Source organism: Anaerotruncus sp. 1XD42-93, assembly GCF_009917605.1.
Taxonomy (GTDB): Bacteria; Bacillota; Clostridia; order Oscillospirales; family Ruminococcaceae; genus Anaerotruncus.
The window spans coordinates 1-57,671 of sequence record NZ_QZEG01000015.1 but is presented as its reverse complement, the minus strand read 5'-3'; the positions used below and the strand labels follow the sequence as shown (position 1 = coordinate 57,671).

The window sequence follows — 57,671 nt, the reverse complement described above, 5'->3', positions numbered from 1 at the left end:
CCCGTTAGTTTGATTCTAGCAGAAATAATGGGTTCCAGCCTGCGAAATGTTCCCAAAAGCATAAAATATGTTCCGAATGACAGCAGCCGGCCGGCTGAAAAAAATCTGGGGATTCGGTCGAAACCAAACCGTTCCAATCTTGAATTGCCGGGGGATTTTTGGTATAATGTTTAGCAGATCAGCCCAGAATAGGTGGAAAGGCAACGATGATACCAGAGCGTAATCGCTCTCGAAAGCCGCAAAGCGTCCGCTTTGTGGCTGTTTTTTCGGGCAGTCCTGCAAAAAGAGGCGGAGGGGATTCGGTGGATCAGCCAGCATATTTCCCGCTGTTTGTCAACCTTTCGGGGAAACGGGTGGCGGTATTCGGCGGTGGAACGGTCGGGCTGCGGCGTGCGCAGGTCCTCAGCGGGTTCGGCGCACAGGTGACGGTGATTTCCCCCGCGTTTGCCGGGCAGCCGGATGGCGTGCAGCTGCTCTGCCGCGCCTATAGTCCGGGGGATTGCGCGGGATATGCGCTTGTGATCGCCGCTACCGACAGCCGGACGGTCAACCGGGCGGTTGTCGAGGAATGCCGCGCACTGGGGATACCGGTCAATGCGGCGGATGCGCCCGGGGAATGCGACTTCTATTTCCCTGCGATTGCGCGGCGCGGCAGCCTGGTTGCCGGTGTGACCGCCAGTAATACAGGGCACCGTCTCGCCGCACAGGCTGCAAGGCAGATCCGGGAGCTGCTCGACCGGATCGAACAGGCGAAGCTGTAATGGGTTCCTGCGCACAGGGCCTGTTTGAGAAAGAGGAGGAAGTGGATGGAGAAGCATAAGGTTCGGGTGGGAAGCCGGGACAGCAGGCTGGCAATTGCCCAGAGTATGCTGGTGATCGGGCAGATCCGGCGTGCCCACCCGGAACTCGAAGTCGAGCTTGTCACGATGAAAACGACCGGCGACCGTATCCTCGACCGCCCGCTCGATAAAATCGGGGGAAAGGGGCTTTTTGTCCGGGAGCTGGACCAGGCGCTGCTCGAAGGGCGGATCGACCTTGCGGTGCACAGCCTTAAGGACCTGCCGATGGAGACCGATCCGCGTCTGCCGCTGGCGGCGTTTTCGCCGCGCGCGGACGCGCGGGATGTGCTGATCCTGCCGCAGGGCAGACAGACCCCCGACCTTTCCCTGCCATTCGGAACCTCCAGCCCCCGCCGACGGGTGCAGATTGGACGGCTGTTTGCCGGGGCGCAGGTCGAAAGTGTGCGAGGAAATGTCCAGACCCGGATCGAGAAGCTCGACCGGGGAGGGTTTTCCGCGCTGGTGCTCGCCCATGCGGGGATCGAGCGCCTGGGGATGCAGGACCGGATCAGCCGGGTATTCGGACCGGAGGAGATGATCCCTGCGGCCGGACAGGGGATTCTGGTGACACAGGCGCGCGCAGGCGACGACCTGTGGTATCTGGAGGAGGCCGACTGCCGGGAATCCCGGATAGCGGCTGCGGCGGAACGGTCGTTTGTGCGGGCGCTCGGCGGGGGATGCACCGAACCGATCGCGGCGTATGCGCAGGTACGGGGCGGGGAGCTCTGTCTGACAGGGCTTTTCGCAGTGGAAGAAGCGGGCATCCTGCGGACAGGCGGCCTTACCGGGGATGCAGGGGCGCCCGAACAGTTGGGTGAACGGTTGGCCGCGCAGTTAGGAGGGGTATAATGCAAACAGGAAAGGTATATCTGGTCGGAGCGGGACCGGCTGATGTGGGGCTGTTGACCCTGCGTGGAAAGGAATTGATCGAACGGGCGGATGTGGTGGTTTATGATGCGCTGGTTGGGCAGGCGGTTTTGGGCCTGATCCCTGAATCCACCCGCCGGATTGATGTCGGCAAACGCGCGGGAGAGCATCCAGTCCCGCAGCAGCGGATCAATATGATCCTGTTGGAGGAGGCGCTCTCCGGCAGTCAGGTGGTGCGGCTCAAGGGCGGGGACCCGTTCCTGTTCGGCAGGGGCGGCGAAGAGCTGGAGCTGCTCGAGCAGAACGGCATCCCGTTTGAGGTGGTGCCGGGGGTCAGTTCAGCGGCTGCGGTGCCCGCTTATGCGGGAATCCCGCTCACCCATCGGGATTTCTGTTCGTCGGTGCATATTATCACCGGGCAGCGGAAATCCGCCCGCCCGCCCGAGGAATTCGAGGCGCTTGTCCGGGCAGGGGGGACGCTGGTTTTCCTGATGGGGGTCGGGGGACTGGAGCAGATCTGCACCGGGCTGACAGAGGCGGGAATGCCGCCTGAAACCCCTGCCGCGCTGATCGAACGCGGGACAACCGCCCGCCAGCGGCGGTTGCTTTCGACCGTTGCAGCGCTCCCGGAGGAGGCCAGGCAGGCCGGGGTGCGCCCTCCGGCGGTGCTGATGGTCGGGGAGGTCTGCCGGTTGTCCGAGCGGTTTTCCTGGGCGGAAAAACGTCCGCTTCACGGAAAGAAAATCCTTGTGACCCGTCCCCGGGAGATGGCCTCCCGTCTGACCGGGATGCTCCGGGAAGCAGGGGCGGAGGTCATTGAAATCCCTGCAATCCGTACGGTGGAGATACCGGAGAATCCTGCGCTCGACCTGTCGCTCGATCATGTGGGGCGGTACGGGTGGCTGGTGCTGACCAGCCCGAGCGGCGCACGCATCTTTTTTGAGCGGCTGCGCAGGCAGCAGCGGGATGTGCGGATGCTGGGCGAAATCCGGTTGGCGGCAATCGGCGCGGCGACCGCGCGGGAGATCGAAGCGCATGGCCTGTTTGCCGATCTGGTGCCCGAGCGGTTCAGTGCGGCAGCGCTTGGTACAGCGCTCGCCCAGGCCGCCGGGGGGACACGGGTGCTGATCGTCCGGGCAAGGGAAGGCTCCCCGGATTTGACCGCCGAGCTGGAACGGGCGGGAATTCCCTATGATGACCTGCCGCTTTATGATACGGTCTATGAGAGTGCACAGTCAATGGTCGGGGCGGCGATGCTCGATGCGGGGGAGGTCGACTATGTGGCGTTCACCAGCGCTTCGACAGTGCAGGGATTTGTGCGCGCGATCGGTGCCCGGGATTACAGCGGGATTCGTGCCGCCTGTATCGGCGAGGCGACCGCGCGTGCAGCACAGGCGTGCGGAATGCAGGTTGTTGTTGCAGAACAGGCGACGATGCAGTCGCTCGTCCAGCTGATGACCGAACAAACGGGCAATAAGGAGGAACCTGTTGATGGATAATTTGAGATTCAGGCCGCGCAGGCTGCGCCGGAATCCGGCGATCCGGGGGCTGGTGCGGGAGACGCGCGTTTCAAAATCTTCGCTGATCTACCCGCTCTTTGTCGAGGAAGGGACCGGGATTGCAGCGCCGATCCCCTCGCTGGACGGGCAGTTCCGCTACAGTCCGGATACCCTGCCCCGCGCGCTCGAGCAGGTCTGCGAGGCGGGAGTCCCGGCAGTGATGCTGTTTGGAATCCCGGCGCAGAAGGATCCTGAGGGAACCAGCGCATGGGCGGAAAATGGGGTGGTGCAGCAGGCGCTGCGGGAGGCCAGGGCCAGGTTCCCGGAGCTTTACCTCATCACCGATGTCTGCCTTTGTGAGTATACCTCCCACGGGCACTGCGGCCTGCTCCGCGGGCAGGAGGTGGACAACGACCGAACCCTTGAAGTGCTCGCCAGGACAGCGCTTTCCCATGTGCAGGCAGGGGCGGATATGGTGGCGCCCTCCGACATGATGGACGGACGGGTTCTGGCAATCCGCGAGACCCTCGACCGGAACGGGTTCTCCGAAACACCGATCCTCTCCTACGCGGTGAAATATGCATCGGCATTTTATGGTCCGTTCCGGGATGCGGCGGGCAGTGCGCCCGGCTTCGGTGACCGCAAGGGCTACCAGATGGATTATCACAATTCCCGTGAGGCGGTGCGGGAGGCCCTGCTCGATGTGGAACAGGGTGCGGACATCCTGATGGTCAAGCCCGCGCTCGCCTATCTTGATGTACTTGCCGAGGTGGCGCGTGCCACCGGGATGCCTATGGCGGCTTACAGCGTGTCCGGGGAATATGCCATGATTAAGGCAGCGGCAAAGGCCGGCCTGATCGACGAGGCTTCCGCAGCCTGCGAGAGTGCAGTTTCGATCTTTCGGGCGGGTGCGGACATCCTCATCAGCTATTATGCCAAGGAGCTGGCGGGCTGGATCGACGAAGGCCGGATCGGTTGACAGAGCGTCCAAGTTGTGCTAAAATAATCCAAAATATGCAAACAAACGGGACGTCCCGTTTGTTCCTTCTTCAGAAGGAACAAATATGGCTGATTGCGGAATTCCCGTATTGACTGCTAAAAATAAGGAGCATTTAGAGATGGAAGCAAAAGAAAACATAGCCAGAGAACTGGGGCTTCTTCGCGGCAGCACACAACAGCTTGAACAGACATGGCAGATTTCGGGCATTCCGATCAAAACGACCATCCCTTTCATCGGATGGTTGGTCACGCTTGGGAAACGCTGTATCAGAAAGAGTGTACACTGGCTGATTGCCCCTTACTGGGAACAGCAGACGGCTTTTAACCATACAACCATGGAGGCGATTTCAGAATTGTACCGGATTCAAAATGGACTGTGCGGAGAGCAGCCGGGAAATCTGCTCGACGGTTACCAGCGGCAGGTCAACGATCAGCAGGGTCAGATCGAACAGTACCGCGCGGAGATAGAAAAATGGGCGGAAGTCCTTTTGCGCATTGATGCAACAGTTCGGGAGGGATTCTCAGAGTGCCGCGAAAAATTCCGGCAAAACTGCGAATCGGACAGAAGTGATAAACAAAATGCGATTCTGTATGCCTACCGGTACCTGTTGGGGAGGGAACCGGAGAACACCGACATAGTCCTTTACAATGAAAAGGACTATCAGGAGTTAAAACAGACATTTGAAAGTGCGCCCGAATATCTTTTGAAGCACAATGAGAAGCGATTACAGATGGACGCCCTGACAACCAAACAACTGATCGGAAAGTTTGACTTCCAGATTGACTATGAGGAGGTTCTGGAAAAGAATTATTCAAAGCTTATCAATCCGGGGGATACGGTCGTTGATATTGGCGCCCATGTTGGAAGGCATTTAAGGGTATTTGAGCGGCTGGTCACGGAAACCGGCTCTTTATATGGGTTTGAGCCGCTGAAAAAACAGTATGGCTATCTTACGGAAACCTTCCAGGCAGAGAACGTCAGGTTGTTCAACCTGGCATTGTCCAATTTTAATGGGGAGACGGAATTCTGGGAGTGCGAAAACTACCCGGAAGAAAGCGGATTAAAACAAAGGGTGGTTTATAATCGTGAAGATGCGCGGCTAAAAAGCATAAAGGTGCAGGTAAAACAGCTGGACGATTTTATGGACTGCTTTACCAGACTGGATTATATCAAGCTGGACGCCGAAGGAGCGGAAGTGGATATTCTGGAAGGGGCCGCGCGGGTGATCTCCAAATTCCGCCCGATCATCAGTACGGAATATGGAGGGCCTGGTTACGGTGCGTACGGACGGCAGAGAAGGAGTCTGTTCGACCTGTGTGAGAAGAATCACTATTCCGTTACAGATATCTTTGGGAATCCCATCTTCGATCTTTCCGAGTGGGAGGAATGCTGCGATTCTGTGTATTGGGACTATTTTCTTGTCCCAAGGGAAAAACTGGCGAAATTTCTGTTTTGCCTGCACAATTAGGATTCGGAAAGAGGGGGACTTGCCCCCTCTTTTTGCACTTGGCTCTTGAGCGGCGCGGACAGTAAAAAGCCTTCGCGGTAAATCACCGTGAAGGCTTTGGTTCTGATGTGCGAGGCGAAGGTTCAGGCTGCTTTGGAGAACCCGGAGATGCCCCATTCCCCATCCGTACGCGGGGTGAAGGTGTAGACATGTGCGGGCAGCCGGTCGATGTTCCGGCAGACATACTCCTTGACCGCCTGGATGTCGGCATTTTCTTGGCTGCCCCACGAGCCATCCGGGAACGACCACTGGTTAAAGCTGTCCCAATAGCTCAAAATCACTGCCCGGGCGGTCAGTCCGCCGTCCGGCTCCGATTCTATGCTGGTGATCACCGGGTAATCGGTAGCGAGGGTGGAACCTTCCGCATCCAGATAATAAAGATCAAGCGGCTGGCTGTACCGTATGGAGATACCATCCTGGGCGGGCAGCTCAAAGGACTCCCCAAACAGGACTTTGGCCATTTTGCGCACGTCCTCGCCGTAGGAAAGCAGGCTCACACTCCGTCCCGCTCTGGATTGCTCCTCAAAAAACCGTTTCACCGGCTGGGACTGCGGGTCAGCAGCCTCGAAAGCTTCCCCATAGATGTCGATATGCGGGCTTTGGGAAGCGGCGATCTCGACCAGCAGAGAGACCGGGGCTTCGGAGATGGAGGAAAAATCGCTGTTGAAAATCAGAGTATTGCGGTAGTCTCGATAGGAATAGATGATAGCGGCTAGTTTGTAGGCGCGGTCATCCTCCAGCAGGAACTGCGCGCCGATCTTACGAAAGTTGCGGATTTCAGCCAGCCGATCCTGCGTATTTTCAAGCGGGAGACGGTCCCCCAGAGGAATGGGCTGGGATTCTGAAGCGGAGCTGGAGACCGGACGGACAGCCTGCTGGATATGCTGGCTGTTGACAGCAGCGGCTTCTGTGGTCCGACAGCCGACCATCGTCACTGATGTGAACAGACAGACCAATACGGCAAGTGGCCTGATGGTGCGCCTCATAAAAACATCTCCGTTCGATTCAGGATTTTCTGGAGAAAGTATAGCATACTGCGATACAGGATTCTACAATAGTTTGCAACGATTTTTTAGCGAATTTGTAAACATGTGCAGCCATAATAAGAAAAAGTTTCCAATGATAAAACCTGCCGGATGGTGCAGACTAAAAAGGACGTAAAGAAAACGGTCTTTGCGTCCCCGTTTTGCAACACGCGAATGATGAAAGGAGCTATTTCAGATGGATAACTGCAAAGCAAACCACAGTGTAGAATGTACCGTATCCCAGTGCAAAAACCATTGCGCAACCTCCGACTACTGTTCCCTGAACTGCGTACGAATTGGAACCCATGAGAACAACCCGTCGATGGACCAGTGCACCGACTGCAAATCCTTCGTCCGTAAATAACCCATAGACAACCCCTCAAAAAAACGGTCCCGCAGAACGATTGCTGCGGGGCCGTTTTTGGCTGCTGCATGAGAACGGTCACGGGTTCAATCCGACTTTGCACGTATGGAGGAACCGCCCCACTCTACCACCGTAAACCCGTTCCGCTCAAACGGTTCGAACGTCTGGGGAGGCAGTTCCACAGGGGATGCGAGGGACCGGTAGACCATGTGTACCCGCAGGATGGCATCCGGCGAGGGGGTGACAGTGAGAGGGGCAATCCGTTCATACGGTTCCCCTGCAAAATGGATCAGATTGTAACGGTTGTGCTGCATCCTGGGAACCCAGTAGGTGATAAAATCGTTATATTCCCTTGGAAGCAGGCCGGTTTGCGGCAGGACTTTACGCAGAAAGCCTTCGGTCTCTGGGCCTGGGACGCAGAACCCACTAGAAAAATCCCAGTCGAACTGTCCGCTGCCCTCCCAGAAGAGGTAGTAATGCTCGGACCCGTCCGCCTTGTTGACCAATCGCCCATCCGGGTAAGCGGTCACCTGCCAGCCGTCGTTATAGGCTGGATAGGTATAGGTGAATTTCCCTTGATAGTCAAGGCGGACCGAAACGTCGGTTGGCTGCTCTGGATAGAGATAGATCACCGGTTTTCCTGCTTCCCAGTCATCCCCACACATCTCATCCCCAATCTGTTGGAGAACCCATTCTTTGTAGAAGGGTTGGGCCGTTTGGTAGAGGGCAGCATGGTCGTCCCCCTTCTCAAAAATCAGAAGCTGTTCCTCATTGATAGAAAGGTCATATCTCTGTCCATCCTGAAAGGTGATGCGCACCTGTACCGGATGCTCCAATTTTGTCTGGGGAGGCACTTGCCGCATACTGTCCGGATCGACCTGTAGGGCCTGCACACCCGCCAACACGTCGGAGAATCCTTCGTCCGAATGGGTCAGAAGGCGTTTGGAGGACTGGCGAATCCGCAGGAGGACCTTTTCTACCTCCGGTTCCGAAATCCCGGACAACATCGGAACAGGCTCTCCAGCAAAATCTTCCCGGCTCTCCGGGGTTCCCTCGCTTATGATGCTCTGCATATTGGAGCCGGACGGCTCTTCTGCCGGCCCCCCATTGCCTTGGCAGCCGGCCAGCATCAAAACCGCCAAAGCACCTGTTAAAATTCGTTTCATCTTCCGAGTCCTCCTTTGGTGGAAAAAGACTGTTGGGATAGCTGCCCGTCCTTTGGGCGTCGTCGTTGGAAAAAGCGGCTGGGTAAGGCGTTCCGCTGCGGGTGTACAGCATCGGAAAATCTGTTCACCATCTCCATAATTTTTTAGAAGTCAAGTAGGATTTTGGATTGGGAGCAGGCTTTAAGCCGTGGTACCGCCCCATTCTACCACTGTAAACCCGTTCCGTTCAAACGGTTCGAACGTCTGGGGAGGCAGTTCCACAGGGGATGCGAGGGGCCGGTAGACCATGTGTACCCGCAGGATGGCATCCGGCGAGGGGGTGACGGTAAGCGGGGCAAGCCGCTCATACGGTTCCCCTGCAAAATGGATCAGATTGTAACGGTTATGCTGCATCCTGGGAACCCAGTAGGTGATAAAATCGTTATATTCCCTTGGAAGCAGGCCGGTTTGCGGCAGGACTTTACGCAGAAAGCCTTCGGTCTCTGGGCCTGGGACGCAGAACCCACTAGAAAAATCCCAGTCGAACTGTCCGCTGCCCTCCCAGAAGAGGTAGTAATGCTCGGACCCGTCCGCCTTGTTGACCAATCGCCCATCCGGGTAAGCGGTCACCTGCCAGCCGTCGTTATAGGCTGGATAGGTATAGGTGAATTTCCCTTGATAGTCAAGGCGGACCGAAACGTCGGTTGGCTGCTCTGGATAGAGATAGATCACCGGTTTTGCGGTATCGGGATTGTTTCTGAAAAGCGCATAACGGCAGGCGTAGGGCATATCACTTGAAGCGATCACGACCTCTCTGGGTCCGCGCTGAATATCGTATCGAATCCCGTTATAAAAGCGGATTTGGATGATTTCCGCATCTTCCAGGCGGGTCTCCGGGGCAACCTGCTGAAAGCTGCCCGCGTTCACCCGCATCCGCTGTAACTCCTCAAATGTGCAGGAAAATGATTCTTCCCCGGGCAACAGGCGGCTCTCCTCTCCCGCCATAGAGGTGATTCGGATTTCCTCCGCCTTGGATGCGCGCATCAGCAGCGTCCAGCGGGGGTGGACATCCGGCTGGACAACCGTATCCGACCAACAGTCGTTTTTCAATTCCGTATATACAGTCTGGTTGGCCCGGTACCGCCGCTCCTCTCCGGCGTCTTTTCCCGGCTCCGCATATTGTACCCCGATCCCTTCGGTGTAGAACTGATAGGTATACCGGCTGTCGTCCGGCAGCGTCAGGGTCATGCTGTCCGGATTGTCCAGCGGCTCCCCAACCTCTTCTGACTGCTCCAGCCCCAATTGGGAGGAATACTCGGAAAAGATTGCGGGGTCTACCTCGGTACCTGCCATATCTGAAATACGGTAGAGAAAAAGCGTCGCCCCTGAAAAATCGGCGGGCATAAAGCTGTCCGGAAGGACTTGTGCAGGTGCAGCCGGCTCTGAAGAACTGGAAACCGGTGTCCCGATGGCCGGTTCTGTGAGGGCTTCGGTCGGCGCTTCCATGACAGGGTGCGTCTCCGAGCGCGTAGAGTTAGCGGGTTCTGATGCTGAATTGGCTGAAGATGGGGGGATTTCGTCGTCTATGGTGCGAATCGCACTGGATCTGGGTACTGCTTCCAGGCTGGCCTGCGCTCCACAGCCAGTTAGCATCAGGGCCGCCAATATTCCTGCCAAAACCGGTCTCATCTCGTTTCCTCCTCTTTTGAAATACGATTGCGGGGCCTCCGACAGACGGTGCCGAATGGTTGTGAATATGGGTTCTTAAAGATAGAACCAATTTTTTGATCTTTTATGGACATCCAAACGAAAAAAATGAGAGAAAAAGCGATCCCCTGATGCAGATGCTGCATCAGGGGGAAAATCTACCATTCCAATTAGGCATGTATGGAGAGCTTCTGCCTGTCGGATGCAGGGCCGGAGATCGTGGATTGTACAGGGGAACGGAAGGAATCCGAACGATCCAGGCCACGGAGAAAATTGCTCTGCTCTTTCTGCTCATCCTGCCGTTTTTCTTCTTCCCGCTTGGAGGAAACCAGCTTCCCGCCTTCTCCGGCACGAAACGACCGGTGAGTCCGCTCGATTGCCGCGGCATACATCTCGGAAAATTCTGCATCCGATACGCGCGCCGGTTCTTCACCGTTCTGCTGCGCCGGCACTGCCGGGACCATCCCGGATGCGATTTGCATCTGGGAAGTCAGAACCCGGTTGACATCCTCTTCGGTCCGGCAGCGCTTGAGCGCCCGTTCGAACGCCTTTTGATGCTGGTCGATACGAGCCGCCTGTTCGTAGAGATCGGGCGCGCGCTCCCGCAGGTATTGCAGCTCGGACGTGGAAAGCCGCTTGCCTGCCTTTAGCTTGTTGCGGATTCGTTCGAGCTTATTCGCGCGGCTTTTTTTGGCAGCTGCGAGTATCTGCTCGCTTGCCTGGCTGTCCGAAACCAGAGAGCCAATCAGTTTTTTGGATTCCAGATTGCGCCTGCGCCGGGATTCCCGGATTCTGTTGTCTGTCCCGGAGATCACTTCACCCCACTCCTTTCCGAAGCGTTTCAATAACAATATTCGTCCGGAAGGCGAAAAAAACAAGGCGGGGCAGGCGCGGTTCGGGGTCAGTGGCAGGCGTCACACTCGCCGATTTCCCCTACAATCGGTGTGGGGTCAACCCCGTTTTTGCGGTAGTAATCCGCGAGCGCAGATTTTACTGCCTGCTCCGCCAGCACCGAACAGTGGATTTTCGAGGCGGGGAGCCCGTCGAGCGCCTCCACCACAGCCTGATTCGAGAGTTTGAGCGCCTCCTCGATTGTGGCGCCTTTAATCATGTCGGTTGCCATCGAGCTGGTCGCGATCGCCGCGCCGCAGCCGAATGTCTTAAACTTGGCATCGGTGATGACCCCGCTGTCGATCTTGAGATACATTTTCATGATGTCGCCGCATTTGGCGTTGCCCACCTCACCGACCCCGTCGGCATTCTCGATCTCACCGACATTGTGAGGCGACGCAAAATGCTCCAGAACTTTATCAGAATATAGCATAAACAATTCATCCTTTCCGTTTTGAAATCCGGCGGAACCTCCGGAATGAGGTGTGATTCCCGGAAGCTGCTGCAAGCTCTCGGCAGGGGGCTTTTTCACTTGCAAAAAGCCCCCTCTTGCCGCTTCGCGGCAATTCACCCGAAAAAGCGCTTCTCAGGATAAAGCGTTCCGCTTGCTGCGGCAAGCGGTCAAAGGCTTTGCCTTTGAAAACCACAGCCTTTGAAAAGGCTGGCGAAACGTTTGGTCTTACAGGGCGATTTCACCCTTTTGCATATGCTCCCACATGGGGGACATTGCACGCAGCCGCTCGATAATCGGCGGGACACTGGCGATGATGTGCTCGACATCCTCGTCTGAGGTTTCCTCGTTGATCGAGACACGCAGCGACCCATGTGCGACCTCGTGCGACAGCCCGATCGAGAGCAGCACATGGCTGGGATCGAGTGAACCCGAAGTGCAGGCCGAACCGGAAGAGGCACAGATTCCTTCCAGATCGAGCGAGAGCAGGAGCGATTCCCCCTCGACGCCCGGGAACGAAAGATTGATATTCCCTGCGAGACGGCGTTTTGGGTCCCCGTTGAGCCGGGAAACCGGCACCTTGAGCAGCTCCTCAATGATCCGGTCACGTTTTGCCGCGACCTTCTCCTCCCGGGCCTGAATCCCGGTGCAGGCGATCTCGATTGCGCGGCCAAGCGCAACGATCGACGCGACATTCTCGGTGCCCGCGCGGCGGCTTTTCTCCTGCCCGCCGCCGTCGATCAGGTTGGGGAGCACGATGCCCTTGCGGATATAGAGCACGCCGACCCCTTTGGGCGCATGGATTTTATGTCCCGACATCGAGAGCATGTCGATCTTCTGCCCATTGACGTCAATCGGGACATGTCCCACCGCCTGAACCGCGTCGGTGTGGAACCAGACCTGCCGTTCCCGGCAGATTTCCCCGATCTCGGCGATCGGCTGGATGGTTCCGATCTCGTTATTGGCATACATGATCGTGACCAGCGCGGTATCCTCCCGGATCGCGTCCGCGACCTGCTGCGCATCAATCACGCCCATCTCGCCCACCGGCAGATAGGTGACCTCAAACCCCTCCTTCTCGAGGGCGGCGCAGGTATGCAAAACCGCGTGATGTTCAAACGCGGTGGTGATGATATGCTTTTTGCCTTTGGCGGCGAGCCGGTGCGCTGCGCCTTTGATCGCCCAGTTGTCGCTCTCCGAGCCGCAGCCGGTAAAATAAATCTCGCCGGGCTGCGCGCCGAGCGCCTGAGCGGCCTGCTTGCGCGCATTTTCAATGGCATGTCCGGCTTCCCGTCCTTTTGCATAGATGCTCGAAGGATTGCCGTAGCCCTCTTTCAGCCAAGGGAGCATTGCCGCAAAGACTTCGTCCGAAATCCGGGTAGTCGCGGCGTTGTCCGCATAAACGAATCTTTTCATAGTCGTGAAACCCACCATTCTTATCCTGAAATGTGTATGTGTGTTATGACGGTATCTATATTGTATACCTGTTCGGTATGCTTTGCAAGGGGTATTGTAAAAAAATTCACAAATTTGCACGAATTTTTGCGATCGCTTCAACTGCAAGCGTGTCGCACCGCTCGTTTTCTGGGTGGCCGGCGTGCCCTTTTACCCAATGGAAGGTAACTTCATGCTGTTCAAGCAGGCCGAGCAGCTGCTTCCAAAGGTCGGCGTTCTTTGCCGGTTCCTTTGGGGTGCGCATCCAGCCTTTTTTCTTCCAGCCATAAACCCAGCCCTTTGTAACCGAATCAACCACATAACGGGAATCGGTGGTCAGCTCGACTTTGCATGGCTCTTTGAGCGCCGAAAGCGCCATAATCACGCCGGTCAGCTCCATGCGGTTGTTGGTTGTCTGGGCTTCTCCGCCCGAAAGCTCCTTTTCATGCGGGCCAAACCGGAGCACTGCGCCCCATCCGCCCGCGCCCGGGTTGCCGGAACATGCACCGTCGGTGAATATCATAACCTGTTTCAATCGAATTCCTCCGCCCAACCAAAAGTTTTGACAGCCTTTGCTCCGGCCTGAGAGCCGGCACTTCACGCCGGTTGACCTATGCACGCCGGTCTCCGCGTGCGGCAGTTTGGTGAGAATCGGTACGGGCCCGCCGCCAACGCCAAGGGAGCTGCTTTTTGTGAGGAAAAAAGCGCCCAGGCTAACGAGGGATGGGGGCCTCTGAACCGTATTTTTGTCTTTCCAGTGTCCCATATGCAGAACCCACCATACCGCCTCCGAGAAGAAGCGCTTTTACACCGCGCTGGAGGCTGGTAGTTTCCGGCAAGCTGTCATAGAGCGCCGTTCTCGGGACCTGAAACAGCAGCTCGATGAATTCCATGTTCTCCGGATACGTCTGGACAATCTCGAACCGCTGCTGAAAAGAACGGATACGGGAAGTCTCGGACAGCAGCGGCTCCAGCGCCGGGGACAGCAGCCAGGAAATGCAGATGTAGCGGCTGTATTTGTAATCCCGGTAATGGGTCTGGAAGAACCGGCCGGCCTGTTCGAGCGAATCGTTGACCGCCGGTTCTGAGAGGTCCGCGCCCGACGGGATGTGGAGCGCGACCGCTGGTTCACCCTCATGTTTCCGGAACTCATATTCCAGCGCTCCAATACGGAACAGGCACATGCTGGTCTGCCGGTAGGACCACCAGCCCCGGTCGAAGAGCAAGCGCCCATCTTTTTTCTCACACTCGGCGATAAACCGTGGGAAACAGCGCATCGTATCAATAAAGATGCGCTCCGGAATCCCCTTTTCCTGGTACCGGCGATACACCTGTCTGGCGGCTTCCAGCTGACAGTAGAGCATCGCCAGGCCATCCGGATCCTCCCCCAGAACCTCCTTGAGGGAGAGATACGCCTCCTGCGCGGTTTCGGGCATGGTCAGCCGTTCCAGATAGGGGCCAAGCCGCATCCGGTCGCTCCCGTTGTGGAAAGGCTCCAGCCGTTCCACGATCTCGGGCTGTAGGCCGATCAGGCGATACAGTGTTGTCAGCTCCATGCTTGCGCCTCCTATCAGCCGGCGGACTCCTTTGTTTTCAGTTTTTATTGTATACCATATTCCTCCGTATTACAACCCCTCGCCGCAGAATTTTCAAGGGGTGAGTAAGAGCCGGGATCGCCGCCTATACTAACAGGGAAGCGGTTCTGCATCTTTGGGCAGGGAACTTTTTCCCTTGCACAGATTCACCGCCTCCGCCCTTTGGGAGGCAGTTCCTTCGCCCGCGGTGTGCAGTGCGGGGGCACAGCCAAATGCGGATGAAACATTCCATTCCCAGTTTGAAGATGGGGATGGTTGAAACAGCGGCGGAATGGGCGGTATTTTCGATGTTTCAGGCAGCTCCTGGTCCCTGAAACAGGGGAGCCGGTTTTAAAACGTCGAACAGACAGACTTTGAAAATGAAAGTGTAGGGAGGTTCCATATGAAAGCGGTCATCCTTGCAGGCGGGGAGGGAACCCGGCTGCGTCCTCTCACCGAAACGGTCCCCAAGCCGATGGTGCGCCTCTGCGGGCGGCCGGTGGTTGAATATATACTCGAACTGCTCGCGGCAAACGGGGTGGAGGAGGCGGTATTCACCCTGCGGTATCTGTCCGAACAGCTCAGGTCGCATTTCTCTTCGGCAGAATTCGCAGGAATACGGCTCTTATTTGCGGAGGAGGAGCGGCCGCTGGGTACTGCGGGCAGCGTGCGGGCAGCGGTCGGGGCACTGGATGCGCCGCTGCTGGTTGCGAGCGGCGACGCGCTCTGTGATCTGCCGTTGAGGGAGGCGGTAGAGATGCACGAGAGCACCGGCGCGGCGGCAACCATCGTGACCACCCGGGTGGGCGACCCACGGGAATATGGCCTGGTGCTCGCCGATTCCACCGGGCGGGTGACCGGCTTTGTGGAGAAACCGTCCTTCTCGCAGGCAACCAGCGAGCTGGCAAACACCGGCATCTATATTCTGTCACCCGCAGCGGTCGATATGATCCCGCAGGGGGAAAAATTTGACTTTGCGTCCGACCTCTTTCCGCTGCTGCTCAAAAACGGGATGCGGATGCAGAGCTGCGCCCTTGACGGGTATTGGTGTGATGTAGGGGATCTGGAAGCCTACCGGCGTGTGCAGTCCGACCTGCTCGAAGGCAGGGTGCGTTGCAGCCTGCCTGGAAAACGGGATGATTTCGGCAATCTGGTCCGAGGGCGGCATCCGGCGGGGCGGTATCTGCTCCACCCGCCGGTCTACCTCGGCGAGGGGGTACAGATCGGGGAAAACGCGGTCATCGGTGCAGGCAGCGTACTCGACGATGGATGCACCGTAGCTGCGGGCGCGACGGTCGAGGGGTGCGTCCTGCTGCCCCATTCCCTGCTCGGTGAACGGGCCAGCGCCTGCTGTGCGGTTATCTGTGCGGGAGGATCGGTCAAATCCCGGGCATCACTGCTCGAAGGGTCCGCGGTCGGCGAGGACGCAGCGGTCGGTTCCCGGGCGGTTGTCCGCCCGGGGGTGCGGCTCTCGGCAAAAGCCAGCCTGCCTGACGATGCGCAGGCTTCCGACCATCTCTCGGCGCGCGGCGGGGCGGTCAGCCGGTTCGATGACGATGGCCTGTGCGGGGAGGTGGGGGTCGAGCTGACCCCCGAACTGGCGGTGCGGGTCGGCTGTGCGGTCGGGTCGATTGCAGGCGGCAGGCCGGTCGGGATAGCTTCGGGCAGTGACCGCTGCTCCCATGTATTGGCCGACGCTCTGATCGCTGGAATCCGCTCGGCCGGGGCCGGGGTGCTGGACTTTGGGTCGGCATTCGAAGCGCTCTTCGGCTTTGGGATGAGCTGCAACGCGCTCACCCTCGGGGTTTATCTGCACGCGGGGGAGCCGGGTGCGATCAAGCTGGTTTGCGATGCCGGGCTTCCCGCCACCCGCCGGGTGGAACGGGAGATCGAGCTGGCGTTGGCGCGCGGGGAGTTCACCCGCGCCGGGCGGGATGGGTTCGGCGACCGGATCGACCTTTCCGGCATCGGAGTGATCTATCTCACCGAGCTTCTGCGGCTCTGCCCGGAAGGGCTTTCGGGGATGCACGCATCTGTGTCCTGCGCCAATCGAACGGTGGAGCGGCTGCTTGAAAATGTGCTTCTCAAGCTGGGCTGTGAACTGGGGGACGGGATTCGGCTCCAGCTTTCGGAGAACGGGGTTTCTCTCACCCTCTCCGAGGGGGAGACCACACTCGACCGGAAACGGGCGGTCGCGGCCTACTGCCTGGCGATGTTTGAACAGGGCAGGGATGTTGCGGTGGAAAACGATTTTCCGCGTGCGCTCGACCGGTTTGCGAACGAGCGCGGGCGGCGGGTTTACCGGTATCTGCTCTGTCCGGCAGACGATGCCGACGCGCCGGGGCGGAGCCTGGCGGCACAGCAGCAGTGCACCCGCGACGGGCTGATGCTGGCGGTTGTCCTGCTCAACTATCTGCGCAAGAACCAGCTTTCCCTTGCCGGGCTGGACCGGATGCTCCCGCCCTTCTCGACCGGGGAACGCACCGTCCCGATCCAGCTTCCGCCCTCCCGCCTGCTCGACGGGCTGGGAGAACGCGCCGGGGAAGGGGTCGTGATCCGGGAGGAAAAGGGGATCGTCCTGCTGCGGCCGCGCAAAAATGGCAGCGCAATCCGGGTGTTTGCGGAGGCGGCGAGCTGGGAGGCCGCGCAGGAGCTGTGCGTCGATTTCGAAAAGCAGCTAAAGGAGCGGATCAGGCGGGAGGAGGACCGCGGCGGGCGTGGGTGACTTGACATCCGGTCCGGGAAATGCTATTGTATGTAGTGATATTGTGTTCGGTTTTGGGATGTTCCTGTTCCGGAAATCCCCAATGAAATACCGCGCGGCGTGCCCGTGTCCGTAAAAATGACGGGGTAACCCCGCGCCCGCGGCTGAATATCCTGCCTATCCCGCAAGGTTTGCTTTGGAGAGAAAGCGAATCGGGATGGGTGGTGTTTTGTATTGTAATTCATTGCATGAGAGATTGTCTGAAAATTGGAACCGCCCTGCTTCGGAAGCACTGCGGCCGGTTCCCTTTTGCACCGAACAGTCCAGAGGCTGTTTGAATTCGAAACCACCGCCAGAGGCGAACCGGCAGGCCCTGCGTCTTTGAACGGGGGGATTGCGAGGTGCTTTTCCGTTTTCAAACAAGCCCTGTTAAAATTGACAGAGAATCGAACTTTCTCAAAATCATACGGAGGTAATTTTGTGACAGATGACAAAAAAATCAGCGGAAAGCTGACCGAGCAGCAGCTCGAGATGGGGCTGGAACTGCTCGAAAAGCGGGCAGCGGTGGAACGGAAGGCGCCCCCCCGCAAAAAGACAGGTGCGCAGATGAAGGAAGCGGCGGCAAAAGCGCTGCAAAAAGCACTGCCCAAGACCAAAAAAGCAAAGGAAAAGCCGGCGGAGCCGGAAAAGGAGAAAGCCGCCCAACCGGCACAGGAGAGCCCGGAAACGCTCCAGCAGCCCCAGCCGCCGCTCAAGCGGGGACGCCGGCCAGGCCCATCGAAGCAGCAGCCCGCCAAAAAACAGGAACCGCCTGCTGCAAAAAAGCAGGAATCCCGGGCCGCTTCCGCACCCAGGCAGCAGAACCAGACCCGCAAAAAAGGGCGCTCCAGAGACAAGGAGCAGCGAAAACCGCCGGTGCGGATCACCCCGCTGGGCGGGATGCTCGAGGTCGGCAAGAACATCACCGCGTACGAATGCATGGGGGACATGTTCCTGGTCGACTGCGGGATGACCTTCCCGGATGAGCAGATGCTCGGGGTAGACCTCGTACTGCCCGAGTTCACCTATGCGGTCAATAACCGCGACCGGCTGCGGGGGATCGTTATCACCCACGGGCACGAAGACCATATCGGCGCGCTGCCCTACTTCCTGAAAGAGGTGAATGTACCGGTCTATGCGACCAAGCTGACGATCGGGCTGATCGAAAACAAACTGCGGGAACATGGGCTTTATGGCAAGGTCAAGCTGGTGCAGATCGCCCCGAAGGAAACGATCAAGCTGGGATGCTTTGAGATCGAGTTTATCCGGGTCAACCACTCGATCCCGGATGCGGTCGCGCTGGCGATCCACACCCCGGCGGGCGTGATTATCCAGACCGGCGACTTCAAGATCGACTATACGCCGGTAATCGGGGACATCATCGACCTGGCGCGGTTTGGGGAGCTGGGAAGCCATGGGGTACTGGCGCTGCTGTCGGATTCCACCAATGCCGAGCGCCCGGGCTTCACCCCGACCGAACAGACTGTCCGCGACAGCTTCAACAAGCTGTTCGAGCAGGCGAAGCGCCGCCGGATCATCGTGGCGACCTTCTCTTCCAACGTCCACCGGATCCAGCTGATCTGCGAAGCTGCCGCCAAGTTCGGCCGCAAGGTTGCGGTGTCGGGCAGGAGCATGATCAATGTCGTAGCGGTGGCGACCGAGCTCGGATATTTGCAGCCGCCCAAAGATGTGATGATCGACATTGACGACATCAACCGCTACCGCCCCGAGGACATCGTCCTGATTACGACCGGAAGCCAGGGTGAGCCGATGAGTGCGCTCTCCCGGATGGCGTGCAACGATCATCGCAAGGTGAGCGTGACTGCGGACGACTTTATCATCATCAGTGCGACGCCGATCCCCGGCAACGAAAAGACGGTGAGCCGGGTGGTCAATGACCTGATGCGGCTCGGCGCAGAGGTGATCTGGGAGCGGATGTATGAGGTGCATGTCTCAGGGCACGCCTGCCAGGAGGAGCTGAAGATCATGCTAGCGCTGACCAGGCCCAAATTCTTTTTCCCGGTTCATGGTGAGTTCAAACAGCTGAAAAAGCACGCCAGCCTCGCGCTGGCGATGGGGATGGACAACGATCATGTGCTGATCGGCGAAAATGGCCGGGTCTTTGAGCTGGACGGCGTGTCGGTGAAACACGAGGAAATGGTTCCGTCCGGCAGGGTTCTTGTGGATGGACTGGGTGTCGGTGATGTGGGAAGTATTGTCCTGCGTGACCGTAAGCATCTGGGGCAGGATGGCCTGATCGTTGTGGTGGTGACCACCGAGCAGGCGACAGGAAGGATTGTAGCGGGTCCGGATATCATCTCCCGCGGGTTTGTCTATGTGCGGGAGGCGGAGGATATGCTGACCGAGGCGCGGGAGATCGCGCGCAGGACGCTCGACGAGTGCAGGCGTAAAAATGTACATGAGTGGGGGAACATCAAATCACAGGTGCGCGACTCCCTTTCCTCCTATTTTTACAGCCGCACCAAGCGCAGCCCGATGATCCTGCCGGTTATCCAGGAGATATAGAGACCAGCCTGTTGGAATGGCAGCGGGGCCGAGGGGAATTTCCCCTCGGCCCCGTAATTTTTTTTGCATTCGCAGAAAAACGTGGTTCCGCTTTTTCCAACAACCTCTAAGAGCCTGTTTAAAATCCAGGGGCTGTTTGAAAAATCGAAATAGCCGTCTTTTTCTACAAAAAGCGGCAGCTGCCGCGTCAAAAATGCGCGGAATACAGCAAGTATTCCTGTGCTTTTTTCCTTGCAACCGCTCGCTTTTTACGAACCATCCGTCTATTTCTCTATTTTCAAACAAGCCCTAAAGTTTTAGTCAATTTTTTTCAAAAAATTGCGGGGTCGAGGGGCAGTGAGGCAACGGAAGTTTGGGTTCCAGACCAAACTTCCGGGACGCAAGCGCCCTTCTTCGGGGGTCTTCTCGGACCTACGGTCCGAAGCGCGGCATCCGCCGCGACGCCCCCTCAGTTTGCCTTGCGGGCGAGGGGTCGGCGACCCCTCCCCGCAGGCCCCACCCCGACAAGCTCGGCGAATCTCTTATTTTCTCAATTTAAAGTTTTACTCAATTTTTTTCAAAAAATTGCGGGGTCGAGGGGCGGAGCCCCCGCCGCCGCGCGCACGCGGCGGAACGCTTTATCCTGTGAAGCGCTTTTTTCGGGTGAATTGCCGCGAAGCGGCGAGAGGGGGCTTTTTGCAAGAGAAAAAGCCCCCTTTCAAACATACGGAACCGTCTCTAATAGGAAAGGTCCGGGTCGAATTTTTCCGCCCAAAGCTCCCCCAGAAGCTCCAGCTCCTCGCGAAACTCCGCTTCGGTCTGGGTTTCCTTTTGGGTGATTTCCTCCAGAATTTCAAAGGTGAATGCATCACCGCCGAAGGTCTCCCAGTCCTTTTGCAGCCGGAATCCCAGACTTGTTCCCGTCATCTGCGCGAAGGTAAACCGGTTTTTGCTCCCCTGTGGGTTGACCACAGCTTCAAGCAGATACCGCCCGTTTTTCTGGTTGGTCGTTTTGCAGATACCGCCTGTCAGCGGCTTGGCCTTAAATTCCCGGATCAGATCTTTTTTATGCTGGTCCATCAGTATCCCATCTCCTTTAAAATGCGTGCGAGAACCCGCATCCGTTCCCCCAGCAGCTCGTCATCCTGCGACAGCGCCTGGGAGAACAGTTGGATGTCCTCGTCGATCCGCTCATTTTCAGTGCAGACTGCGACAGTCATCGCGTCCCCTTGCAGCCCTACCCGGTCGATCACCGGTTTCTCCGGGTCGTACAGCTTCGGATGCCGGTAGCTTTCCTCCCGGAAAAACAGTTTGGACCGGCAGATCAAAATTGCAAGGTCGATCACCCGGTGCAGAGGCAGTTCCTCCGACTGCCGCGACCACTTTTCTCCCGTATATCGCCAGACTTTTGCGGAAATATCCAGTTTTCCGCGGTCATTCCACTGCGCAAGTCCCAGAGAAAGCCCCTGCGTATCCGTTTGATAGGCGGTGCGCCCATCGATATTTCCATAATCCTCCGCAACGATTACCGGCTTGTGTTTTAGGGTTGTTGGTATCCTCATTTTGAATCAGTCCTCTAGTAAATTAGTAATTTACTAGATATTATAGCGGAAGAGGGTGTGGTTTGTCAAGAGGGAGGATATGAACACCTCTCCCACCGGTTGAAATCTTTGTCCGGCTGTGCTATAATCATCAGAAACCCATTTCCGCCGCAGATTCCGTCTGCGGGATTTTCTTTCGCGGCTTTTATCGCCTGAACTTTGGAGAAAAAGGAGGACTTTAACCATGCTGAAGCAGCTTTGCGCACTGGTTTTAAGTTTCTCTGTCCTGCTGGGTACTGCACTTCCGGTACAGGCACAGGACAACCAGGACCATAGAGTTTCCCCCGTCGCAGGGCAGACCTGGGAATACCTCAACAATCAGCCAGCCGGACAGTGGAGTATCACCGTCTGCTCTCTCGGGCAGCGGGAAATCCGGGAGGATGCCAAAGCCCGGCTTTACACTATGTTGGAGACAGGACGTTCCAACGGGTTTCGCAAAGCGCACGATCTGGAGCTTTCGATCCTGGCGCTGGTCAAGCTCGGGCAGGACCCATCCGCTTATCAGAAAACCAATCTGCTCTCCACGCTATCCTCGCATGAGAACCTGTATGAGGACGGGCTGGAAAACGCAAGCCTGGCGTTGATGGCCTATACTGCGGCAGAAAGCCCGATTTTTGAGTCTGCGCGGAATTCCATCCCTTCGGTGACCGATTATCTGGTTTCCTCCCAGCAGCGCTCAGGAGGCTTCGCCCCCACCGCCGGACGTGATCCGGATGTTATTGTCACCGCAGATGCGATCACCGCGCTTGCCCCTCAGAAGGATGTTTCCTATGTCAGCTCCTCGCTGGAACGTGCGTTGTCATGGCTTTCTGAGCAGCAGAACCCGGATGGGACCTTCAACGCGCAGGGCGGTGCCAACTGCCGGGCGACGGCTGCGGTGCTGACTGCCATATCCACCCTGGGCATTCCCCTTGAAGATGCGCGGTTTGTCAAGGAGGGCGGTGATCTGCTCGATGCCCTTTTCCGGTTCCAGAACACGGATGGAGGGTTTTCCATGCTGATGGGGGAACCTTCATCGGTTGAGGCAACCGAGTACGCTGCTCTTGCGCTCTATGCCGATCAGACCGGGCTTTCCCCCCATCTTTCTCCCTCCTGTTATCCGGGATATGCCCCGTCTGAGCCGGAACAAAAACGGAGCGCAGTGATGTCCTACCTGCAATTTCTGGTTGGTTTTCTTGGAATGCTGGCAATTATCTATGCTCTGCTGCTTCTCACCACCTGGATCGGCAAAAAGTGGGGCGATCGCAGAATCCCGTTCTTTGGGAATCCCTACGATCTGGAAAGCAGCCCCGAAGCACAGACAGCGCGTCCGGCCCAGCCGCCTATCGAAGAAGTACCGATGGAAACCATGGAAATCCATATACCGATGCAGGCCGAACTGCCTGATTTCGATACCATCCCCGAGATGGAACCGCCTTACCCCTCCGAGATAGAACCGGATGAAAAAACCCCTCCTGTTTAAGGGAGGGGTTTTTTTAATAGGTGATCCGCGCGACATCTGCGCTGCTCGAAAAAGACAAAAAATTGTAAAGGATCAATACATCATCAAATTCGACCTGCGACATCAGTTCGCTGACCGGCGTCAGGTTGCTGCGCAGGTCCACGACATAAACCTCGTCGTAGTTATAGGTCAGAAACGGAGCGAAGCTGTTCCCAAAACTGTCCTTGAAGAGCAGGACCCGGGAAGTTTTTCCGGCTTCCTGCGTACGGTTGTTTCGGGATTTGATCACCGTCACGTCGGCATTCCCCCAGAGAAGCCCGGCGTGTTTATCCCGGACTCCCCACTGGGCGGTATTATGCAGGGTGGGTTTCTGCTCCCCGCCGACCGTCACCGAATCGACCGGAAGATCATAAACAGCGATCGTGTCCGGCAGCGCGGAATAGAGCTTGCATTTGCTGAAGTAACTCCCATAGAAATCGGGCAGGTAATAGAGATATGGTTTCAGTGTTTCCAGTTCCACCGGCATTTTCCCGCGTGACGCAGCAAATGCCTGATAGGCGCGATAGGCGCCATAGGAAGTCCAATGATGGTCGGTGCGATAGTAGGCGAGCAGCTCCTCCTCGTTTGGCTCCCGGGAGGCATTAAAGGCTGCCGCATCTGCTGCGGTTTGCGTCATCACCGGGAACAGGTCGAGCCACTCCGATTCTATCTGCGAACGGATCTGCTCACAATAGGCGCGTTGATCGACATTGTGCAGCCCGGTAGGAAGGTAATCCCCCAGTATCGCATAGGAACTCGGGATCACCGAAACGGTGACCGGAACCTGATTCCCATAGGTCTGCACGAACTCGTTCAAAAAGCCGATATTGCGTTCGATCCGGTCCTCATCGGTTGTCAGGTATTCCTCAAACAGATAGTGGTCGGAACCGTAAACGATCCCATTGTTCTTGATCTTGCCAAATGCGGACTCACTGACCGATTTTACGGTGATCCACCAGTCCCGCCCCACAAACTGGTCATTGATATAGGTTTCATATTTGGGGGTGTACTGGTTTTTAAAAAGCTGGGACCAGCTGAATGCCGGCTTTTGGGTCAGGTATTTGTTTTCCATCTCGCTGAATACCCGGTTGTTGGCGCACATGTCCGCAACCGTGGTGACAAACAAGAAGAGGGTGAACAGGATCAAAAGTGGATACCGCTTGATTTTTTGCATCGCTATCCTCCCTTAGAAACGGAAATACAGAAATGGATTGCAGGTGTAATACACAAAGTATGCCGCTGACAGCGATAAGATCGCGATCAGAGGTAGATACCGTTTGATTTTTTGCATCTTTATCCCCCTTTTAAAAACGGAAATACAGGAATGGATTGCAGGTGTAATACACAAAGTATGCCGCTGACAACGATAAAATCGCGATCAGAGGTAGACACCGCTTGATTTTTTGCATCTTTTATCCCTCCTTAAAAACGGAAATACAGGAATGGATTGTAGGTGGAATCCACGAGATATGCGACCGACAACAGCAAAATCAGCCCGAGGAACGGGACTGCCAGCCATTTGCAGAGCTTTGGCAGACGGTCGCGGAGCAGATTGAGCACAGGCAGCGAGAACACGGCCCCAACCGCCATGATGATCCCGTAGTTTCGCAGATAATACATCCAGTCGTTCCCGCTGTGCGGCAGAAAAAGCAACGAGAAAAACGTCCCAGTTTTTTTCATATCGGTAATCGCGAACAGGACCCAGCTGATCTGCAGCCCGATTAAGACATAGAGATGCGAGAACAGCCGGTAACGGTCCAGAAAGCGCTGCAGGAACAGCCGTTCAAAACTCAGCATCACAAAAAAGTACAGCCCCCAGAGCACAAAATTCCAGGCCGCACCATGCCACAGGCCGGTTGCGAACCAGATCAGGAACAGGTTGCGGTACTGTTTCCATCTGCTGACCCGATTGCCGCCCAGTGGGAAATAGAGGTATTCCCGGAACCAGCCGCCAAGGGTCATGTGCCATCTGCGCCAGAATTCAGTCAGGCTGCGGGAGACGTAAGGATAGTTGAAGTTCTGCGGGAAATGAAACCCGAGCGCCCGTCCCATCCCGATCGCCATGAGCGAGTAACCGGAAAAGTCAAAGTAGATTTGCAGGGCATAGGCAGAAAGAGCGAGCCAGGCCCCGGCGGTCGAAAGGTTCGTGAATCCCGCGGATTCCACCTCGGTCCAGAGCGCGCCAATGTTGTTTGCAAGCAGTACCTTGCTCCCCAGCCCGAAGATAAACAGCGCGATTCCGTCCTGTATCGCATCAAGCGTGATCTGGCGGTCTTTCAGTTCGCGGTTGATATCCGAATATTTCACGATTGGGCCGGCAATCAGCTGCGGGAAGAGGACAACAAACGTCCCAAAGTCAATGATATTGCGCTCTACCTCGATCTTGTGGAAATAGACGTCGATGGTATAGGTCATAATCTGGAAGGTGTAAAAGCTGATCCCGAGAGGCAGGTTTTTTGTGACCTCAAGCATCGGGAAGGAGGTTCCAAACAACACATTGAGATTCATCAGCAGGAAATTGCTGTATTTGAAAAATGCGAGGAATCCCACGCTGAACACCACAGAAACTGCGAGAATCCCCCGGCAGAGCTTCCGGTGACCCCTCCATCGGCCGATCCCAAGCCCGGCGAGATAGTTGACCAGAATAATCGAAAGCATGATTGGGAAGTATCGGACTTCCCCCCACGAATAAAAAATCAGGCTTACGATCAGAAGGGTCAGATTTTTGCATTTTTTTGGCGTCAGATAGTAAGCGAGAAATGCTGCCGGCAAAAACCGGAAAAGAAACAGCAGGCTGCTGAAAACCATCCTTCTCCTCCTTTTTTGATTGTCTGTATCAATTGAAAAAGTGTATCGGCGCTATCAAGCTATCCAATACACTTTACCAAATTTTTTGGATTTATTCAATACCTCAGATCGTGCTGCCGTGAGGTGAAAAAACAGCAAAGGTGGTCCACGCTACCGGTAAGCGGTATCCAGGTAGCGGATCAGCACCCGCACCGATTTCTCCGCTGCCGTTTTGCAGTATTTTTCAAACGCGCCGCTTCCGCTCTCGTGGGGGGTATCGCTCATGGAACGAATGGCGGCAAAGGGGACCGCGCTGGCATAACAGACATGGGCGACGCCGGCGGTTTCCATATCGACACACAGAGGATCGTATCTCTCAATGATTTCTTCGCGCCCCTCCTGGTCGATAAAAGATTCTCCCGTTACGATCCTGCCGACCCTCACCGAGGGATCATCGGCATTCGCCAGGCTTATGCCATGCACCAGGCTTGGGTCGGCTGTAAAATAAATGCTTTCCATCCACGGGTGATATTGCGTTAAGATTTCATCGGCAACATCATGATAAGCGACCTGCGAAGAAATAACGGTATCCCCAATCTGTAAATCCGGGTTGATTGCGCCCGCAACGCCAATAACGATGATCTGTTCCACCTGATACCGGTCAATCAATATTTGTGCGGCAATCGCGGCGTTCACCCTGCAAACGCCGCAGAATAAGGCAATTACGTCGATGCCAGCATAGTTCCCCTTGTGGAATTTCAGCATGGAATATTCTTCCGTTTCGATATTGCGCATGGCGGCAGTGAATGGGGCTATCTCCGCTTTCGTTGCTGCAACAATCCCTATACACATATACAACGCCTCCTGTCGGTTCTGTCATTCCGATACAGCCGCTTTGTTTTCTTAGATGGAGCGGAATGATCCGGCGCTTCGCTGGATTTTTTCCATCTGTAGCATCATTATGGGGCCTAAACCAAACACCATCTACCGAACTCGCATGAGCTGCCAATAGATGGTGTTGGATTTGGTCGGAGTGGCGGGATTCGAACCCACGGCATCCTGCTCCCAAAGCAGGCGCGCTACCAACTGCGCTACACCCCGGATTTTCCATATGATAATAGTATATCAGAATCTAGCGCCGGTGTCAAACCGGCGGGGCGATTTTTTCACCCCGCCGGGGGACTGTTTAAAACTGAATTTTTGCCCTGACATACTCTGCAAGCGCTTCGACCTTGATGCGCTCCTGCGCCATCGTGTCACGGTCGCGGACAGTCACACAGCCATCCGTCTCGGAATCAAAGTCATAGGTGATGCAGAGCGGGGTACCGATCTCGTCCTGACGGCGGTACCGTTTTCCGATCGAGCCTGCGTCATCATAATCGACCATAAACTCTTTGGAGAGGGTTTCATAAATTTTGCCCGCGCCCTCGTTCAGCTTTTTGGAGAGGGGCAGCACACAGGCCTTGAACGGGGCGAGTGCAGGATGCAGACGCATGACGACCCGGATATCCTCCTTGCCCTTGTCGTCGGTGCTGACAACCTCTTCGTCATAAGCGTCACAAAGGAAGGCCAGCGCGACACGGTCGGCGCCGAGCGACGGTTCCACCACATAGGGGACATACCGTTCGTTGGTCTCCTGGTCGAAGTAGTCGAGGGCTTTTCCGGATTCCTCCGAATGGCGCCCGAGGTCGTAATTGGTGCGGTCGGCAATCCCCCACAGTTCGCCCCAGCCAAACGGGAAGAGGTATTCGATGTCGGTGGTTGCCTTGGAATAGAACGACAGCTCCTCCTGGGCATGGTCGCGCAGGCGCAGGTTCTCTTTGGCCATGCCGAGCGAGAGCAGCCAGTTTTCGCAGAAGCCGCGCCAGTACTGGAACCACTCCAGGTCAGTGTCAGGCTTGCAGAAGAATTCCAGCTCCATCTGCTCGAACTCGCGGATCCGGAAGATGAAGTTTCCAGGGGTGATCTCATTGCGGAAGGATTTGCCGATCTGCCCAACGCCGAACGGCAGTTTTTTGCGGGTGGTGCGCTGGACGTTCTGGAAGTTGACAAAGATGCCCTGCGCGGTTTCCGGGCGCAGATAAAGTTCGCTTTTTGCGTCCTCGGTCACCCCCTGGAAGGTTTTGAACATCAGGTTGAATTTACGGATGTCGGTGAAATTTTCCCCGCCGCAGTCAGGACATTTGATGTGATGCTCCTGGATATAGGACATCATCTGTTCGTTGGTCCAGCCGTCCGCAGCTTCACCGGTCACATCTTCGATCAGCTTGTCCGCACGATGGCGGGTCTTGCAGTCCTTGCAGTCCATCAGCGGGTCGGAGAAGCCGCCCACATGCCCCGATGCCACCCACACCTGCGGATTCATCAGGATGGCCGAATCCAGCCCGACGTTGTAGGGGGACTCCTGTACAAACTTTTTCCACCAGGCGCGTTTGACATTGTTTTTGAACTCAACACCGAGCGGGCCGTAATCCCATGAATTGGAAAGGCCACCGTAAATCTCGGAGCCGGGATAGACAAAACCGCGGCTCTTGCAGAGGTTTACCACCTTTTCCATCGTTTTATCACTATGCTTCATTAGCGTCATCCTCTCAATCTCTCAGTAACGAAAAGTCATGTGCATTATTATACCCCGTTGCGGGAACCGGGTCAAGCGGAAAGCGGGAAAATCTCCCCACTTTTTGCGGAGGAACAGACAACAGCCCGTTTTGGGCTGGGGACAGAAGCGCTAGCCCGGGTTGGCAAGGACAGGCTGTCTGTGGCGGAATCAGCCGAGCGGGGAGAGGTCAAGCCGGTCAAACCCGGCGAGCAGCTCTTTGGCGATCCCTGTCAGACGGGCACAGTCCCCCTCGCGGCGCCCCTCGAGGTTGAGCGGCATCAGCGGGTCATGCAGCGACATCCGCAGCAGCATCCAGCCCTGCACCGCCTCGCTGTCGAACGAGAGGCGCACCCCCTCATAAGAGTTGGGAGCGATCTGGAACCCCCGCTCCTGTGCGCGGGTTTCAAATGCCTCCAGCACCTCCTGTCCATAACGCTGGAACCCCTCCCCGGCGATCTTCATCCGGTACTCCTGCGCTTCGAAGAGGGGCGGCAGACCGGCGATGAGCGAATCGACCTGCTTGCCCTGCCTGCGGGCATTTGCGGCGGCGATTAACAGTTTGACCGCGAGATAGGCCCCATCATCCAGGAAGTAGTTTTCCGAAAGCGCGCCATGTCCAGAGGTCTCGATTGCGAGCGGCGAGAGAATCCCCTCGGCGTTCAGCCGCCGGGACTCGTTGATGACATTTTTATAGCCGCGCTTGAACCGGTGGTGTTTCATCCCGAGATCCTCCTCCAGGAAGCGGGTCAGCCGGTCGGAGGTGACCGAGTCGGTGACCACCGTCCCGCCCGGATATTCGTCCGCGAGGATCGCCGCCATCATGGCGATAATCGCATCCCGGTTTACCTCCGAACCGTCGTGCAGGACCGCGGACATCCGGTCGACATCGGTGTCAAAGATAATCCCAAGGTCTGCATGGCTTTCGAGCGTCGCCTGCCGTACCGCCTCCATCGCCTGCTTGTCCTCCGGGTTGGGGATGTGATTGGGGAACGTCCCGTCTGGGTCCAGATAGCGGCTGCCGGAGGTGTCCGCCCCGAGCGGTTTCAGCACCTGCTCGACAAAAAAGCCGCCCGCCCCGTTGCCCGCGTCAACCGCGATTTTCAGCCCTGCCAGCGGATGCGCATAATCCTCCGCCTTGACCCCGTCGCAGATTTTTTTGCGCAGGCTTGCGGCATAGAGGGAGAGCAGGTCGACCGGTTCGATCCCTTCCAGCGATGCCTCTGCGGCGTCCAGCCCTCCGGCATCCTCGAGCAGGGCGGTGATATCAGCGTGCTCCAGCCCTCCGTCTGCATCGAAAAATTTCAGGCCGTTGCGGTTGAACGGGAGATGGCTGGCGGTAATCATAATCGCCCCGTCACAAGCGGTCTCGGGGAAGAGGACCGACATAAACATTGAGGGGGTGGATGCCAGCCCGCAGTCAAGCGCGGCAGCCTTCTGCGCCCGCAGGCCGCCCAGCACCTCCGCCTTGAGTGCGGGCGCGGAGATGCGGGAATCGTGCCCCACGCTGATCCGCAGATCTTCCGCCGGCTTTCTGGTTTTGGCGGAAAGCCAGCGTGCGAACGCCTGGGCAATCCGGTTTGCGGCCTCGCCGGTCAGGGTGACGGGCTGTCCCTCTATCCCTTCCACCGCAACTCCCCGCACGTCACTGCCATTTTGCAGCCGGCGCATTTCCTGTCTGGTAATCGACATAAAAAACCCTCCTGAAAGATATAGATGAAAACAGATTGCGCAAAAACCATTTGATCCTGTTCAAATGTCTCGATTCTTGTTTACAGTATAGCACAAAATAGGCTCCGGCGAAAGATTTTCCAGCCCGGCCCTATCTTTTTTCCTGGAAATATGGTATAGTCAAACCACTTTCATAACAGATACATTTTAAATCGGGAGGTATTGCCATGGAGTTAAAGATCGTCGAGTGGGTTGCGCAGAACCTGCATCATCCGGTTCTGGACCGCATCATGGTCTGGATTACCCACCTGGGGGATAACGGCTATCTCTGGGTAGCGGTCTGCCTGCTCCTGCTCTGTTATAAGCCTACCCGCAAATGGGGCGGCGTGATGGCGCTTTCCCTGCTGCTCATGTTGATCTTTGGGGAGGGGACGCTGAAAAACCTGTTCCAGCGCGCCCGCCCTTATACCCACCTGCCCAACCTCCAGCTTCTGATCCCGCCGGAGCCCTCTTACTCGTTCCCCTCGGGCCATGCCGCGGTTTCGTTTGCAGGGGCAATGGTGGTCTGGATGATGGACCCTAAGCGATGGGGGCGGCTGGCGCTGGCAACTGCGCTGCTCATCCTGTTTTCGCGGCTTTACCTGTCGGTGCACTATCCCACCGACCTGCTCGCGGGAGCGCTGCTTGGGACTGGCTGCGCCTATGCCGCACGCTGGCTGTTTGAACTGTGGATTCCGATTCGAAAAACGGAGGGGAAGTAAGATGGCAGCTGTCGTTATCCGGTACGCCGGCACAAGGCGGATGCTCCCGTTGGATGCGCCCACCCTGCTTTCCGCTCTGCTTGAGCAGGCAGAGGTTCCGCTGGCGAAACCCTGCGGGGGTGCGCATACCTGCGGAAAATGCAAGGTCCGCGCATACGGCGCACTCTCCCCGCTCTCCCAAGAAGAACGCCGGCTGCTGACCATTGGGGAACAGCTCGAAAACTGGCGGCTCGCCTGCGCTGCCGAGGCGGTGGGGGACTGCACCGTCGAGATCGGGGAAGCGGTGTCTGCGCAGATACAGACTGCCGGACAGGTCAACAGTTGGGAGGGCAGCTCCCTGTTTGGGGCGGAGGGATATGCGCTCGCCGCCGACATCGGCACTACAACGGTTGCCGTTTATCTGGTCAGCCTCTCCGAGCCGTTTAGCGGGGCCTGTCCATCCACCAGTGAGCTGAATGCGCAGGCCCCCTATGGCGCGGATGTAATCTCCCGGATCGCCTCCGTTTCTCAAAAAGGGGTTGTCCCACTGCGGGAAGCGATCCTGCGGCAGTTGGACAGGCTGTTTATCTCCCTGCTTGAAACAGCCGGCGTTCCAAAACAGGCTGTGCGGGGCGTGGTGCTCACCGGAAACACAACCATGCTCCATCTGGCGGCAGGGTTGGATCCATCGGGCATCGCCGCCGCTCCCTATATCCCACAGAGCCTGTTCGGCGTGCTCTACAGCGCCCGGGGATGGTTCCCATCCCTTTCGCCTGCGGTACAGGTTTATCTGGCGCCCTGCATCAGCGCTTATCTGGGCGGGGACTTGACCTGCGCACTGCTTTCCTCTCCGTTGCGCCAGTGGGAGCTGTTGATCGACGTCGGCACCAATGGTGAGATGGCGCTGATGACCCCGGACGGCCTGTTCTGCTGCTCGACCGCCGCGGGTCCCGCGTTCGAGGGGGCAGGGCTTCGGTGTGGCCGTACCGCCGGGCCAGGTGCAATCGACCGGGTTGCAATCCGGGAAGGCATCCCGGATTGCCGGGTGATCGGTGGCGGCCCCGCATTGGGAATCTGCGGCACTGGCGCGATTCACGCGGTCGCGGCACTGCTGGAAGCGGGCCTGCTCGATGAAACCGGCCTGCTGGACGAACGATATGGGGAGGAATTTCCCCTGCAGAATGGGGTGGTGCTGACCCAACAGGACATTCGGCAGCTCCAGCTCGCAAAGGCTGCGATCGCTGCGGGGGCGGACACTCTGTTGCATCACGCAGGGGTCTCCTGTGACCGGCTGGCAGGAGTCAGTCTGGCGGGTGGGTTCGGCAGTTATATCGACCCTGCTGCCGCCATGCGGATTGGGCTGCTGCCCCGTATCAGCGCGCCAGTGGTTTCGATGGGCAATGCGGCAGGAATGGGCGCCTGTCTCTGCGCACAGTCGGAACCTGCTCTGCACGAGGCCGAACGGATTGCACAGGATGCCCGTACGATCGAATTGGCATCCGACCCATTTTTCAACGAAAGATATATCGAACAGATGCTTTTTACCCCATAATAAAAAGGTCCGCCTTTCCGTATTCCGGAGAGGCGGACTTTTCTACTCTACAGGGCATGAACGCCTGTTTCACATCCAGACGAAAAACAAATCCTCATCCGTAGCTTTTGATTCGTGCATACTTTTCCCGCGTGGCAATCCCGCCCCGGATGTGCCGTTCGGACTTGTTTAGATCAAGTACCTGCTTGACCTGCGCATAGATCGTGGGGTTGATTTTCTTTAAACGATCAGTTACATCCTTGTGTAAGGTTATCGCTAATTAGAACGGTATTATCCAGCCCCAGATCGCCTAAAAGGCGCAGGTAGATGTCAACATTCCCCTCTTTATCCACCTCAATTTTTTGTATAATGCGCTTGAGTTGGGTGTTGGTCATCTGGTGGACATCGGTGATGTCCTCGATCTCCCTGAAGGTGCCGGTCAGGACGCTCTCCAACTGTTCCCCGCGGGTCAGATTGTAGGAGATCATCTTCAGCTCGTTTTCCAGTCGTTCGATCTCCCCCCGCATCCCGCCGATCTTGGCGTTCAGCTCGTCCCGGGAGATCAGGTCGTCGGCGTACATGTCCATGTACTTCTGCCGTGTCTTTTGCAGCTTGGTGAGCTGGGCGGTCAGCTCCTTCTCGTAGTCCAGGTTCTCGTCCTTGGCCTTGTAGACCTTCTGAAACTGGTTCACCACATAGCTGATGACGGACTTCTTTGCTTTCAGCAGTCCGGCGAAGTATTCCTGCAAGACCTCGATCAGTTCCTCCTCATCCACCGTCACGGCGTTGGGGCAGCTGTCGGCTCCCCGTCCGTTGTGACCGGAGCAGACCCAGCGTACATAGGTGTTTTTATAGGTGCGGACGGTACGCCGGAAAGACCAGCCGCACTCCTTACACTTGATGAGGGTGGAGAACAGATGCTTGCTGCTGTGCCGCTCTCGGGTGATCTTAAAGGCACTGTGCCGGGAGTGCAGAACCTCCTGGGCCTGTTGGAAGGTTTCATCGTCAATGATGCGCAGCTCGGGCTTGTCCACCACGATCCAGTCAGTTTCGTCCCTGTCCGCCCGCTGTCCGGTGAGGAAGTCCGTGACCTCCTGCTTGCCGTTGATGATCTTCCCGGTATACAGCTCGTTTCGGAGGATGTGGCCTACGGCGTTTTGACTCCACTGGCAGTTACGCTTGGTCTTGAGGCCCCGCTCATTGAGCATGTTTGCAATCTTGGCGGAGCCGTAGCCCTCCTGGGTGTACCAGCGGTAGATCTGCCGGATGACAGCGGCCTCCTCCTGGTTGATGGTCAGGTTAAAATAGTCCCCGATGGTTTTGTCGTAGCCGTAGACGATATTGGGAACCCGTCCCTTCTCGGCGTTCAGCTTCTTGCCGAACTTCACCCGCTTGGAGGTGTTGGCGCTCTCCTCCTGAGCCAGCGCGCCGAAGATGGTCAGCACGAACTCGCTGTTGCCCATGCTGGTCATGTTGGCGGTGAGGAACTGGGTCTCGATGCCCAGGGCTTTCAGCCTGCGGACATTTTGCAGCAGGTCCACCGTGTTTCGGGCAAAGCGTGAGATGTCCTTGACCACCACCATGTCGAACAGGTGGTGCTCGGCGTCCGCCATCATCCGCAGGAACTCCTTGCGGTTCTTGATCTTGGTACCGGACAGCCCTTCATCGGCGTACAGGCGGATAAGGGTATCCCCGGTGCGCTGGGTATATTCAGAGAAGAACTCCTTTTGGGCCTCCAAACTGTTGAGCTGGTCTTCTTTCTCCGTGGAGACACGGCAGTAAGCGGCGATGTTCATAGGCAAACCTCTCTGTTAAAATCAAAGCGTTCTATTATATCTATATGATAGCATACCTTCACCAGAGGATCAACGCCGAAATTTAGCGGTATTAATTTTAGTAAATCGTAATTGACTAAATTGTGCCGGATGTGATATACTAAATACAGCGAATGGAGGTGCGCCTATGTTTATCGGAAGAGAGCGGGAGTTGAAATCGTTGGAACAGCTATACACATCGGGCAAGTTTGAGTTTGCCGTTGTGTATGGCCGCCGTCGCGTGGGAAAGACGGCTCTTCTGACCCAGTTTATCCAAGGGAAGAAAGCCATCTACTTCATGGGTGTGGAGAGTAACGCCAAACAGAATCTGGAAAACCTCAGCAAGAGTATCCTGGAATACGCCAGCGGTATTGCAGCGGAGAACTCCTTTTTGTCCTTCCAAGCGGCGCTGGAATATGTGTTCAAGCTGGCGGAAAAGGAACGGGTGGTTCTCGTTCTGGACGAGTACCCCTATGTGGCTCGCTCCTCCAAAAGCCTTGCCTCCACCTTGCAGCTTTTGATCGACAAGAATAAAGATACCTCCAAGCTGATGTTGATTCTCTGCGGTTCATCTATGTCCTATATGGAGGATCAGGTTTTGGCATACAAGGCCCCGCTCTACGGCAGACGCACGGCACAGATGAAGCTGCTGCCTTTCGACTTCGAGGAGACCTGCCGCTATTTCAGCCACTTCAAGGGCGAGGACAAGGCGTTGGCCTACGGGATCGTCGGGGGGACACCACAATACCTGCTGCAAATCAACGACCGCCTGAGCATTGAGGAAAACATCAAAAATACCTTCCTCAATCCGATTTCCTTTCTCTATGAGGAGCCGGTGAACCTTCTGAAACAGGAAGTGCGGGAACCAGCCATCTATACGGCGATCATTACCGCCATTGCAGCAGGGGCTTCTCGGATGTCGGAGATTTCAAGCAAGGTGGGGGAGGATACCAACGTCTGCGCCAGCTACATCAAGAATCTCATCAGCTTGGGGATCGTGCAGAAGGAGACTCCCTATGGGGAGAAGGCTTCCCGTAAGTCCCTGTACTCTATCGAGGATAATATGTTCCGCTTCTGGTATCGCTTTGTGCTGGAGAACAACTCCTTGATCGCCCGTGGAGCCGCTGACCTGGTGTACCAGCGCATTGCGCCGCAGCTCTCCGACTACATGGGAAGAGTGTTTGAGGAGATATGCAAGCAATACCTGTGGAAGCTGCTGCTGGAGGGTCAATCCCCTGTGGAGTTTACCTCTTTGGGGCGCTGGTGGGGGAACGATCCCATTGAAAAAGCCCAGGCGGAGATCGACATATTGGGGGAGCAGGACAAGACTACCGCCCTCTTTGGCGAGTGCAAGTGGACGAACGAAAAGGTTGACCTGGGTGTGTTAGAGACGCTGCTCCACCGCAGCCGGTTGTTTCCGTACAGCAAGGTACACTATTTTCTGTTTTCCAAGTCCGGCTTTACCAAGGGCTGTATGGAGAAAGCAAACGAGCTGGGTAATGTGACGCTGGTCAGCTATGATGATATGCTGAAGGCTATGGAATGCAGATAAAAAAGAGGGACACCCCGCGTCATGCGGAGTGTCCCTGGCAGCGGCCCGGTTTCTCATCGGCTGGGATGGTCTCGGCGGCTTTCTGTATCGCCGCCTCCACCTTTCCCGCGTTGGCCTCGATGAAAATTTTCAGTATGTAGTCGGCGGTCACTGCCGCTGGGTTGGGGTCGTGAAACCGGTAGCTGAGCTTGCGCTGCTTCACAGTGGCATTGCCACCTCCTTCTTAGCGGATGTTCCTTGTACAATCTATGAACGTCCGGCGGAAAATAGTACCAACTTCGGGTCATGCCTTCCCCTCTCACAAGGATAATATATAAGCGAACGGCGGCCTGATGCGGATTTCGTCACCGTGACAGCTCCATTTCCGGCTCCTGCTTTGGCTGGCGCTCTTGGGCGCGTTCATCATTGCGGTCACGAATGGCGCGCTTCCGATCGCCGGCGGCCGTGCGTTCGCCGCGCTGCTCCTTCTGCCAGTCGATGCGGCTCAGGTGAATGGTGGGCTCACGGTCATACTTTCCCTGAACCTCCAGGCTCTCGTGGCTGACGCGGATGTCCAACCCGTTTTGCTTGTAGGCCCGATTTTGCACCTCTGCCCATTGCTCCCGCCAGATATTGATATACCCCCGCTTATCACGTTCCCTGTCTTTCCGCTTACGAAAGCCACCCTCTCCAACGGCCCGGGTGGGGACGATGATATGGACATGCGGGTTGTTTTTGGACGAATCATCACGATTGCGGCCCCGATGGATAGCTGCAATCGCACACAGGTCATAGGGCAGGAAATTGCTCTCTATGAACTCATGAACGATCCGAACCAATTCCCCAGGAGGCAGCTCGTTGGGCAAAGAGCCGATGAACTGCCGCGCCGTGCGGGCATCCCAGCGTACCTCCGCCCGCTCGATCTCATCGCAGAGCTCCTGGAGAGTCCGAAACTGCGGCGGCGCGCTATCGGGCAGAAATATCTTCTCCCACACAACGTCCTGCCGGTGGTTATAATATGTCCTACCGTTGTAGCTGTCGCGCAGTGTCCGCCCGCAGATGTAGCTGACTGCGCCGGTAACAGAGCCTCCTTTCCCGCGGCTGATGATTTTAGTCTCAAAATGGTAATTCGCCATAAATCTCGCCCTTCCTTTCGCACTGTTGCATCATTACTAATTACTAAAGCAGAGCACTCAAACGGGTGCGCGCCATTCTCCATCCGGGTCATCCGATACCAGTTGAGCCGCCCGGCCTTTCAGTTCTTCAACCAATTCATAATCAATAGATAGGACGTACAGAAATGCTTCCAAGGGTTCAAAGCTATCGGTATTCTCGCCATTTGTTTCCTGCTCAAGGTCTGAGACTTGGGGGAAATACTTAGCAACTAGTTCCCCAATGGCGTAGCTGCGGCGGTTGTCCTTTTTCTTCTGTGCCTCCTGAGCAGCCCGTTCTTCCTGTCTCCGCTTCCGTTCAGCGGCATCAATACGCCGGTTGGCATTTGCGGTTCGTTCCTCAATGGACATGATTTTCGCTCCTTCGTTCTTTTTAGAATGATAAGTGATGATTTCTGTCGGGCGTATGACCGTGCAGGGGATTGCATGAGCATCCGAAGTATCAGCCGGTATGATCGAGATGATTTTTGCACGGATCACCTGAGGGGTAGCCGATAGCATGGAACACATTTCGTCGTCCGGCCGAAGCTTCTTCACCCGGCAGGATCCATATGGGGACAGAACAAGTACCTCCTCCAACGTTGACAGCTCATGGGGTTGCACGACCCACTCCCTAACTTCGTTGGTTTGCCTGTTGTAACCTGTGGTGTCCAGCTCTTCGTCCATCTGCTCACTTGTACTATGCCGGCTGCATATATGGGTCCCGACCAGCTCGCACAGGTATTTCTGCGTGTCGGCATCGTTGGCCCGCAGGATTGCTTGGAATTGGCAGTTGTCAAAGATGATCCGCCGGTCATGTTCGCCGTAGATTTTGTCCAGCTGTGCAACGCTTTGGACCATCAAACAGATGTTGACGTTTTTGCTGCGCAGGGTAGCCATGGCGGCGGTAATCATTGGGAGCTTTCCAAACCGGGCGAACTCGTCCATCAGCAGCAGCGTTTGACGATTGCTTGCACCCCCCGCACTGTATTTTTCGGGCCGGCGCTCCAAATGCCGAATCAGTTGGATGTACATAAGGTTGATCGCTCCACTCCATTGATCAATTTTATCTGCGGGAATACGCAGGAAAATGTTATAATGATCGAGGTCGCTCCAATTGAAACAGCTTGCTCCCTCGCGCTGGCCCCGAAACGCATGGCTGATATACGGATCGGCGGCAAAAAGCATGAGCTTGTTGCGCATCCCCCTGTCAATGTTGGCCAAGGTTTCCGGTTTCATGACAGCCATTTCTCCGAGGAGAATCCGCACACAAACGTCTTGGCTTTGCACCAGCGTTTTACATAATTCACTTGTTGACGAAGATAGAATTTTGCACATGATTTCACTGAAACTCAATCCAAGTTTGAAATAATAGAGGAGTGCCGCCGCAACTACCCCCTGTTCCGTTTCGGCCCAGAAGGGCTGCTTGTCCTCTGGCGAAACTGGAGCGATTGCCATGGCAATTTCCCTGACGTTGTTGAGGAGATTGTCCTCACCATCGTGTGACAGCAGCCAAAGCGGGTCGTAGCCAGGGCCCTCTGGCTGTGTAGGATCAAAAACGAGATAGGGGCGCGTGACAAGCCCCTGGTCACTCAGTTCCTCATAACACAGGGACAGCTCGCCTTTGACATCCGTAGCACAGATTGGCCCCTGCCATGTTTTTAACGTTGGTTTGGCAATTCCGGCACTCTTGCCGCTGCCGTTCCCGCCAACCACCATGAAATTTCCTTCGGTATTCTGCGGTATGCCGACGTAGCTGCTTCCTCCGGGCCCGCTTGGCAGGCCCAAAAAGAAACCGGGGCCGTCCCGTATGGGGAGGAGCATTTCTTTCGGAGGACTTCTCCCATCTGACTCCCGCGATTTCTGTAGATAGATATAATCTGCGCTCGTAAGCTTTACGCGACTGGCGTTGTAATCGGGATCACCCAGCCATGTGTTGTATTTTTCCTTTCCCATAACCCTTTAGCCGCCTCCTAATCATTAAGCCGGCCGAAGACCGGCTGCCGTACCCGATGTTTCAGATGCTTTCCACGTCTTCCGGCAAAAGCTGCTGGAGGATGGTCTGGCAGACTTTGCAAAGCTCAGAGGCAAAGGTGTCATATAAACCAGAAGTGCCGTTTATAATACTTGCCAGCTCTGACACATCATTTCTAATTCGATCAAACCGCTCACTGAGGCCGTCTTTAGTCGAGGTTTGGGGTTCTGCCTGCTGGGAGACTTGAGCGGTGGATGATTTCCCATTTTTCCATTTTAGAAATTCCCGGATTTTGGCCTCCAACTCCCGTTTTGTCATGTCTTTGACTTTATCCAGCCCATTTATAAAATCCCCAAATTCTGCAAGTTGTTGTTGGGACATTTTGCAGAGCAGGTACGCTTGGGTAAACGTCAAACCCTGCACTGGCGCTTCGTTTTTATCTATCCATCGAGCGACTCTCATTAGCCGCTCGACCTTACAAACAGACAAATCTACATTCTCCTGAACCCATCCGAGCCACTCGCCATGTTTTCCATTTATCTCTTTTGCCTTCAAAAGCAATCGGCCAATTTCAAGATAAGACTTTTCAACATCATTTTGAAGAGAAATAATCTTATCCTTGATTTCATCAAGGTCTTGCGTGTGGCTTATCTTTGGCGGATCCATATTGGGGTTGGTAATGGGAGCGAATTTTCCTTGAGTAGACATCGTGTTACCTCCTTTAATTTATTTGGGCAAGCACAGAATAACAAAAAAGAGCACGTCCTGCGAACCGCAGGATACGCCCTTTTTTACACCGCAATATTCACCTTTGAGATTAGGAGTTCTACTCCGCTGATTTATTCAAATAAAAACTGCTTGCCTCCAACATTTCTTCAATCGTGGAACTGTTCAAAACTCGTGATAATGCTTCGATACATCTCGTCTCAATTTTTGTCGTTACCTTCCTGATATTGCCGTCACCCACATTGGCATAGCTACGATCCATAACCCGGCGAACCCAGTAAACTTGTAAAGCATCACAAGTATGACGGTCGTTTTTCAATGCGGCCTGAACACGAATCTTTCCTTTGCGGTATCCTTTTCCACCTTCAAATCCATGAAAGGCATAATCGAATATCTCATTGCTGCTGTCCAAAAGAATACTCTGTAAGCATGAAATAATCAGCAGTTCAGTAACATCCTCCATCACATTGTAAATCCCCAGAGGATCAGCAAGTTTGCAAAAGTCAAGGAATCTAAGCACCTTATCTTTGTTGTTCCGTATCTTCCTCCGTTCCTCTTTGCTCGTCTCATCCTTTAGATAGACATATTTTGCAATCTGCTGGATATTTTCGGGTTCAAAAAATTTCTCTATGTCCTCAGTGCTCATTTTTCTGAATTGAAATTCTTCCATTTCCTTCATATATTCCACAGGAACGGGATAATCGGCACCGGAGCTTATTTTGAAAATTTTCAGTATATCGTATAGCTGTCCGAGATATTCGTTTTGTGTGAGCCGTAAGTAAAATGCTTCCAGAGGGGTTAAGGGAGTAAACTTGCAGTCCACAGGTTTCTGATAAACAAAAATCGCTTGCATATGAGACATTATCGATTCTATATCCTTGGAGCAGTCTCCTCCGGTAGCAAGCACAAGAGCAACATCGTGACATAGCGAATTGATGTAGTCTCCCCATGTGTTTACGACAAAGGACACAGCCTGTTTAATGTTGCTTTTTCGGGTCAATGAAAGTTCTTTTTCGACCTCATGCTTCACAAATTTGACGTACTTTCCGTTACTTGTTTCCCATCCCAAGAACGAATTATCAATGTTTTCCATGGATGGTCTGCCAAGCAACTGTAAAATATTCATATGGGGAAATGTTCTCTTTTTCAACATATGAACGAAAAAGAGAAGTTTGGCTCTCTCACGCCGGTTTTGAACATCATCATAATCGTAGGCATCCAAATCAAAATTCAGATAATCTTTTAATTGCTGAATATATCCACTGTCTTTTCGGACAAAGGTACGGACTAACTCTGGTATTTCATCTTCTATTGTGGCCTGTAGTTTACTTAGAGCATCTACGTCACGTTCCTCTTTTGATTTTTCCAGTTTAGCTATTTTTTCTTTATACCCTGGGGTGATTATTTGAAGAATCTCACGAGCCACAACCTCATCGTTACATTCTTCTTCATTCAGTTCATAGGGATTTCCCATACTGTAGATACTTTCATATAAATCATATCTATTATGATCGTCCAGCAGGAAGTGTTCTATGTATTCGTCTAAGGCCATGCTGCTGTTTCCGTCTGAACAAATCAAGGCACCAGCTAAACACTTATACCCATCAGACTGTCTGTAATCTTCACAAAAAATATCAATACCATGTTTCAAAAGTAGTCCAATAGGATTCGTGTCTGAAACTTCAGACAGAGCTTCTTCATCAGTCAGCTCTCTTTTGATGATCGCTGGAATCTTTACCGATTGTAATTGCAGTATTCTCTTTAACTTCCTTGCAGCAGCAACTCGATAGTGTCCATCAAGAATTTCATATTGGTCATCAGTAGTATGACGGACAATGATCGGACTAATTATTTTAATGCCAGTAGCTTTTCCTTCCACAACCTGTCCATCAATAATGTCGATGGGATCACACTCGCTGATTTCATCAACCATCTCCTCCAGTCGTTGCCCCTGAAACCAACTGAACGGATAGTGAGCAAATGGAACGAGTTTCTCAAGGTCAATCTCAACCTGATTCTCATGTGAAGGAATCGGAGCAAATGAACCCATAGGAGTACTCCTTCTTTTTTCCTGTATTATAGCAATTCTCCTCTCGTCTTTCAACTCGAAGTTCTGATTACAGACTTATATAGTTGATCTTAAGGAGTGTGCTGGCCCTGGGGGTTCACTTACGCATTGAAGATAAATTGTCCTCTCGAGAAAGGATTTTCAGAGCTTTAAATGTCAATTATAATTGCTTCATGAGAGAATAAGTACCCTTAAGGTTTGAGCCTATTCATGATGTGTTCGACATGGTAGAGGAAGGGCTGGCCGACATAGCAATATATCTTTGCGGGAGATTTTGGGTCAAACGATTTCAAATTATCCCGCAAATTATTACACCTACTTTGCGGCAGCTTGTTGGGCGCAAAATCTGCCGCAAAGATAAATAAACAACGAAGCCAGCCCTTCCTCTTTCATTCTAATGAGATATTTCTTTTGTCTTTCCCTACCCTTCGATAAAACGTGGTCTTACTCATTTTCAATGTTCGCATGGCCCCGACTGCGGTAATCTCACCACGTTGCCACTGGCTGACCACCCTATCGAAATCTGGGGATTCTTTTGGTTTCCGTCCGGTATATTTGCCCTGTTCCTTAGCAATGGCGATCCCTTCCCGTTGACGCTGCAAGATATACTCCCGTTCCAATTCTGCCACAGCACCAAAAATGGTCAGCATGAATTTTCCTGTAGGAGTTGTGGTGTCGATGGCTTCTTTCTTGCTGACAAATTCAACTCCCTTGGTAGTTAATCGCTCCACCAAATCCAGCAGGTCCCGGGTGTTCCGTGCAAACCGGCTGATGGATTCTACGATCACCGTATCTCCTCGACGAACATACTCCATCATTTTTTGTAGCTCCGGTCGGTTGGCATTTTTGCCGCTCATGCGGTCGATGTAAACTTCATCCACACCTAGCTCTTGCATAAGAACTTCCTGTCGGATGGTGTTCTGATCTTGGGTACTCACTCTGATATAGCCGATCTTCACTCTCTATCATCCCCTGATAAAAGATAAGTTTAAGCAAAAGTCCCATTAGAGTCGGTCTCAAATCTGGAACGTACCAGAACCCGAAAAGCCAACTCTAATAGGACGCTTTTTCATAGTGCCGTTTGAGTGTACCTGAATGGGACTATTTGGATGCGTCATCAGTAGCAGGTATGGCCTCAAATTCTACATCAACGAAGTCCTCAGAACCGAGGATGTATTTGCTGTCGTGCCAGCCGTCGGAAACCATCTGCTTTGCCTCCTGGCAATCGTCTGCCTCTACCTCCACCGTCCGCTTCAATCTCTCGGTGATCGTCACTTTGAAATTCCGTTTACTCATTAGACTCCTCCTTCCGAATACCATACACATCGTCAACGAAATAGGCTCCTGTGAAGCAGTTAAAAATCGCCGTACAGCGGACGCCATTGACCTCGGCCAGATACAGGTTGTCGCCAATCTGCCGGATGATCTCCGCCTCACCCATCACATGACGGTCATGCTCATGATCCTTCAAGCTGTGAATATAGGCCCTCACTTTCATTCTGTACATCCCTCCAACGGCAGGCAGACAATGTGCCCATCCATACCCCAAAATATCTCGGGAGTGTAGAATCTCTTCCGATACCGTTCGATCTGCCCGGTGGTCAAACTGGTGAAGCAGTCGCTGTCCATAGGAGCCCCACACAGGAAGAACGTCCCGAATACGATATCGTACATTTGGTCGTTTTCATCCCGCAAGCCTCGGTTCATAGGCAGGTTCAAAATCTTTCCCTCGTCATTGCAGACCAGAGCAACAGGATCATCGAACGGATAAATAACCTGAATCAGTCCGCCTACGATCTCCTGCATGGCTTCCAGAGTATCATTGATTTCCCGTACTTCCGGCCTGCACTCCGGCTCTACAACTAAAATGCGCATCTGTTTTCCTCCCAAAAGCAAATGACCAGGCATCCCCGCGATCAAGCAGGGACACCGGGTATAGTGGTATATCTCAGCTTGCTTCCGCCAACTCCGGCGCCAGCTCGGCAGCGTTCACAATCTCCATGAACTGCCGGGCATATGCCTTGGCGTTGGCGGCTTCTTCCGGACCGAGAGTGCCGGTCGCCTCAAAGTGAAAGAGAGCATAAGGCTTCCCCTGTTTGCTGGTGGCCTTCTCCAAAGTAATCTTTGTCACCACACTGTTGATCGGCGTCAAGGTACTCAGCAGTCGTGTGGAATATTTCAGAAACCTTGGCTTGCTGGTCACAGGGACACGAACCAGAAGCGGGATAACACTGCCCGGCCGCAGCAGAAAGAGCAGCACCGACTCCTTGCACGCCTTGGCATTGCTGTCCCCATCTTTGGAGCCGAAGTCATTAAATGGGCAGAGGGCGCAGGCCTTCCCGTCGTGGGAGATAATACTGTTCCGACTCATGCAGACAGGGGGCGTACCTTCGACCGGATCAGGGGTATCCCAATAGGCCCGGGGCGTGGTGTAGTCTAAAATGATTCCCGTCAGCTCCTTCTCAGCCTCGTCTCCGGCTAGTCCCGGCACAGAAAACACCGTGGAGCCACCGGAGGGCGACTTCACGATATCGAACAGATCGAGGGTCAGCGGCTGGCTTTTCAAATTGGCACGGATCAGGTCAAGGGCGTTGCTGGTCAGAGCGATGTAGCTAGAATCGCTCGGAGCCAGTGAGATATCAGCGGCAGGAGCAACGGTAATATTCGGCTCCCCAGTGGGCTTCTGTAACTCCTGCACCTTATCGCCTAAACGACTTTTCAATTTCGTGGTATCCATTGTTCATTCTCCTGTTTACACGGCCGCTTTGACAGAGAAGCGGCGGTATGACGTTTGATTTACATATTTCTTATACAGAACGGGATGCTCGGCTCTCAGAGTCTTGCTGTCCAGCCGTTCCTGGGACACACTCTTCCAGGTGATAATCCGATCACCGGCAGTGCCTACCTCATTCTCTCCTATCATCTCCTTCAGCAGATTCTCGGCCTTTTGCTTTCGCTCGGTGACGGCTTCCAACTCCTCGCAGGCTTCATCGTATTGAGCTAGCAGTTCATCAGCAGTCTCGGGCAGGATGATGTGGGACTTAGGTCTGCTGTTGGGGAACCGTTCGGCCAGGAATTTAGCAGAGGCATCGGAGCCATCCAGCGGCGGAGGCGTACCATCCTGCACATGGTTCCAGAAATCGGTCTCAAGCTGAATGAGCATAGAAATCAACTCCTCATCGCGCTCGATGAATTTCCACTTGAACGTATTGCCACCAATGAGAACGGCGATATAGGCCCCGGCATAGCCAGTAACAGCCATGTAATGGGCCAACTGGAGTGCGTACTCGTCCGGGATGGCATCCTCCCACTCGCCGACTTTGTAAGCCGAAGCCGTCTTAGCCTCAAAGATGCAGGGGCCAACATCCGGGACTTCACAGATACCGTCCAGATTCGCGAGCATGAAGGGGTGTTCCTCGCTCTGAAGCAGTTCGTTTCTGCGGCTGACCTCGATGCCCGTGCGTTTGGTGAACTCGGCCCGGACGAAAGGTTCCAGCTGCGTCCCCCAATAGGCGGCTTCCCCGGCCTCCTGATGAGGAAGCTGGCCTGTCTTTTCCATCCACAGCTCGACAGGGGACTTGTACCGGTTGATACCGCAGACCACGGATGCATCCGAGCCGCCGATTCCCTGCTTACGATATTCCAGCCAATCTTCATAGGGCATATTTTCCGTGGAAACTAAGATTTTTACCGACATTTCATAACCTCCTTTACGCAGCCGCCAGCGCCATCTTGTAGGCTTTATCAATCATCGGGTTACCCTCAACGGTACGCAGGAACAGGTTCTCGTTGTAGTTTTTCGTCCTGCGGATGGGATCGGCATGGGTGGCAAAGTCGCTGACGGCGTTGACAAAACGGTAGGCATTCTTCGCCACATGGGAGAGATCGGGAGCCTCCCAGTACCGCCGCTTCATATCCCCCAGCAGCCGGAGATTGTTCTTGCGCTGCACTTCGGGCAGGTCGAGCGAGACAGGGAAGAACTCCTGCATGAACTCCATGACCTTCTTATCGGTCAGCCTGATTTTCGACAAGGCATCAATGCCCCGGCCCAGCTCAACCATGTACCTCTCGGCCAATCCCAAAGTCTCCTCGGCCTCATGAACACGGCTCATGACGTTCTCGGTGTGTTTGGCCGTCCAGATACGCTTGGCGCTGTCCAAAGCAAGGTTGAGGGTGTTCTGGCAGACCACCCGAATGGGGGTCATGGCTACCTTGATACCGCTGCTGCCGTCGTGGGAGTTCATGACCACCAGATAGGGCGCGATTTCATCCCCGGCGATGATGTAACGGTGCGGTATCCGGGCCAGCATCCAGACTTTTTTGCCTCCCTGCAAAGCTCCGGCAGTCTCATAGGTCACGCCCTTGCCCAACAGGTCGTCGGTGAATTGGAAAGCCTCCTCGTTTTGCACCACCTTGTACCGGTCGGACACGATGCCCAGGGCGGCGTTGTCGGTGCTGCGGGTGTTGATCTTATACCCAGCGATCAGGGAGCCGTTTTCGGTGTAGACATCCTTCTGGATAACCTCCCAATCCAGACCGGCGAGCACAAGGGCGTCAATGGACGTGGGAGCAGTCCCGACACGGATACCCAGGCCATGCCAGGGCTTTTCGCGGAGATAGAACATCGTTTCAACGTTTGCAGACATCACTTTTACCTCCTGAATTTGATTTGGATATTTGAATTTTTTCTGCGCCGAGATAGATAAACAGAGGGCCTCCCGTATAAGGAGGCCCTCTGTTTATGCCGGTTATGCGGTTTTCTAGGCCGCATCCGGCGACCTGTCCATTTCGCTGAGAGCCTTTGCCATGGCAAGCAAGGCGGTAAGGACAATCAGCACCACTTCAAGGGTTCTGCGGTAGGACAATTTTGCACCCCCATTCCTTTTTTTGATCTAAGGATAGAATATATCGTTAAAACAGCGAGCCATACGATATGCAGTTCCTATATTCCATAAGATTTTATAAAGGACAGGGACGCTAATACCAAGCTATCATGATTGCTATCTGCTATCTTGAATATTTTTTTGACGGCTCTTTTTTGAACTGCTCATAGGTTTTATAACCGTTCACCTTGCACTGAGGGCAGGGATTGATTACTGTTTGTACCAGCCCCAGCTTATACGGGCATTGATTGCAGGGCGGCTTGAATTGTTGAAGCAGCTTTTTTTGTTCCATTAGGAGTACCTCCGGTATTTATCGTGCGGCACCAGGCAAACCGGGCTTTGCCGGTGTCCGAATCATAGGGGTACAGGCTTAGGGTGGTAATTCCTTCGGTGGGATCAAACTTATTTTCCATGGCTGGGATGCAAAGAACCGGTAAACACGGCAGAAAGTTTCCGGTGCTTGAAAATTGTATGTTTTGCGTACATCATGATCGTCTCCTCAATCATTCGTAGAAACAGCAAAGAGGACGACCGAAGCCGCCCTCTTTGCCATATCCTATCAGTTATCCGTTAGTTTCCGACTCTGGTATATATCCGGCTACTGTCAGAAAGAAAGACTACAAGCGAATCACCCTCCACGGTATAATCAAAGTATGTGCTGTCCAACAGGGTATAGCTTAATGCACCGGCGCCGTCATCCGTTGTATCAGCGGCCCAGGTAAGCGGGTATTTTTCGCTCTCCATTCCGGTGCCGTCTTCGTTAAACCGGTAGGACCAGCGTGAATTGGACGCACTGGTCCACGTTCCGACAATCCCGTCACCGGTTGATCCGGATGTACGCTGGTACCCAAGCGACCAGTTATTGGAATCCGGGAAGGTGATAATTGCCCTTTCACCTCCATCCGGTAATTCGGAAATTTCGTATGTGATATTTTGGTCAAAGTATGCGGAACAAGTCACCCTGCCGTTAAAGGCTTCCCAACATATCCGCTCCGGTTTTCCGGCGCTCATACTCCAGCATTTGAAATCGCAGGAGCTGATAACCCCGCTGCCATCAAATTCAAGCGTCCCGCCGTCATATGACCTCCACCTGCCGACCAGCGCGGGATCCAAATTGGCATAACCTCCGTCATTGCCTTCGTCGCCCAGATAGGCGTCGTTATTAACCGGCTCATCGGTATCGATTTTGGAGACCTCAATGATGTCGGCAATGTAGTCGTCCGTAGAAATGTAGAAGGTATATGAGAGGTCGCCGATACTCCATTGATATCCCGCTTCTCCGAGACTGTAGTAATCATCACCAAGTATGCCGACGAGATCGTCAAAATACAGGTTAAGGCTCTGGCCGTTTAAAGTGAATTTTTCTGCGGGGGCGTCAAGGCAAAATACACTGCCATCCTCGGACATGATGAAACATAGCTGATCCGATACATATTCGATTCTATCAGTATCATAGTAAACATCCGCTTCATGAATGTCAGGTTCTCCAAAGGCCGCGATGATACCCTCTGCGGTCATATCCATCATGGTATCAACCGGAACACTTTTACAGAGCAGTTTACCGGCGGTATCGTCAACATCCGTCTTGACTTCCGAATCCGTCTTGGCCTCTGAAGATTGCTGCTGGGAGTTGATATATTCTTCATCTTTTGCTGCCTGTTCGCCTCTTTTTGCTAGATTACCGGCATTTACCGCAATCAGTATCACAATGAGAGCGAAGACCGCACCCAGAATAATCAACAGCTTTTTCGGTTTCTTTTTCTTTGGAACGGCCGCAGAAGGCTTGCCGGCCGGTTGCGTCGGACTTACCGGGTTGGGTGTTGCCGACTGTGCAGAAGCATCTGCGATCAGCTTCGTTCCGCATTTTTGGCAGAACCCGGCACCGTCCAATGCCTTTGTGCCACATTTCGGACAGAACATCTTATCTTCCCCTTTAGTTTCTTTGATAGTGATTGAAGTAATACTCCATGGCCACCTGCAATATGGGGGCCGCTTTCACGACGCATTTATACTTCTGAAACCCCATATCGTGCGATAAGAAGGAGGCCCCTTCAAGCCGGTTTTCCGCATCCGTGAAATATTCCTTTTTCCCGGAATCACGGTCTGTGGGGTCGGCCCGGATGATAAGAACGGCCATACGCCGTTGCTCCTCTCCGAAGGGCGTGCAGATACCGATCTCCTGCGTGCTTGCCCGGATGGCATCCGCTGCCGCCTCCTGTACGGCTCCGCGTACGCTGAGAGCCTCCCGTTTTATGTATCCCCACTCATGGAAATAGGGTTGCAGATAGCTCAGGTGCGTGATCATAAACCGGATGAGGTCGTCGGTGTCGATTTCGCCCTCCATCTTCCCCTGATACCGAAAGGCGCACCGTCCCTTCTTTACCCCGCATATGACGCGGGCCGCAGCATATCCGAGGAGCAGGAAGAACAGCAGGAGGATGGGGTTCAGGGTTATGAGCCCTAATAGGGCGGCAACCCCAAGGCATATCCACAGGAACCGGAGGGATACCTTGCTTCCCAGCAGCTCTTCTGCCGATTGGAAGTCGGTAACCTTTTGGATGTGGTTATCGACAAACGCTTTGAAGCCGCTGTTGTCAGCTTCCGGAAGGGTGGTTTGGATGGGGGAATCGGGTGTTTGTTTTAGATTGGATACCGCCGATGTGTTATCTGTACGAATAACCTTTGTGCCGCATTGGTGACAGAAGCCTGCACCTTCGGCTATTTGCGCTCCGCATTTGTGACAGAACATGATTTGTCTCCTCCTTGTTAATTTAGGCTGTCACCTGTAATAGATCAATCCCTCATAATGGATTACTCAGATTCCCCTTCACTTTCATCTTCTTCTCTCCGTTTACGGAGTATGGTTTCAATAAACTTGACAGTATATCCGGCGGCCCGGGCAATCTTGGCCCGTTCACGCCGGTCTGTTGTTTGCTTTGCCAAATCCGCTACAAACTCCGGGCGATAGAGCCGCATAGGGCAGTCGATCTTGTCTCCACGGAAGTATTTGAACAGCTTGAGCATACCCTCACGGCCTATCAGTTCAAAAAGTTCCAGATAGATGTCATTTAGGGCCTCACCTTCGTTTCCGTCAACTCCAAAGGCTTCATAAACAACATCCTCATTCAGATTGTCCAAGTCGATGTTCATCACAGGCTGACCTCCTCCTAAACAAAGTTACCCGGAACACAGTTTACCAGCACCTCACGTCCAAAATCCAGTCGATAAAAGATTCTTTTCAAGGGCCTTTATATTCCCCTTTTAAAGAATCTTTTTACGGGTCGTTAAAAGGTTGATGGTGGTGTTTTAAAATTGAATATTCGATTTTTTGGATGATAGATTCCATTGTTATGTACGTTTCTCACAGCTCCTTCCCCGACAAAATGAAATCCCCGTGCCGTAAGCGGCACAGGGATTCTTGTGGTGTCATCAGAAGAATATATAGTTGGAGGTATGGCTTATACGTTTTCACCATCGTTTTCTTTAAAAGCGTGCGTGTTAAGAATCACAGTTTGCCGTCCTGCTTTCAAGGAACGGGGTATGGCCCAGGAGCAGCTTGAGGAAACGACAAATGTCGCCTTGAACGCAATCTCACGGGTTGCCCCCATACCCGATTTGCCGGACAGAAAAATATTCTGTATAATGGAAAAGGAAGGGGTAAAGATCATGACAACAAAAGAACGAAAACGTCAGACACCGCAACGCTAAGATGATGCGTTTAAGGCTGGGGCAGTGCGGATGGTCGCTGTCTCAAACCTCCCTATTCTCCTGAACTCTCAACCCTACTGAGCACTTCTGGGCCTGGCTTAAACGCCAGCTTCGTAGAGATCTTCCCGTTTCTCCTTCCTTCGACGACGCTTTGTTTGATGCTTTTCAACTTCTTTGACTATACCCCGGCACCGCCGCCCGGTTAGAGACTTGGCGGCACTCGGTGCATATCAGGCGGCGCGCCTCATACGCGCCTATCCCCATCGCCTTTTGGAGCTGCGCGGTCATCGCGGTCGTAACCGCCGCCTCGATCTGGTTGACATTTAAGGTGTCAAAGTTTTGCCCAAACCCGGCATACTGCTGTTGGTCATAGATTGCGCGGCAGCAGCCCTCCTCAAAGATTTCGGATAGACTTTTGTGCAGCTCCTATGCATATTCACCGTAAAGCTCGGACGCCAGCAGGTTGAGCTGCTGGATCAACAGTATCTGACCGGCGTCCTGGCCGACCTGTTGGATCTGGTCGAAGGCAGCGGACCCATGAACCATGCCTTTGACCTCAAAGGGGAATATGCGAAGAAGGCGGGAGCATGACGGTCACAGAGGCAGGGAAAAAGAGATAGGATCGTTCGTTTTCCCGGCAGAAAGGTCCAGAGCGCACATCCGCTCTGGACCTTTCTTGTTTGTGTTTGAGAACCTGCGATCAAACCGGCTTTCCGGCATACCGACGGCGACAACAAGCGAGCGGGATGGTTCTTAAACCCCGACAAGCGGTTTGCGCTTTGCCAGCATATGCTGAAGCAGAACGATCGATACGGTTACAACCAGTCCGACCACATCGCTGATCGGCTCGCTGCTAATTAACAGAAGGGCGGCAGCGCCGGAAAGCACACGCACCGGAATGGGAACCTTGGTGAATAGGAATCCCTCAGCGGCCACACTGATCAGCGCCACGCCGATCACTGAGGTGAGCAGAATCCAAGCGCCACTGAAGAGGTTGACATCGTAGAGCAGCAGACCCTGGTTGTAGATGAACATATAAGGGACGATGAAACCCGCGATTGCCAGCTTGACCGATACCCAGCCGGTTTTCATAGGATTGCCGCCGGAGATGCCTGCCGCAGCGAAGGAGGCCAGCGCCACAGGAGGGGTCAGGTTGGCAAACATGGCGAAGTAGAAACAGAACATGTGGGCCGCCAGATCGGGCACACCCAGCTGAATCAGGGCAGGGGCGGCGATGGTTGCAGTGATGAGGTAGGAGGGGATTGAGGGCAGGCCCATGCCCAGGATCATGCAGGTGACCATGGTAAACAGCAGGGTCAGGAACAGGCTCAGGGCAGGGATGGCGGGGAACGCGTTCCGTCCGATGCTGATAATTGCGCTGGCGATGTTCAGGGCGAAACCGGTCTGAGAGCAGACACCGACGATGATCCCCACGCAAGCACAGCTGATGGCGACCGAAACGGTGGACCGGGCAGCCTGGGCAAAGGCGTCATAGATATCCTTCAGGCTCATACGGCTGACAGGTCTCAGCTCCGCCACGGCGATCGTAATGATGATGCTCCAGAAGGCGATTTTCAGCACGGTCCAACCGGAAGCGAACATCATAATGACCAGGAAAGCGATCGGAATAATCAGATGTCCCCGCTCCTTCAGGACGGTACTGATTTTCGGAAGCTGGTCCTTAGGCAGGCCATACATCTTTTCTTTATTGGCCCGAAGCTGCACCTGGAACAGAATACCGGAGTAGTAGACGATCGCAGGTATGATGGCAGCGGTAACAATTATCGCGTATTTTACGCCCAGTGTCTCCGCCATAACGAAGGCAGCGGCGCCCATGATGGGCGGCATCAGCTGTCCACCGACCGAAGCGGTGGCAACGACCGCCCCGGCGAATTCGTCCGAGTAGTTGTTTTTCTTCATCAAGGGGATGGTAAAGGAACCAGTGGTGACCACTACGGCCACGGCAGCACCGTTGATCATGCCCAACAGGCCGGAGGCAATGACGCCTACCTTAGCGGGGCCACCCTTGGTGCCGCCGGCAATCGAGCTGGCCAGATCATTGAACAGCTGCCCCATACCACACTTGTTCATTACCTCACCAAAGATGATAAACATAACGATATAGGTGGCGGACACCTTGATGGATGAGCCGTAAATACCATAAATGTCGGTTGTCAGATATTTGATGATCGAAACCCAGTCATAGCCCCGGTGGCGGAACAGGCCGGGAATATAGCGTCCAAAGATGCCATAAAGCAGGAAGATGACACACAGAATGGGTAGCGCCATGCCGCTGATACGGCGGGTGGCCTCCAGCACCAGGATCACCAGCAGCGTGCCCATGATGACGTCCAGCGTGGAGGGCTTGAACCCGGTGGAGATAAACGCATTATACCGGATAAAGACATAGATCGGTTCCGCAATGGCGATGGCGGTGAAGAGATAGTCATACCACGCGATCCGTTTCCGAGACGCCTTTTCCCAAGCGGGATAGAGCACAAAGCTGAGGATCAGGATCAGGCCCACATGAATGGCGTGATGCTTAAAGTTCACCATCTGCATCATGCGGATGCCGGAAGCATAGGCCAGATGGTAGATTGTAAACAGAAAACAGAACAAGGACAAGGCCTTGTTCAGGACGGGGGAGCTGAATTTTCGGGTACGGGCGGCCTTTTCATGTTTTTCCAGAAGGGCCTCCTGTTTGGCGGCTTCTTCCGATGTCAATTCCTGATGGAATACGTTTGTTTCTTCAGCCAAAGTGAAACAGCCTCCTTTGCGTTAAAATTTCGCAGGTGACAAAGCTGTGATGGGGAATTTCCGAGAATTCCAGAACAGGTTGTCCGTTGAGCAGTAGCTCTTTCATGTTGATTTGGGAGGTCACCCACTGGAATCTGAGGAAGACAGAGTTGATCTCGTCCATGTGGACCAGACCGTCCTCCCCCAAATAGGTGGGGACATCCATTTCCGCAGGGATGCCAGCACCGTAACCGCCCACTTCAATCCGTTTGAGCAGGAAGGTTCCGTCCGCCTGAACCTGATAATATTCATTCCAGGGGATGTGCTCAAACGAGTGGGTCAAGGTTACGGACACCTCGTCTCCGGGCCGGACCGTCCGGGTGAGGATCACTTCGCCGGTCTTCTGATAAGACACCCGTAGCACCAGAACCGGAGAGAGCATCGCGGCGAGCAGAGCGGCCGCCATCAAAAGGACGGCCGCTCTATACCGTCGCAAAGGCTGCATTATTTGGTAAAGCCGTGATCTGCCCACCATTTTTCAGCCCCGGGATGCAGCGGAAGCTGCAGGTCGCTGATGCCCACATCCAGAGAGATGTTTTTGTTGGCCGCGTTGTGGGAAGCCTGAATGGTAGCGATATTCTCAAAAATGCCGTTGAGCATATCGTAGACCATGGCATCGGACAGGTCGTTCCGCACCAGCATAATGTTGTATACGAAGACGCTCTGGACGTCCTCTTTGTTGTTGTAAGTATCGGCAGGGATGGTAGTAGCGGCATAGAAGGGGTACTGGGCAATCAGTTTGTCGCGGCCGTCGCCGTCGATCGGAACAATGACCATATCATAGCTGGTAGCCAGCTCGGTGACGGTGGCGTTAGGAAGTCCGGAGGTGACAAACACCGCGTCGCACTGGCCGTTCTTCATGTTGTCGATCGCTTCACCGTAGGCCAGATAGTCAACGGTGCAGTCGTCATAGCTCATTCCGTATGCCTCGAAGATCATGCGGGCGTTCAGTTCCACGCCCGAGTTCGCCGCACCTACACCCACACGCTTGCCTTTCAGGTCCTCTACCGATTTAATGCCGGTATTGGCAGTGGTGACCAGCTGTACATAGTTGGGCCAGAGGCGCATCAGAGCGCACAGGTTGCTGGCAGGCTCTTTGCCCTCATAAGCGCCGAAGCCCTCGTAGGCCTGCATCACCGAGTCTTGCATCGCGATCGCGATCTCGGCGCCGCTCTCCTGGATCAGCTGGATGTTTTCGCCGGAAGCCGCGGTGGCCTGGGCGCTGGTGGTATATCCCCAATCACTGAGCGCGGTAGCGAAAGCGCCGCCGATGGGGAAATAGATGCCGGAGGTGGGGCCGGTGGCCACGGTGACAAACTCTTTGGCCCGTTCTGCTTCGGTCAGACCGCCTTCGGCAGCGGCTCCTTCGGTGCTACCGGAAGCATCGGACTGGCTGCTGGCAGCTCCGGGGTCAGCGGGTTGAGCGCTTGGGCTGCTCCCACAGGAGATCAGAGCAAACGCCATACACAGGGCAAGTGCCAGTGCCATCAGTCGTTTCATGTGCCTCATAGAATACCGTCTCCTTTTTACTCATTTTCACTTGGGTCGGATTTCGGATCCGCAATCTTCCGGGACAGCATCAGGCAATCCACGGATTTGTTTAATATCACCAATCAAATCCAACCTATAGTACGATTTTATGGCAAAAAAATTTTTCGTCAATAGGATTGGCTTATCCTGTGCCGTAGAAGGAATGAATCGCTGTATTTCAGGAATAAACAGCGGAGGACGTCTGATCCCGGCAAAAAATGAGAGAAAAAAGTTCTTGATTTTCAGAAAAAACAGTGTTACCCTGTGCAAAAAGAGAAAAACCGCAAGGGGGAAAAGCGATGAAAAATGAGCTTTTGGAATACCTGCTGGTCAATGTCAGCCTTCTGGTCCTGGTAGCGGCTGTTTTGATCGAGCTGGGTCCCCTGCGGCAGCTGCTCAAAAAACAGAACAAATCCCTGTCAGAGCAGCTCTGCCTGGGTCTGATTTTTGGTGCGCTGTCTGTCAGCAGCACCTATACCGGGTTGGGGCTTCAGGGTGCGGTGGTCAACACCCGGGTGATCAGCACCCTGGCTGCGGGTCTGGTGGGCGGGACGATCCCCGGACTGTGTGCCGGCCTGCTGGGAGGTATCCACCGCATCTTTTATGACCCGTCCAGCTTTACCTCCCTGGCCTGCGGCATCGGTACCTTCTGCTTTGGCCTGATCGGGGCAGCAGCCTGCCATCGGCTGCCCCGGAAAAAGCATCGAAACCTGATTTTGGCCGCCTTGGTTGTTTTGGCCGAGCTGCTCCAGTCGGCGTTGATTCTGCTGATATCAAAACCCTTTTCCGCTGCGGTCGATCTGGAAAAGGTCATCCTGTTTCCTAAAATTGTAGTCAATTCTCTGGGGCTTGTCCTGTTTATGGGGCTGCTGGGCCGCTTGAACCGTAGCGTGGCCATCGAGTTGGCGGAGCAGCAGTATCTGGCGCTTTTTATCGCCCAGAAGTGCCTTCCCTTTCTCCGGGAGGGGATGGAGAACCGTACTGCAATGCAGAAAGCGGTGGACACGGTGCAGGAGATACTGACGGAGTTTCAGGTGGCGCTCACCAGTTTGGAACAGGTGGTGGCGGTCAGCGGCATGTGGTTGGACGATGCCCCTCTGCTTCCTCCTGCCCGACGAGCCATTGAAGAGGGGAAACTGGTGGTGGAACGGGGCGGCTGTGAGACCTGCGGCCCGGATTGGGCGGTGATCGCCGCCCCTCTGGCCTGGCGGGGGGAGATCATGGGGACGCTCATTCTCTGTGTCCCCCAAGGGCCAAACCTGATCCTGGAAGCAGACTGCCGCATCGCGGAAGGTTTGGCGCAGATGTTTTCCTCCATGCTGGAGCTGGGAGAATTCCAGCTCCAGATCCAGCTTCGCCAGCAGGCCGAGCTGCGGGCCCTGCAATCGCAGATCGACCCGCATTTCCTCTTCAACGCCCTGAGCACCATCTCCGCTCTGTGCAGTACCAGCCCAAAGCGGGCTCAGGAGACGATCCTGACGCTGGCCAGCTATTTCCGGCAGTCCCTCACGGTCAACGAGCCGTTTGTCACCCTGGAGCAGGAGTTGTCCAATGTGCGGAACTACCTGTACATTACCGAAGCCCGTTTTGAGGGAGCAATCCATGTCGTGTGGGAGCTGCCCGACGCGCTTCCGATGCTCTATCTGCCGCCTTTGATTCTCCAGCCGATCGTGGAAAATGCGATACGGCATGGCAAGACCGCAGTAGAGGAGCGGCATGTCGAGATTGCCATCCACCAGGCCGACAGGCGGGTCGACATCCGGATTGCAGACCAGGGCCATGGGTTTCCGCCGGAGATCATCGAACGCCTCCACGATCCCAACGATGCCGGCTATAGCGGGCTGTTCAACGTGCAGAAACGCTTGCGAAGTGTCTACGGTAGCCAATACGTTCTTTCGGTAGACAGCTCGGAGCAAGGCTCTGCCGTATCCCTTTCCCTCCCGCTCACACCACCCGGAGGCCTGCGGCCCAGACCAGAAAGGAGTGAATCCTATGCGTATCGCAGTCGTTGACGACGAGAAGAATTCCCGGCAGGAGTTGATCCGCCTGATCCGTGAGATAGCCCCCCAGTCAGAGGTGTATGAGGCCGGAAACGGGGTGCAGGCGATGCAGCTGCTGGAGAAAAAGACCTTCGATTTTCTGTTCATTGACATCCGTCTGGGCGATATGGAGGGGACTACAGTGGCCTCTCTGGCCCGGCGGTTGATGCCAAACGCAAAGATCATCTTTGCGACCGCTTATTCTGAGTATGCCGTCACCGCGTTTGAGCTTCAGGCCAATGACTATATCCTCAAGCCTTACGATCCTGCCCGCATCCGGCAGATTCTCAGCCAAGTCAGCTCCCGTTTTCCGGAACTGGAGGAGGAGCTTCGCATCGCTATCAGCAGCAACCAGAGGCATACGCTCCTGCTGGATCTGAACGAGATCACCTATATCGAGTCCCACGGCTCCGGGAAGCGGTGCATCATTCACACCCTTTCGGGCGATGAGTACAGCGACAATACCGCCCTGGGCGTCTATGAGGAACGCCTGCGCAATCGGAGGTTTTACCGGATTCACAAGACCTGCTTGGTCCATTTGAAATACGTCCAGGATATTTTCCCCTGGAGCGGGAGCGATTTTGCCCTCCGGGTTCGGGGCTCGGCTGCCGAGCTACCGATTGGCCGGGACAGGCTTAAGGGCCTGCGGGCGAATCTGCATATTTGAAGCGCAACTGAACACTTTCTACCCTCTGGCTGCATAGCCATATTGACGGTACAAGTACGTATCCATCCCACATTCATCCACATAAGCGATTTTTAAGATGGGATAGGCGCTGATTTCTTCCTGATACGCCGCTGCCTTTTTCTCGTCCTGCTCCCGGTATCTCGTTGCCTTTTTTTGCGGGTGATTTTCAGACGCTTCATAGCCAGATAAACTGCGGTTGCGCTGCACCCAAATTCTTCTGCTATCTCTTTTGGGTATGCATCCGGATGCTCTGCCACATATGCCTTTCATTTTTCCGGATCGATCTTTTTGTATCTGCGGTGTAATGGCTTCTTTTCTAGAGAGTGTCGTCAATAAATAAGGAGCCAAATAGCAATACAACGAATTTGAACAGCGGCAGCGAAAGAAGCGGCATTTTTGGCGTAGCGAGTCGCAATACCGCGCCATCTTTTGAGAAGCAGGAAAGCATTCTCAACGAGATGACGGAGCTTGTAAAGATATTTATCGTATTCCCGGAGATGTTTACGGTTTTTTCTTGGAGGAATGACTGGTATCATTCCCTCGTCAACAGCTTTGAGAATGATTGCGTCTGTATCATAGCCACGATCTGCCAGAAGGTATTGCGCCTGAAAGCCCTCAATCAGTCGCGCTGCAATTGTGCAATCCGCTGTGGTGCCGGAAGTGATAAAGAATCGCACCGGCATACCATGCGCATCCACGGCCAGATGTATCTTGGTGTTGAGTCCCCTTTTGTGCGGCCCATCGCCTGATTTCCACCCCGCGCGCCAGCAGCGTCAGGATGTACTTTGATATGGCTGGCGTCGAT

53 protein-coding genes, 1 tRNA gene and 2 pseudogenes (1 of these 56 running past the window's edge) are annotated in these 57,671 nt (G+C 54.7%); 17 read left to right on the top strand and 39 right to left on the bottom strand.

Features of this window, described 5'->3' with window-relative positions:
- From D5269_RS07970 to D5269_RS07945, 6 genes are all read left to right on the top strand, one after another.
- On the top strand, positions 1 to 174 hold the 3' portion of the coding sequence (locus D5269_RS07970) for a hypothetical protein (RefSeq protein WP_120485824.1). 138 nt of this gene lie to the left of the window's left edge; only the last 174 of its 312 coding nucleotides appear in the window; its start codon lies beyond the left edge, outside the window; the stop codon is at positions 172 to 174.
- A 128-nt stretch (positions 175 to 302) separates the two neighbouring features.
- A complete protein-coding gene (locus D5269_RS07965; protein WP_243126835.1) occupies positions 303 to 761 on the top strand; it encodes a bifunctional precorrin-2 dehydrogenase/sirohydrochlorin ferrochelatase in 459 nt (152 codons plus the stop codon).
- Between the two features lie 45 nt (positions 762 to 806).
- Entirely contained in the window at positions 807 to 1,688 is an 882-nt protein-coding gene (hemC, locus tag D5269_RS07960; protein WP_016317057.1) for a hydroxymethylbilane synthase, read from the top strand.
- Complete coding sequence (gene cobA, locus D5269_RS07955) at positions 1,688 to 3,205, top strand: uroporphyrinogen-III C-methyltransferase (protein WP_120485822.1); 1,518 nt, start codon at positions 1,688 to 1,690, stop codon at positions 3,203 to 3,205. Before hemC ends, cobA begins: the two co-directional genes overlap by 1 nt.
- Positions 3,198 to 4,184, top strand: a complete 987-nt coding sequence (hemB, locus tag D5269_RS07950; RefSeq protein ID WP_120485821.1) for a porphobilinogen synthase — start codon at positions 3,198 to 3,200, stop codon at positions 4,182 to 4,184. The genes cobA and hemB overlap by 8 nt, the downstream gene beginning before the upstream one ends.
- A 139-nt stretch (positions 4,185 to 4,323) precedes the next feature.
- Complete coding sequence (locus D5269_RS07945; protein ID WP_166545156.1) at positions 4,324 to 5,673, top strand: FkbM family methyltransferase; 1,350 nt, start codon at positions 4,324 to 4,326, stop codon at positions 5,671 to 5,673.
- A 122-nt stretch (positions 5,674 to 5,795) separates the two neighbouring features.
- Here the strand turns inward: D5269_RS07945 and D5269_RS07940 are convergent, their stop codons facing one another.
- A complete protein-coding gene (locus D5269_RS07940; RefSeq protein WP_120485819.1) occupies positions 5,796 to 6,698 on the bottom strand; it encodes a hypothetical protein in 903 nt (300 codons plus the stop codon).
- Positions 6,699 to 6,933: 235 nt separating this feature from the next.
- Between D5269_RS07940 and D5269_RS07935 the strand changes: the two genes are divergently transcribed.
- Positions 6,934 to 7,101 carry a DUF1540 domain-containing protein gene (locus D5269_RS07935; RefSeq protein ID WP_016317052.1) on the top strand — a complete coding sequence of 56 codons (168 nt, stop codon included), beginning with the start codon at positions 6,934 to 6,936 and terminating at the stop codon, positions 7,099 to 7,101.
- A gap of 86 nt (positions 7,102 to 7,187) precedes the next feature.
- Here the strand turns inward: D5269_RS07935 and D5269_RS07930 are convergent, their stop codons facing one another.
- From D5269_RS07930 to D5269_RS07900, 7 genes are all read right to left on the bottom strand, one after another.
- Positions 7,188 to 8,267 (bottom strand): membrane lipoprotein lipid attachment site-containing protein, encoded by a 1,080-nt coding sequence (locus tag D5269_RS07930; RefSeq protein ID WP_120485818.1) that lies wholly within the window; start codon positions 8,265 to 8,267, stop codon positions 7,188 to 7,190.
- A 180-nt stretch (positions 8,268 to 8,447) separates the two neighbouring features.
- Positions 8,448 to 9,935: a hypothetical protein gene (locus tag D5269_RS18550; RefSeq protein ID WP_120485817.1), complete on the bottom strand. Its 1,488-nt coding sequence runs from the start codon at positions 9,933 to 9,935 to the stop codon at positions 8,448 to 8,450.
- A 188-nt stretch (positions 9,936 to 10,123) separates the two neighbouring features.
- On the bottom strand, positions 10,124 to 10,768 hold the full coding sequence (locus D5269_RS07920) for a hypothetical protein (RefSeq protein ID WP_016317049.1): 645 nt from the start codon (positions 10,766 to 10,768) through the stop codon (positions 10,124 to 10,126).
- An 86-nt stretch (positions 10,769 to 10,854) separates the two neighbouring features.
- Positions 10,855 to 11,277: a Fe-S cluster assembly scaffold protein NifU gene (nifU, locus tag D5269_RS07915; protein ID WP_016317048.1), complete on the bottom strand. Its 423-nt coding sequence runs from the start codon at positions 11,275 to 11,277 to the stop codon at positions 10,855 to 10,857.
- Between the two features lie 246 nt (positions 11,278 to 11,523).
- Positions 11,524 to 12,711: a cysteine desulfurase NifS gene (gene nifS, locus D5269_RS07910; RefSeq protein WP_022788551.1), complete on the bottom strand. Its 1,188-nt coding sequence runs from the start codon at positions 12,709 to 12,711 to the stop codon at positions 11,524 to 11,526.
- Positions 12,712 to 12,817: 106 nt separating this feature from the next.
- On the bottom strand, positions 12,818 to 13,264 hold the full coding sequence (gene rnhA, locus D5269_RS18310) for a ribonuclease HI (RefSeq protein ID WP_022788550.1): 447 nt from the start codon (positions 13,262 to 13,264) through the stop codon (positions 12,818 to 12,820).
- 178 nt (positions 13,265 to 13,442) lie between these two features.
- The gene (locus D5269_RS07900; protein ID WP_120485816.1) at positions 13,443 to 14,285 is read right to left on the bottom strand and encodes an acyltransferase domain-containing protein; all 843 of its coding nucleotides are present in this window, start codon (positions 14,283 to 14,285) and stop codon (positions 13,443 to 13,445) included.
- A 421-nt stretch (positions 14,286 to 14,706) separates the two neighbouring features.
- On the opposite strand from D5269_RS07900, the gene D5269_RS07895 reads away from it, so the two are divergent.
- Both D5269_RS07895 and D5269_RS07890 read left to right on the top strand, forming a co-directional pair.
- On the top strand, positions 14,707 to 17,028 hold the full coding sequence (locus D5269_RS07895) for a sugar phosphate nucleotidyltransferase (protein WP_120485815.1): 2,322 nt from the start codon (positions 14,707 to 14,709) through the stop codon (positions 17,026 to 17,028).
- A gap of 459 nt (positions 17,029 to 17,487) precedes the next feature.
- The gene (locus D5269_RS07890; RefSeq protein ID WP_016317043.1) at positions 17,488 to 19,572 is read left to right on the top strand and encodes an RNase J family beta-CASP ribonuclease; all 2,085 of its coding nucleotides are present in this window, start codon (positions 17,488 to 17,490) and stop codon (positions 19,570 to 19,572) included.
- 717 nt (positions 19,573 to 20,289) lie between these two features.
- Here the strand turns inward: D5269_RS07890 and D5269_RS07885 are convergent.
- A complete protein-coding gene (locus D5269_RS07885; RefSeq protein WP_120485323.1) occupies positions 20,290 to 20,631 on the bottom strand; it encodes a GIY-YIG nuclease family protein in 342 nt (113 codons plus the stop codon).
- Positions 20,631 to 21,113, bottom strand: coding sequence for a DUF6530 family protein (locus tag D5269_RS07880; RefSeq protein ID WP_016317041.1), 483 nt, complete (start codon positions 21,111 to 21,113; stop codon positions 20,631 to 20,633). Before D5269_RS07880 ends, D5269_RS07885 begins: the two co-directional genes overlap by 1 nt.
- A 223-nt stretch (positions 21,114 to 21,336) precedes the next feature.
- On the opposite strand from D5269_RS07880, the gene D5269_RS07875 reads away from it, so the two are divergent.
- The gene (locus D5269_RS07875) at positions 21,337 to 22,614 is read left to right on the top strand and encodes a prenyltransferase/squalene oxidase repeat-containing protein (protein ID WP_016317040.1); all 1,278 of its coding nucleotides are present in this window, start codon (positions 21,337 to 21,339) and stop codon (positions 22,612 to 22,614) included.
- Positions 22,615 to 22,627: 13 nt separating this feature from the next.
- Here D5269_RS07875 and D5269_RS07870 read toward each other — a convergent pair whose 3' ends face one another.
- From D5269_RS07870 to D5269_RS07845, 6 genes are all read right to left on the bottom strand, one after another.
- Entirely contained in the window at positions 22,628 to 23,806 is a 1,179-nt protein-coding gene (locus D5269_RS07870; RefSeq protein WP_120485321.1) for a DHHW family protein, read from the bottom strand.
- Positions 23,807 to 24,054: 248 nt separating this feature from the next.
- A complete protein-coding gene (locus D5269_RS07865; RefSeq protein WP_120485320.1) occupies positions 24,055 to 25,440 on the bottom strand; it encodes an MBOAT family O-acyltransferase in 1,386 nt (461 codons plus the stop codon).
- A 150-nt stretch (positions 25,441 to 25,590) separates the two neighbouring features.
- Positions 25,591 to 26,271: a 5'-methylthioadenosine/adenosylhomocysteine nucleosidase gene (locus D5269_RS07860; protein ID WP_120485319.1), complete on the bottom strand. Its 681-nt coding sequence runs from the start codon at positions 26,269 to 26,271 to the stop codon at positions 25,591 to 25,593.
- Between the two features lie 173 nt (positions 26,272 to 26,444).
- Positions 26,445 to 26,520 (bottom strand) — tRNA-Pro (locus D5269_RS07855).
- 85 nt (positions 26,521 to 26,605) lie between these two features.
- Entirely contained in the window at positions 26,606 to 27,997 is a 1,392-nt protein-coding gene (locus tag D5269_RS07850) for a glycine--tRNA ligase (protein ID WP_016317035.1), read from the bottom strand.
- A gap of 189 nt (positions 27,998 to 28,186) precedes the next feature.
- Complete coding sequence (locus D5269_RS07845) at positions 28,187 to 29,707, bottom strand: phosphomannomutase/phosphoglucomutase (protein ID WP_199735723.1); 1,521 nt, start codon at positions 29,705 to 29,707, stop codon at positions 28,187 to 28,189.
- A 206-nt stretch (positions 29,708 to 29,913) separates the two neighbouring features.
- On the opposite strand from D5269_RS07845, the gene D5269_RS07840 reads away from it, so the two are divergent.
- Together D5269_RS07840 and D5269_RS07835 are read left to right on the top strand one after the other, a co-directional pair.
- Entirely contained in the window at positions 29,914 to 30,447 is a 534-nt protein-coding gene (locus D5269_RS07840) for a phosphatase PAP2 family protein (protein WP_120485318.1), read from the top strand.
- A gap of 1 nt (position 30,448) precedes the next feature.
- Entirely contained in the window at positions 30,449 to 31,978 is a 1,530-nt protein-coding gene (locus tag D5269_RS07835) for an ASKHA domain-containing protein (RefSeq protein WP_158604943.1), read from the top strand.
- Between the two features lie 94 nt (positions 31,979 to 32,072).
- Here the strand turns inward: D5269_RS07835 and D5269_RS07830 are convergent.
- Positions 32,073 to 32,228, bottom strand: a pseudogene (locus D5269_RS07830) (sporulation transcriptional regulator SpoIIID); the annotation flags it as partial.
- A complete protein-coding gene (locus D5269_RS07825) occupies positions 32,206 to 33,753 on the bottom strand; it encodes a recombinase family protein (protein ID WP_120485316.1) in 1,548 nt (515 codons plus the stop codon). The gene D5269_RS07825 and the pseudogene D5269_RS07830, both read right to left, overlap by 23 nt.
- 166 nt (positions 33,754 to 33,919) lie before the next feature.
- Here D5269_RS07825 and D5269_RS07820 point away from each other — a divergent pair, with 166 nt between their 5' ends.
- On the top strand, positions 33,920 to 35,323 hold the full coding sequence (locus tag D5269_RS07820) for an ATP-binding protein (protein ID WP_120485315.1): 1,404 nt from the start codon (positions 33,920 to 33,922) through the stop codon (positions 35,321 to 35,323).
- Between the two features lie 19 nt (positions 35,324 to 35,342).
- Here the strand turns inward: D5269_RS07820 and D5269_RS07815 are convergent, their stop codons facing one another.
- The 16 genes from D5269_RS07815 to D5269_RS07740 form a co-directional block, all read right to left on the bottom strand.
- A complete protein-coding gene (locus D5269_RS07815) occupies positions 35,343 to 35,525 on the bottom strand; it encodes a hypothetical protein (protein ID WP_120485314.1) in 183 nt (60 codons plus the stop codon).
- 142 nt (positions 35,526 to 35,667) lie between these two features.
- Positions 35,668 to 36,438 carry a MobA/MobL family protein gene (locus D5269_RS07810; RefSeq protein WP_120485313.1) on the bottom strand — a complete coding sequence of 257 codons (771 nt, stop codon included), beginning with the start codon at positions 36,436 to 36,438 and terminating at the stop codon, positions 35,668 to 35,670.
- A gap of 57 nt (positions 36,439 to 36,495) precedes the next feature.
- Positions 36,496 to 38,409, bottom strand: a complete 1,914-nt coding sequence (locus tag D5269_RS07805) for a type IV secretory system conjugative DNA transfer family protein (protein WP_120485312.1) — start codon at positions 38,407 to 38,409, stop codon at positions 36,496 to 36,498.
- Between the two features lie 61 nt (positions 38,410 to 38,470).
- Positions 38,471 to 39,136: a DUF3102 domain-containing protein gene (locus D5269_RS07800; protein WP_120485311.1), complete on the bottom strand. Its 666-nt coding sequence runs from the start codon at positions 39,134 to 39,136 to the stop codon at positions 38,471 to 38,473.
- A 118-nt stretch (positions 39,137 to 39,254) separates the two neighbouring features.
- Positions 39,255 to 41,204 (bottom strand): ParB N-terminal domain-containing protein, encoded by a 1,950-nt coding sequence (locus D5269_RS07795; protein ID WP_120485310.1) that lies wholly within the window; start codon positions 41,202 to 41,204, stop codon positions 39,255 to 39,257.
- Between the two features lie 407 nt (positions 41,205 to 41,611).
- A complete protein-coding gene (locus D5269_RS07790; RefSeq protein WP_120485309.1) occupies positions 41,612 to 42,181 on the bottom strand; it encodes a recombinase family protein in 570 nt (189 codons plus the stop codon).
- Positions 42,182 to 42,323: 142 nt separating this feature from the next.
- Positions 42,324 to 42,518 carry a DpnD/PcfM family protein gene (locus D5269_RS07785; protein WP_158604942.1) on the bottom strand — a complete coding sequence of 65 codons (195 nt, stop codon included), beginning with the start codon at positions 42,516 to 42,518 and terminating at the stop codon, positions 42,324 to 42,326.
- On the bottom strand, positions 42,511 to 42,729 hold the full coding sequence (locus D5269_RS07780; RefSeq protein ID WP_243150738.1) for a hypothetical protein: 219 nt from the start codon (positions 42,727 to 42,729) through the stop codon (positions 42,511 to 42,513). The genes D5269_RS07785 and D5269_RS07780 overlap by 8 nt, the downstream gene beginning before the upstream one ends.
- Positions 42,717 to 43,097, bottom strand: coding sequence for a DUF3846 domain-containing protein (locus D5269_RS07775; RefSeq protein WP_120485306.1), 381 nt, complete (start codon positions 43,095 to 43,097; stop codon positions 42,717 to 42,719). Before D5269_RS07775 ends, D5269_RS07780 begins: the two co-directional genes overlap by 13 nt.
- A gap of 73 nt (positions 43,098 to 43,170) precedes the next feature.
- Entirely contained in the window at positions 43,171 to 43,959 is a 789-nt protein-coding gene (locus D5269_RS07770; RefSeq protein WP_120485305.1) for a hypothetical protein, read from the bottom strand.
- 15 nt (positions 43,960 to 43,974) lie between these two features.
- A complete protein-coding gene (locus D5269_RS07765; protein ID WP_120485304.1) occupies positions 43,975 to 44,919 on the bottom strand; it encodes a lambda-exonuclease family protein in 945 nt (314 codons plus the stop codon).
- A gap of 13 nt (positions 44,920 to 44,932) precedes the next feature.
- Complete coding sequence (locus tag D5269_RS07760) at positions 44,933 to 45,868, bottom strand: DUF932 domain-containing protein (RefSeq protein WP_120485303.1); 936 nt, start codon at positions 45,866 to 45,868, stop codon at positions 44,933 to 44,935.
- A 361-nt stretch (positions 45,869 to 46,229) separates the two neighbouring features.
- Positions 46,230 to 46,397, bottom strand: coding sequence for a hypothetical protein (locus D5269_RS07755; protein WP_158604941.1), 168 nt, complete (start codon positions 46,395 to 46,397; stop codon positions 46,230 to 46,232).
- 278 nt (positions 46,398 to 46,675) lie between these two features.
- The gene (locus D5269_RS07750; RefSeq protein ID WP_120485302.1) at positions 46,676 to 48,025 is read right to left on the bottom strand and encodes a zinc ribbon domain-containing protein; all 1,350 of its coding nucleotides are present in this window, start codon (positions 48,023 to 48,025) and stop codon (positions 46,676 to 46,678) included.
- A gap of 13 nt (positions 48,026 to 48,038) precedes the next feature.
- Complete coding sequence (locus D5269_RS07745; RefSeq protein WP_120485301.1) at positions 48,039 to 48,854, bottom strand: zinc ribbon domain-containing protein; 816 nt, start codon at positions 48,852 to 48,854, stop codon at positions 48,039 to 48,041.
- 62 nt (positions 48,855 to 48,916) lie between these two features.
- Positions 48,917 to 49,255, bottom strand: a complete 339-nt coding sequence (locus D5269_RS07740; protein ID WP_202621361.1) for a hypothetical protein — start codon at positions 49,253 to 49,255, stop codon at positions 48,917 to 48,919.
- A 303-nt stretch (positions 49,256 to 49,558) separates the two neighbouring features.
- Between D5269_RS07740 and D5269_RS07735 the strand changes: the two genes are divergently transcribed.
- Positions 49,559 to 49,813, top strand: coding sequence for a hypothetical protein (locus D5269_RS07735; protein ID WP_147407966.1), 255 nt, complete (start codon positions 49,559 to 49,561; stop codon positions 49,811 to 49,813).
- A gap of 417 nt (positions 49,814 to 50,230) precedes the next feature.
- The gene (locus D5269_RS07730) at positions 50,231 to 50,404 is read left to right on the top strand and encodes a hypothetical protein (RefSeq protein ID WP_158604940.1); all 174 of its coding nucleotides are present in this window, start codon (positions 50,231 to 50,233) and stop codon (positions 50,402 to 50,404) included.
- Between the two features lie 162 nt (positions 50,405 to 50,566).
- On the opposite strand, the gene D5269_RS07725 is transcribed toward D5269_RS07730, so the two are convergent.
- From D5269_RS07725 to D5269_RS07715, 3 genes are read right to left on the bottom strand one after another with little or no spacing between them, the layout of a single operon-like run.
- Positions 50,567 to 52,570, bottom strand: coding sequence for a TRAP transporter permease (locus tag D5269_RS07725; RefSeq protein WP_199735722.1), 2,004 nt, complete (start codon positions 52,568 to 52,570; stop codon positions 50,567 to 50,569).
- The gene (locus D5269_RS07720; RefSeq protein WP_243126779.1) at positions 52,563 to 53,015 is read right to left on the bottom strand and encodes a DUF1850 domain-containing protein; all 453 of its coding nucleotides are present in this window, start codon (positions 53,013 to 53,015) and stop codon (positions 52,563 to 52,565) included. Before D5269_RS07720 ends, D5269_RS07725 begins: the two co-directional genes overlap by 8 nt.
- A 38-nt stretch (positions 53,016 to 53,053) precedes the next feature.
- The gene (locus tag D5269_RS07715; protein ID WP_243126777.1) at positions 53,054 to 54,118 is read right to left on the bottom strand and encodes a TAXI family TRAP transporter solute-binding subunit; all 1,065 of its coding nucleotides are present in this window, start codon (positions 54,116 to 54,118) and stop codon (positions 53,054 to 53,056) included.
- A gap of 320 nt (positions 54,119 to 54,438) precedes the next feature.
- Between D5269_RS07715 and D5269_RS07710 the strand changes: the two genes are divergently transcribed.
- Positions 54,439 to 56,151 carry a LytS/YhcK type 5TM receptor domain-containing protein gene (locus D5269_RS07710; protein ID WP_120485298.1) on the top strand — a complete coding sequence of 571 codons (1,713 nt, stop codon included), beginning with the start codon at positions 54,439 to 54,441 and terminating at the stop codon, positions 56,149 to 56,151.
- A complete protein-coding gene (locus D5269_RS07705; RefSeq protein WP_120485297.1) occupies positions 56,132 to 56,845 on the top strand; it encodes a LytTR family DNA-binding domain-containing protein in 714 nt (237 codons plus the stop codon). The genes D5269_RS07710 and D5269_RS07705 overlap by 20 nt, the downstream gene beginning before the upstream one ends.
- Before the next feature lie 18 nt (positions 56,846 to 56,863).
- On the opposite strand, the gene D5269_RS18545 is transcribed toward D5269_RS07705, so the two are convergent.
- Both D5269_RS18545 and D5269_RS07695 read right to left on the bottom strand, forming a co-directional pair.
- Positions 56,864 to 57,073 carry a hypothetical protein gene (locus tag D5269_RS18545; RefSeq protein ID WP_243126775.1) on the bottom strand — a complete coding sequence of 70 codons (210 nt, stop codon included), beginning with the start codon at positions 57,071 to 57,073 and terminating at the stop codon, positions 56,864 to 56,866.
- 122 nt (positions 57,074 to 57,195) lie between these two features.
- Positions 57,196 to 57,671 (bottom strand): annotated as a pseudogene (locus D5269_RS07695) (IS5 family transposase); the annotation flags it as partial.

Coding starts and splice junctions, on each gene's coding strand:
- D5269_RS07750 (WP_120485302.1), bottom strand. CDS start 48,025: ATGTTCTGTCCGAAATGTGGCACAAAGGCATTGGACGGTGCCGGGTTC.
- D5269_RS07710 (WP_120485298.1), top strand. CDS start 54,439: ATGAAAAATGAGCTTTTGGAATACCTGCTGGTCAATGTCAGCCTTCTG.
- D5269_RS07850 (WP_016317035.1), bottom strand. CDS start 27,997: ATGAAGCATAGTGATAAAACGATGGAAAAGGTGGTAAACCTCTGCAAG.
- D5269_RS07740 (WP_202621361.1), bottom strand. CDS start 49,255: ATGAACATCGACTTGGACAATCTGAATGAGGATGTTGTTTATGAAGCC.
- D5269_RS07760 (WP_120485303.1), bottom strand. CDS start 45,868: ATGTCTGCAAACGTTGAAACGATGTTCTATCTCCGCGAAAAGCCCTGG.
- D5269_RS07875 (WP_016317040.1), top strand. CDS start 21,337: ATGCTGAAGCAGCTTTGCGCACTGGTTTTAAGTTTCTCTGTCCTGCTG.
- nifU (WP_016317048.1), bottom strand. CDS start 11,277: ATGCTATATTCTGATAAAGTTCTGGAGCATTTTGCGTCGCCTCACAAT.
- D5269_RS18550 (WP_120485817.1), bottom strand. CDS start 9,935: ATGAGACCGGTTTTGGCAGGAATATTGGCGGCCCTGATGCTAACTGGC.
- D5269_RS07770 (WP_120485305.1), bottom strand. CDS start 43,959: ATGGATACCACGAAATTGAAAAGTCGTTTAGGCGATAAGGTGCAGGAG.
- D5269_RS07940 (WP_120485819.1), bottom strand. CDS start 6,698: ATGAGGCGCACCATCAGGCCACTTGCCGTATTGGTCTGTCTGTTCACA.
- D5269_RS07880 (WP_016317041.1), bottom strand. CDS start 21,113: ATGAGGATACCAACAACCCTAAAACACAAGCCGGTAATCGTTGCGGAG.
- D5269_RS07720 (WP_243126779.1), bottom strand. CDS start 53,015: ATGGCGGCCGCTCTGCTCGCCGCGATGCTCTCTCCGGTTCTGGTGCTA.
- hemB (WP_120485821.1), top strand. CDS start 3,198: ATGGATAATTTGAGATTCAGGCCGCGCAGGCTGCGCCGGAATCCGGCG.
- hemC (WP_016317057.1), top strand. CDS start 807: ATGGAGAAGCATAAGGTTCGGGTGGGAAGCCGGGACAGCAGGCTGGCA.
- D5269_RS07885 (WP_120485323.1), bottom strand. CDS start 20,631: ATGGACCAGCATAAAAAAGATCTGATCCGGGAATTTAAGGCCAAGCCG.
- D5269_RS07780 (WP_243150738.1), bottom strand. CDS start 42,729: ATGTACAGAATGAAAGTGAGGGCCTATATTCACAGCTTGAAGGATCAT.
- D5269_RS07765 (WP_120485304.1), bottom strand. CDS start 44,919: ATGTCGGTAAAAATCTTAGTTTCCACGGAAAATATGCCCTATGAAGAT.
- D5269_RS07735 (WP_147407966.1), top strand. CDS start 49,559: ATGGCTTATACGTTTTCACCATCGTTTTCTTTAAAAGCGTGCGTGTTA.
- D5269_RS07800 (WP_120485311.1), bottom strand. CDS start 39,136: ATGTCTACTCAAGGAAAATTCGCTCCCATTACCAACCCCAATATGGAT.
- D5269_RS07795 (WP_120485310.1), bottom strand. CDS start 41,204: ATGGGTTCATTTGCTCCGATTCCTTCACATGAGAATCAGGTTGAGATT.
- D5269_RS07820 (WP_120485315.1), top strand. CDS start 33,920: ATGTTTATCGGAAGAGAGCGGGAGTTGAAATCGTTGGAACAGCTATAC.
- D5269_RS07705 (WP_120485297.1), top strand. CDS start 56,132: ATGCGTATCGCAGTCGTTGACGACGAGAAGAATTCCCGGCAGGAGTTG.
- D5269_RS07900 (WP_120485816.1), bottom strand. CDS start 14,285: ATGGAGCTGACAACACTGTATCGCCTGATCGGCCTACAGCCCGAGATC.
- D5269_RS07935 (WP_016317052.1), top strand. CDS start 6,934: ATGGATAACTGCAAAGCAAACCACAGTGTAGAATGTACCGTATCCCAG.
- D5269_RS07805 (WP_120485312.1), bottom strand. CDS start 38,409: ATGGGAAAGGAAAAATACAACACATGGCTGGGTGATCCCGATTACAAC.
- D5269_RS07930 (WP_120485818.1), bottom strand. CDS start 8,267: ATGAAACGAATTTTAACAGGTGCTTTGGCGGTTTTGATGCTGGCCGGC.
- D5269_RS07835 (WP_158604943.1), top strand. CDS start 30,449: ATGGCAGCTGTCGTTATCCGGTACGCCGGCACAAGGCGGATGCTCCCG.
- D5269_RS07945 (WP_166545156.1), top strand. CDS start 4,324: ATGGAAGCAAAAGAAAACATAGCCAGAGAACTGGGGCTTCTTCGCGGC.
- D5269_RS07870 (WP_120485321.1), bottom strand. CDS start 23,806: ATGCAAAAAATCAAGCGGTATCCACTTTTGATCCTGTTCACCCTCTTC.
- D5269_RS07775 (WP_120485306.1), bottom strand. CDS start 43,097: ATGCGCATTTTAGTTGTAGAGCCGGAGTGCAGGCCGGAAGTACGGGAA.
- D5269_RS07810 (WP_120485313.1), bottom strand. CDS start 36,438: ATGGCGAATTACCATTTTGAGACTAAAATCATCAGCCGCGGGAAAGGA.
- D5269_RS07745 (WP_120485301.1), bottom strand. CDS start 48,854: ATGTTCTGTCACAAATGCGGAGCGCAAATAGCCGAAGGTGCAGGCTTC.
- D5269_RS07825 (WP_120485316.1), bottom strand. CDS start 33,753: ATGAACATCGCCGCTTACTGCCGTGTCTCCACGGAGAAAGAAGACCAG.
- nifS (WP_022788551.1), bottom strand. CDS start 12,711: ATGAAAAGATTCGTTTATGCGGACAACGCCGCGACTACCCGGATTTCG.
- D5269_RS07785 (WP_158604942.1), bottom strand. CDS start 42,518: ATGAGTAAACGGAATTTCAAAGTGACGATCACCGAGAGATTGAAGCGG.
- D5269_RS07895 (WP_120485815.1), top strand. CDS start 14,707: ATGAAAGCGGTCATCCTTGCAGGCGGGGAGGGAACCCGGCTGCGTCCT.
- D5269_RS07860 (WP_120485319.1), bottom strand. CDS start 26,271: ATGTGTATAGGGATTGTTGCAGCAACGAAAGCGGAGATAGCCCCATTC.
- D5269_RS07715 (WP_243126777.1), bottom strand. CDS start 54,118: ATGAGGCACATGAAACGACTGATGGCACTGGCACTTGCCCTGTGTATG.
- D5269_RS07755 (WP_158604941.1), bottom strand. CDS start 46,397: ATGGAACAAAAAAAGCTGCTTCAACAATTCAAGCCGCCCTGCAATCAA.
- D5269_RS07840 (WP_120485318.1), top strand. CDS start 29,914: ATGGAGTTAAAGATCGTCGAGTGGGTTGCGCAGAACCTGCATCATCCG.
- D5269_RS07865 (WP_120485320.1), bottom strand. CDS start 25,440: ATGGTTTTCAGCAGCCTGCTGTTTCTTTTCCGGTTTTTGCCGGCAGCA.
- D5269_RS07845 (WP_199735723.1), bottom strand. CDS start 29,707: ATGTCGATTACCAGACAGGAAATGCGCCGGCTGCAAAATGGCAGTGAC.
- cobA (WP_120485822.1), top strand. CDS start 1,688: ATGCAAACAGGAAAGGTATATCTGGTCGGAGCGGGACCGGCTGATGTG.